Here is a 56802-nt window from a genome sequence, read left to right as displayed (position 1 = left end):
AAAACTGCTAGTCGTTGGAAAACATGAGGAGAATGCCCTTTGAAAGGTTTCGCGCTCGACCCTCGGCTGGAAAACGACAGCGTCAGCATCATGGTCACCGGTCTCTGCGATCTGAGATTGTCGAGGGATGCCCGCTGGCCCTGGTTGATTCTGGTGCCGCGCCGGGCCGATATCACCGAAATCTTCGAGCTGACGCCGCTCGACCAGGTGCTGCTTGCCTTCGAGACGGAGCTGGTCGCCAAGGCCCTGAAGGAAATCACCGGCGCGACAAAAATCAATGTCGGGGCTCTTGGCAATATCGTCCGCCAGCTTCATGTTCATGTCATTGCCCGCTTCGAAGGCGATGCGAACTGGCCGGGTCCCGTCTGGGGCTTCGGGCGCGCGGAGCCCTACGAGGACGGAAAGAGAGACGAATTTACAGCGAAGCTGCGGGAAGCCCTTTCATCATGAGTCATTCGCTTTTCGATTCGGATGTGCCGCATCCGGAGCCCAGCAATCTCACGGCCTTTGCCGCCAACGACCTCAATCGCGATTCCGAGCATCGCGACGAACAATCCGTCGAAAAGGCGCTGGCCAAGGAAGGTACCCATATCTTCGCCTTCGCGAGGGATAAGCTGGTGCTGAAGCATGACGGCCAGGTGCTCGATCCGCTCTTTGCCCGCTACGAGCTGCAGGGATTGCAGCCGGATTGGGATGAAACGGTGCTTCTCGGCTACCGAAAAACCGGCGAGCCGCGCCTTGCCGTTCCCGTCGGCATCGACGCCGACGACCTCACCAGCCATTACAAGCCTGCCGACGGCCGCACGCTGTTTCGCGAAATGCTGATCGACGAGGTGTTGCTCGGCGAATTCGCCCAGGCCGCAAGCCTCATCCGCTGGAACGGCGATAACCGCTTCTGCGGCCGCTGCGGCTCGGCGATGGAGATCCACATCGGCGGCTACAAGCGCGTCTGCGCCGCCTGCGAACACGTGATCTTCCCCCGCACCGACCCCGTCGTCATCATGCTGACGGTTGACGAGCAGCGCGACCTCTGCCTGCTCGGCCGCAGTCCGCATTTCGCGCCCGGCATGTATTCCTGTCTGGCCGGCTTCCTCGAGCCCGGCGAAACCATCGAGAACGCCGTGCGCCGCGAAACGCTGGAGGAATCGGGCATCCGCACCGGCCGCATCCGCTATCACGCCTCGCAGCCCTGGCCGATGCCGCATTCCTTGATGATCGGCTGTTACGCCGAGGCGAAATCGACCGAAATCAGCCGCGACGAGACCGAGCTGGAGGATTGCCGCTGGTTCACCCGCGAGGAAACGATCGAGATGCTGGAACGCCCGAGCGCGACAGGCAAGGCCTCGCCGCCGAAAGGGGCGATCGCCCACCGCCTGATGCGCGACTGGGTGGAGTGGAAGCGCTAGCGTCATGCCGGTCGCCCGCTMGGAACGGCTGCTGACGCTGCTCCAGACGCTCCGGCGTTACCGGCGGCCGGTGACTGGAACCGTGCTCGCCCAGGAGACCGGCGTCAGCCTGCGCACGCTCTATCGCGATATTGCCAGCCTGCAGGCCCAGGGCGCGATGATCGAAGGCGAAGCCGGCATCGGCTACGTGCTGAAGCCCGGCTTCATGCTGCCGCCGATGATGTTTTCCGAAGAAGAGCTCGAGGCATTGGTGCTCGGCTCGCGTTGGGTGGCCCGCGCCGCCGAGCCGCGCCTTGCCGGCGCCGGCGCCGACGCACTGGCCAAGATTGCCGCCGTGCTGCCGGCCGATATGCGCGAGATGATCGATTCGGCAGCGCTGTTCGTCGGTCCCAAACGCAGGGACGAGGACAAGGCTGACGTTTCAGCCATCCGCAAGGCGATCCGCCTGGAGCGTATCCTCGAGCTGCATTATGGCGACGAGCAGGGTCGTATCTCGCGCCGCCGCGTCTGGCCTTTCGGGCTCGGCTATTACGAGCATGTGCGAGTCCTCATGGCCTGGTGCGAACTACGCCAGGATTTCCGCCATTTCCGCACCGATCGCATCATCGACATGGCCTTGCACGAGGTGCGTTATCCGCGCCGCCGCACGGTGCTCCTCAAGGAATGGCGCGAGACGCAGGACGTACCGGTCGAGAACTGAACGCTGCTGCCATAAACTGTCAGCAGCCAGGGTTATTATCAGTGCCAATCCACTACAGCGCCGCGTGTCTTCGGACGCGCAAAGGACGCTGTAGCATCTAGGTTCCGCGCATCGTGCCGATGCGCCAGGGAAGGAGTACTGATCGTGGTAACGCCTCCAGCCATTCATTTCACCAACGACCGTTTTGCAGCCGAGTCCTTTGCCGATGTCATTTCGGCCGAGACTTTTGCCGATGTCCGCCAGTCAGCGCGCTCCGGCCTGCTGCACCTGGTCATGAACATTTTCCGATTTCGCAGAGACCGCACCGGCCTCGACCTTGAAGCGACACCGGATTACCTGAAGCGCGACCTCGGCTTCATCGACGGACGCGACCCGCGTTGCGAGGACCGTTTTCCGCTCTAAAGCATATCGCGCAAAAGTATGCAGCGGTTTTGCGACAACGACATGCGCGACTGCGTTAGGAAGCCCATCCTTATCAACATTCCGCCCGACGAGAACGGGGCGTTGCGATCGCTGCGCCCTTAGCACACTGCTGCCATTAACTGTCAGCAGATGATCTCGTTCGCCCCCATTTTACAACAACGGGAGAACCGAAATGACCAGCCCCAATCTCATCATCCTTTACGTCAAGGACCCGGGTGAAAGCGCCAGCTTCTACCGGAACCTGCTCAATCGCGAACCGGCCGTGGAGGCGCCGAATTTCGTCGCTTTTCCGCTTGAAGGCGGCTTCACGCTCGGTCTCTGGCGGCGCAGCAAGGTCGAGCCGCAGCCTTCCGCCATCGGCAACCGTGGCGAAGTGGCCTTCATGGTCGAGGGAGAAAATGCTGTCGCCAGGCACTACGAAGACTGGCGCCAGCGTGGTCTGCCGATCGCCCAGGAACTGACCGAATTGGATTTTGGTCCGACCTTCGTCGTGCTCGATCCGGACGGGCATCGGCTGCGTGTCTGTGAGCCGGATAAATAATTGATAAATAATTTAAGGCGCGCGTGAGGCCTGTCCTAAAGCAGGCCTCGCATCGCATGCCCTTTGTAGACGCCGAGGATGCGCACTTTCTCGGAAAAGAAGCGCAGTTCCTCCAATGCCCGGCGCACGTTCGGATCGTTCGGATGGCCTTCAATATCGGCGTAAAACTGCGTCGCCACGAATTTTCCGCCGAGCTGGTAGCTTTCCAGCTTCGTCATGTTGATGTTGTTGGTGGCAAAACCGCCAAGCGCCTTGTAGAGCGCGGCCGGAATGTTGCGGACGTTGAAGACGAAGGTGGTGACGACCTTTTCTTCCGCCGAATTCCGTTGCGCCCATTCCTCGTCGCGAGACAGGACGACGAAACGGGTCACATTGTTTTCCGTATCCTCGACATTTTCGGCGATGATCTCGAGCCCGTAGAGATCGGCGGCAAGCCGCGGCGCCAAGGCGGCCATCGAGCGGTCGCCGGTTTCCTTCACCAGCTTTGCCGCCCCTGCCGTATCGCCGGCGATCACCGGCTTCCAGCCATTGGCGCGAACGATCTTGCGGCATTGGCCGAGTGCGTGGATATGGCTGTGCACCGTGCGGATCTCGTCCTTGGTGACACCGGGCAGCACCATCAGCTGGAAGCGGATCGGCATGAAATATTCGCCGATGATATGCAGCCGCGACTCCGGCAGCAGATGGTGGATATCGGCGACGCGCCCGGCAATCGTGTTCTCGATCGGGATCATCGCGATATCGGCGTCGCCGTTGTCGACCGCCGTGAACGCATCCTCGAAGGTCTGGCAGGGCAGCGGCTCCATGGTCGGAAACATGTCGCGGCTGGCCATGTCGGAATTGGCGCCGAATTCGCCCTGGAAGGCGATCCTGTTGGTCTTGATGTTCATGATGATTCCGTCAGTTCGACTTTGCGGAGAGGATGCGCCGCGCTTTTTCGAGGTCGGCGGGAGTATCGACACCGAGCGGAACCGTGTCAACGATCTCGGCGTCAATGCGCATGCCGGCCTCCAGCGCCCGCAGCTGCTCCAGCGATTCGCGCTTTTCGAGCGTCGAAGGACCGAGCGAGACGAAACGTTCGAGCGCGGCGCGCCGATAGGCATAAAGGCCGATATGGTGGTAGAGCGGCCCTTGGCCGTAAGGGGCCGTTGCCCGCGTGAAGTAGAGCGCATGCAGCCGGGTGTCGGAAATCGGCGAGCCGACGATCTTGACGATATGCGGCGCGGTCTTGTCCTCCTCATTGTCGATTTCGGTCGTCAGCGTCCCGATATCGACCGCCTCGTTCTCGAGAGGGCGCAACGCCGCGCGCACCGTTTCCGGATCGATCGTCGGCAGATCGCCCTGGACGTTGACGATGATTTTCGCCTTTCCGTCCGGATCGACTTTCGTCAGCGCCTCAAAGATCCGATCGGAACCCGATTGGTGGTCCGTGCGGGTCATGACGACTTCGAAACCGGCGGCGGCCACCGCATCGAATACTCGGGCGTCGTCGACGGCGACGACGACGCGGCCGATGGCTGCCTCCCTGGCGCGCAGCGCCACCTGGACGATCATCGGCAGACCGCAAATATCGGCCAGCGGCTTGCCCGGAAGCCGTGTGGAGGCCATGCGCGCCGGGATCAATACGAGCACGCCGTCTAAATTTGAATCACTCATTGTTCGGGCCTTCTATTCCGGGCTGAAAAGTGTCAAAAAGTCTCACGCACAAGACCATTTAGACAGTTGCAACGATCAACCAAAAGACATAGGTTCCGCGCGATTTCAAGATGGTCCGGTTTATGGTCTGCCGGCTGCAAGGGGAGCATTGCAGATGAATTCATACGTCAATACGGCCGTGGGGGCGCTGCTCGGAACGATTTTCGTTCTGATGTCTGTCTCCATCGCGTCCGAAGGGATCTTCCATTCCGAAGCACCGGAAAAGGAAGGTTTCGCGATCGTTGCCGAAGAGGCGCCCGCCGCTGGTGGCGAGGCAGCGCCTGCCGTTGCCGTTCCGATCGCGCAATTGCTCGCTTCTGCAGATGCCAAGGCCGGTGAAACGGTCTTCAAGAAGTGTCAGGCCTGTCATGACGGCACCAAAGGGGGACCGAACAAGGTCGGTCCCAACCTCTTTGGTGTCGTAGATCGCCCGATCGCCTCGCATGAAGGCTTCGCCTATTCCGCTGCCATGAAGGATTTCTCCAAGGGCAGCAGCGAGAAGTGGACTTTCGAATATCTCAACAAGTTCCTGATGGCGCCGAAGAAGGACGTTCCGGGCACTGCCATGGGCTTCGCCGGTCTGGCGAAGGATCAGGATCGCGCCAACGTCATCCTCTACCTGCACACGCTTGCCGATTCGCCTGTGCCGCTGCCGGATCCGAACACCGCGACGCAGTGACGCGGCAGACAATCGCATGACATCGAAGCCCGGCCTGCAAGCCGGGCTTTTCGTTGTGCGGATATCAGCTCAAGCACCGAGGAAATAGGCCCAGAGCGAGACCGTGATGGCGCCGAGCGCCGTCGTCACCGTGATCGTCGAGGCGGCGAGGCTGTGACCGACGCCGAAGCGATTGGCGATCAGCCAGGCATTGACGCCTGTCGGAACGGAGGAAGTCAGCACGATCGCTGCCGTCCACTCGGGGCTGAGACCGAGGAGATGGCTCGCTGCCCAGACGCAGCCGGGCAGCAGCAGCAGCTTCAAGGTCGAAGTGACGCTGGCAATACCGAGATTGCCGGAGACGCCGTATCTCTCCAGCGCCATGCCGAGCGATATCAGCGCCGCCGGACCGGCAATGCCTGCGATCTGCCCGACGACCGTTGCCACCGTCGTCGGCATGGCGAGACCGGAAAGGTGCATCGCCATGCCGGCCGCAAGCCCGATCACCAGCGGGTTGCGCACGAGATTGACAGCGATCTGGCGAAGCACGAGCACCATGCTGCGATCGCTTTTGCCGGCGATCTTGCGCTCGGCATGCTCCATCAGGACCGTGCCGGCGACCATCATCACGGGCAGATGCACGGCAAGTAGGATCGACAGCGCCACCAGCCCCTCGTCGCCGACGGTCCGCTCGACGAGCGGCAGACCGATGAAGATATTGTTGGCGAAGGCCGAGGAAACGCCGGCCAGCACGCCGATTCGTTCGTCGCGGCCGAAGAGGCGTGTGGCGGCGATATGGCCCGCAGTCCAGGTGATGGCAACGCCGGAAAAATAGACGATCCAGAGGCGAAAAGGCGAGGCGCCATGAAAATCCGCCTCGGCAATGGTGCGGAAAAGCAGAAGCGGCACGGCGATCTTGAAGACGAATTCGCTGAGCGCTTCGCCGACATTCGACGCCATCAACCCGCTGCGGACGATCACCCAGCCGATGAGAATCAGGATGAAGATGGGAAGGACGTCGAGAATGATGGCTGACATAGGGGAGGCTGCTCTGCGCGGGGGAGTATTCGACGTCTACAGCGCCGCGCGTCTTTGCAGACGCGCAAAGGACGCTGTAGCACTTTGAATTGCTGCATAATTTTATCCTTAAATCGATTCCGATTTAAGGAATTATGCAGTAGCAGCAAACGGCTTGGATTGAAAAGGCAATCGCCGTCCAATCAGGCGCATCGGCAAAACAAAAAAAAGCGGGCACAGCCCGCTTTTTCCGCTCCGGTCTTGCCGGAAACCCGGATCACGAAGCTGCCAGTTCATCCGTGGTCAGCATCGCGCCGGTAAGATCGAAGGGATCATCCCTCGTGCGCCCGGCTGCAACTGAAAGCTGCTCATGCCGGTCTTCTTGCGAAGATTTCTAGATTTTGAAAATGACAGGGACATGACGAATAGGCGGCACTTTTGCGAAGAAATAGATGCGCCATCCACCATTTATCCTTCCAAACCGCGGAAATTTCGCTAAGACCAAACCCCGGCTATCACAAACTCCGGGACCCCCCATTTCATGACAAGATTCGATGTTCTGACAGTCGGCAACGCAATCGTGGACATCATTGCCCGTTGCGACGACCAGTTCCTCATTGACAACCAGATCACCAAGGCGGCGATGAACCTCATCGATGCCGAACGCGCCGAACTCTTGTATTCGCGCATGGGACCGGCGCTCGAAGCCTCCGGCGGCAGCGCCGGCAATACGGCGGCGGGCGTGGCTAATCTCGGCGGCAACGCTGCCTATTTCGGCAATGTTGCCCAAGATCAGCTCGGTGATATCTTCGCGCACGACATCCGCGCCCAGGGCGTCCACTACCAGACCCGGCCCAAGGGCACCTTCCCGCCGACGGCACGTTCGATGATCTTCGTCACCGAGGATGGCGAGCGCTCGATGAACACCTATCTCGGCGCTTGCGTCGAGCTCGGCCCGGAAGACGTCGAGACCGACGTCGTGGCTGACGCCAAGGTCACTTATTTCGAAGGTTATCTCTGGGATCCGCCGCGCGCCAAGGAAGCCATCCTCGATTGTGCCCGCATCGCCCATGAAAACGGCCGCGAAGTGTCGATGACGCTGTCCGACAGCTTCTGCGTCGACCGCTATCGCGGCGAATTCCTCGATCTGATGCGCTCCGGCAAGGTCGATATCGTCTTCGCCAATCGCCAGGAAGCGCTGTCGCTCTACGAGACCGACGATTTCGAGGAGGCGTTGAACAGGATCGCCGCCGATTGCAAGATCGCCGCCGTGACGATGAGCGAGAATGGTGCCGTCATCCTGACGGGCCGTGAGCGTTTTTACGTCGATGCGATCCGGATCAAGGAAGTTGTGGATACGACGGGTGCCGGCGATCTCTTCGCCTCCGGCTTCCTCTACGGCTACACGCAGGGGCGGTCTCTCGAGGATTGCGGCAAGCTTGGCTGCCTGGCCGCCGGCATCGTCATCCAGCAGATCGGCCCGCGCCCAATGACCTCGCTTTCCGAGGCCGCCAAACGGGCAGGGCTTATTTGAAGGCTTCGCCGGGATAGGCGCCCCAGATCTCCGACTGCGCCACCCAGCCCGAGGCGCCGTCGGTTTCGGCGCGGCACCAGTCGCCGTTGCATTCGCCAATGGTGATCATCACGCCGGGTTCCAGCTTGGCAACGATCGAGGCGGAGGGCTGCGCCTCGCGGCGCAGATTGACATAGACGCCTTTGCCCTTGGTCTTCATCCACGGGGCGGCAATCGCCGCGCGCTGGCCTGATAGCAGCGACTGGTTGACCCAACCTTCGGTGCCGTCGGCATCGCGGATACGGCGCCAGTTGTCGTATTCCTGGATGATCTCCACCGGCAGGCCGGATTTCAGGTACATCCACGAAACGGCGTAATCCGTTCCCGGACCGATGCGCAGATTGACGCGCTTGGATTTCAGCGTGACGAAACGCGGCAATGGCAGTCCGCTTGGCCCCTTGGCTGCCTGCGCATGGGCGAATTCGACGCTTCCCACGGATGCAGCCAGAGCGATGGCAAGGGCGAGGCAGGACTTCAGGACTTTGCTGCGCATGGAAGTTTCCGTTTGCTCGAATACGCGGCAGGCTTGGCCTGCTCGCGGTCCGGGCTCTGACATTCCCCGGCTGCACCGCGAGTTTTGTTTGTCTTCGCGTGCGGGTCTGGTAGAAAATGCCCGGAATGGGAAAATTATCACCCCTCTTGGTTAAAGACCTCTGAACAAGGCACCACAGGCAGCCATGACAGCGAAGAAAAAACCGAAGGTCTACATCACCCGCAAGCTGCCGGATGCCGTCGAAACCCGCATGCGCGAACTCTTCGACGCAGAGCTGAACATCGACGACGCGCCGCGTTCCGTTCCTGAGCTTATCGCCGCGGTCAAGACCGCCGACGTGCTGGTGCCGACCGTCACCGATCGTATCGACGCGGCGCTGATCGAGCAGGCGGGACCGCAGATGAAGCTGATTGCGAGCTTCTCCAACGGCACCGATCACATCGACGTCGAGGCGGCTGCGCGCAAGGGCATTACCGTCACCAACACGCCGAACGTCCTGACTGAGGACACCGCCGATATGACCATGGCGCTGATTCTCTCAGTTCCGAGAAGGCTCGGCGAAGGTGCGCGCGTGCTGACCGACAAGCCGGGTGAATGGGCAGGCTGGTCTCCCACCTGGATGCTCGGCCGGCGCATTCACGGCAAGCGCATCGGCATCGTCGGCATGGGCCGCATCGGCACGGCGGTCGCCCGCCGCGCCAAGGCTTTCGGCCTGTCGATCCACTATCACAATCGCAAGCGCGTCAATCCGGCCGTTGAGGACGAACTGGAGGCGACCTATTGGGAAAGCCTCGACCAGATGCTCGCCCGCGTTGACATCGTTTCGATCAATTGTCCGTCGACGCCGGCGACCTTCCACCTGATCTCGGCCCGCCGTCTGGCGCTGCTGCAGCCGACAGCCTATCTCGTCAACACCGCACGCGGCGACGTGGTCGACGAAGCTGCGCTGATCAAGTGCCTGAGGGAGGGACGGATTGCCGGTGCCGGCCTCGACGTCTTCGAAAACGAGCCCGCCGTCAACCCGAAGCTGGTCAAGCTCGCCAATGAGGGCAAGGTCGTGCTGCTGCCGCATATGAGCTCGGCGACGATCGAAGGCCGCATCGACATGGGCGACAAGGTCATCATCAACATCCGCACCTTCATCGACGGTCACAGGCCGCCGAATCGCGTGCTGCCGGGCCGTTGAAGAACGCTGTAAATCAGGCGACGCAGATCGGAGGCGCAAGGACCTTGCGCATCTCGACGAATGTCGTCCTGGCAAAGCCGGGATGCGCCTTTTCGGCGGTTCTGGAAAATCCCCAGGCGGCAAAGACGGCGTGATTGTCGGTGAGCTCGATCCGCGTTTCCAGCCGCAAAGCGGGAAGACCGAGCGCTGCGGCCGTTTCCTCGGCAATCGCCAGCAGCCGCTTGCCGAGGCCCTTGCCCTGCGCCTCAGGCAGAACGGCGAGCTTGCCGACATAGAGACAATCGGTCTCCGGCCGCAGGAAGAGGCAGCCGATCAGCTTTTCGCCGTCGATGGCGACATGGCCGATCTCGGCTCTGGACTTTTCGGCCAGCGACTCCGTCGTCAGCTTGAGCGCCGAAGATTGCGGATCGATCCTGCCGTTCATCGAGGCGAAGGAGGCGAGGATCAGAGCCAGCAGTTCGTCCCAGCGCGTGAAAGTCTGATCAAGACGAATAATCGTCATCCGGCCTGTCTTTGTGTCGTGTGGCGTCGTTTGTAGCGGATGGTGTCGAAGCGGGCCGAGAGCGCGTCGTAAAGCAGCAACCGTCCGACCAGCGGTTCGCCGGTGCCGGTGATGAGCTTGATCGCCTCCATCGCCATCATCGTGCCGATGACGCCTGTGAGTGCGCCGATGATGCCGGCCTCGGCGCAGGCGGGAATCAGCCCCGCCGGCGGCGCTTCCGGAAACAGGTCGCGATATCCAGGGTTGGCCGTTCCATCCTCAGCCGTCTCATAGGGCTTGAGAACCGTCAGCGAACCATCGAAACGCCCGACGGCGCCGCTGACGAGCGGGATGCGCGCTTCATCAGCCGCATCGGCGGCGGCATAACGCGTGTCGAAATTGTCCGATCCGTCGATCAGAAGATCGAAACCCGAGAGCTGACGGCGGGCGGCCTCCGGCGAAAAGCGTTCCTCGAAGCGGATCAGTCGGACATGCGGATTGAGCCTGGCGATGGCGAAGGCGGCACTCTCGGTCTTCAGCTCGCCGATCGTGCCGGAATCGTGGATCACCTGGCGCTGCAGGTTCGACAGCGACACCCGGTCGTCGTCGACGATACCGAGCGTGCCGACGCCGGCAGCGGCCAGATATTGCAGGACCGGTGCACCGAGGCCGCCGGCGCCGATCACCAGCACGCGGGCGGCTTTCAGTTTCTGCTGGCCGGCGCCGCCGATCTCGGGAAGCAGGATGTGGCGGTGATAGCGCGCGATTTCTTCCGGGCTGAGCGGTTCCATGGCGCCGATGTTATCATGACGCCCGACGCCGGGAAAAGCCGCCTCCGTCATTCGAACACCCTTCCGTCGGCAACCGTGAAAAACTGCGCCCTGTCGCCGAGTGCTGAAAACATCGCCCGATCCGTTCCTGTCATGAAGGCCTGGCCGCCGAGCCCGTCGATGAGGTCGAATAGCGCGGCGCGGCGGCCCTCGTCGAGATGCGCTGCGATCTCGTCGAGCAGCAGGATCGGCGCATGGCCGGTGAGATTGCCGACGAGCCGCGCATGCGCAAGCACCAGGCCGACAAGCAGCGCTTTCTGCTCGCCGGTGGAGCAACGCTCCGCCTCCATCGCCTTTTCGCGGTGATGCACGATGAGATCGGCCCGGTGCGGCCCCTCGAGCGTGCGCCCGGCGCCGGCATCGCGGTAGCGGCTCTCTGCCAGCATCGCCGCGTAGTCATCTTCGAGGTCGACCGAGGGGCGCGAGAACTGACCGTCCATGAAGCCCGAGAGCTGCAGCGATGCCGAAGGAAAGGGCGAGCTCTCCCGTGTTTCCTYGATCAGCCGAGTCAGCAGGCCGAGCATCTCCTGCCGGGCGAGCGCCATGGCGATGCCGAGGCTTGCCATCTGCTCCTCGATGCCGGCAAGCCAGGAGGGATCGAAGCGGCCTTCGTCCAGCAATTTGTTGCGGCTGCGCATGGCGCGCTCGAAATCGCTGGCGCGGCGGCCATGGGCGGGATCGAGCGACAGCACCAGCCGGTCGAGAAAGCGGCGCCGGTCGGAGGAGGCGCCGGTAAACAGGCCGTCCATCGCCGGTGTCAGCCAGAGAAGGCGCAGATGGTCGGTCAGTTCGTCGGCAGTCTTTGCTGTTGTGCCATTGATGCGCAGCCTGCGGGCGGTGGTCTCCTCGCCGGTTTCGATGCCGGTGCCGATCTCGACGTCGCCCTCCATGCCATCGAGCACGGCGAAGATCGAAAACCCGCTGGCCGCGCCGACGCGGGTAATGTCGCCATAGGCCGCGCGACGCAGACCGCGGCCAGGCGAAAGCAGCGAGACGGCCTCCATGAGATTGGTCTTGCCGGCGCCGTTGTCTCCCGTCAGCACGGCGTGCCGACCGTCAAGGGTAAGGGCCGCTGCCGCATAGTTGCGGAAGTCTGTCAGCTTCAGACGGGAAAGAGAAACCTTGTGCGGCATCGAATGTCCGGAATCGTAAAGCGTGACAGCTAAGCCTAAGCGGCGTTGATGGCAAGGCTGGCAGCTTCTTGGCCGTGGATCGCGAACCTCTGATACCGCCGCAAATCAGGGACGCGGCGGTTGAGCCATAAGGGAGAAGCTCGAAGCGGCGAAATACCGCGCGGGACATATTTTCCGAATGACACCGTGACCGAGGTGCTGGTGTCCGACATTCTGCAAATGTAGGGCGCAGGCATTAAGCGTTCTAAATTCTACTAAAAATACAACCGCCGGGGATGCTCCGACATCGCCAGGCCGATATTGTCGACGGTCACCGTCAGTGCCTCCGAGATCCGGATATTCCGGCTTTGCCGCGATCCTTTAAGGCGACTGACGTAACGTAATGCCCAGAAAAAGTCGGTTGAATTTTGCAACTGCTGGGTTGAGTTATTCCGGGAAGGCGATATGGTAAACGAACCGTTTATGTATGAGAGAGTGATGAAGTGCCAGATCCGGTTGATATTATCGTCGGTCGCAACGTCAGACAGTTTCGCGCCCTTCGCCGTGTTTCCCAACTCGAGCTTGGTGAAGCACTCGGACTGACTTTCCAGCAGATCCAGAAATACGAAAAGGGWWCSAACCGCGTTTCCGCCAGCAAGTTGCATCAGATCGCGGTTTTTCTCGATGTCGAGATCTCTGCCCTTTTCGAGGGAGCCGGCGTGTCACCATTCGGCAGCCGTATCGAACTCAGCCCCGACGCCTATGCGCTTGCGCTGAGCTACGACAAACTGAACTCACCGGCAGGCAAGGAAGCGGTCAAGACCATCCTCACCCTCATGACGGGCGAAGCGGCCGAAACCGCCGCCTGATTCCACTGAGCCATCAGGTTTACCACGAAAAAAGCACGACCTGTTCCGGGTCTGGACGATGTCCAGATGCTTACAGCTGTGCAGCGTTTTGGGGACGGCGTGCATCAACACAAAGACCGGGTCAGGTCACCTGAATGAGGTTCGATGCCGCGCGCTTCAGTGAATCTCGCGGTCGTGCAGCGCCATYAGCAGATCGTCCTGCGTCTGGTGGCCGGCATGGTAAAGGTCGATCGCGATGCTGGCGATTGAAAGGCCCTGCTGGCTGCGAAGCTTGATATTGCGCTCGGCGCACCATGTGTAGATGGCGCCGGCGAGAACGTCGACGTCGTCGGACTGAGAGGAAAAGGCTGGCGCCATTGGTCGTTACCCTTGGTTTGGTTGTCCCCCGCTAGAGTGCCGCACTAAGGACGCTCTATCGCATTGATTTGGTGTATAACCTCGAAATTCGATTCCGATTTTCGGGGTTATGCACTGACGGCAGAGACTGAATTCATTTGGAAAACTTGCAAGCGGCATCATCTGGCTGCGTTAACGCAAGTCATCTTCCCGCCCGCCGCCGTATCGATCCGGGACAGATTGGCCGGCGTGGACGGCGAATGTCGCAAATTGAGACATAGCGCGCAAAAGTAAGCAGCGGTTTTGCGACAACGACATGCGTAAAAACAAAGACTTAAAGCGCAAGGAGCGAATCTGAAAGATCGCGCCGCGCTTCAGAGCAATTCCAGGAAAAGTGCGAGGCAGTTTTCCGTCCGGAATTGCGTAAAAACAAAAGGCTAGCTAGGATTCCTGGGACAAAAAAACCGGAGACGTTTCCGTCCCCGGCTTTCGAAATGGGCGTGTCGATTGCGGCTCAGCCCTCGAAGAATTCCTTCATCCGGGCAAAGAAGCCCGTCGATTCCGGATTGTTCTCCTTGGAGGAAAGCTGCTCGAATTCCTGAAGCAGTTCGCGTTGGCGCTTGGTGAGCTTTTGCGGCGTCTCGATCTGGATCTGGATGTAGAGGTCGCCCGTCTGCACCGAACGCAGCACAGGCATGCCCTTGCCCTTGAGGCGGAACTGTTTGCCGACCTGCGTGCCCTCGGGCACGGTCACGCGCGACTTGGTGCCGTCGAGCGTCGCCACGTCAAAGGTTCCGCCGAGCGCGGCCGTCGTCATCGAGATCGGAACGGCGCAATAGAGATCGGCTCCGTCGCGCTGGTAGAATTCATGCGGTTTGACGGACAGGAAGATATAGAGGTCACCTGCCGGCCCGCCGCGGGCGCCGGCTTCGCCTTCGCCCTGCAGGCGGATGCGCGTGCCGTCCTCGATGCCGGCGGGAATATTGACCGAGAGCGAACGCTCTTCCGTCACCCGGCCCTGGCCGTGGCACTTCGGGCAAGGATCGGGAATGATCTGGCCGCGGCCGTGGCAGGTCGGGCAGGTCCGCTCGATCGAGAAGAAGCCCTGTGCCGCGCGCACGCGCCCCGTTCCCTGGCAGGTGCCGCAGTTCTTCGGCTGCGTGCCGGGCTTGGCGCCCGAACCCGAACAGACGTCGCAGGTGATCGACGTCGGAACGCGGATCTGCGCCGTCTTGCCGGAGAAAGATTCTTCCAGCGTTATTTCCATGTTGTAGCGAAGATCGGCGCCACGCTCGCGGCCGCCCGACGAGCGCTGGCGCGCGCGCCCACCACCCATCATCTCGCCGAAGATATCCTCGAAGATGTCGGAGAAACCGCCGCCGGCAAATCCGCCGCCACCGCCGCCCATGCCGCCATGCTCGAAGGCCGCATGGCCATAACGATCATAGGCTGCCCGCTTCTGCGGGTCCTTGAGCATCTCGTAGGCTTCGTTGATTTCCTTGAACTTCCGTTCGGCGTCCTTGTCATCCGGGTTCTTGTCCGGATGGTATTTCATCGCCAGTTTGCGGAAGGCGCTTTTCAGCTCTTTCTCGTCCGCCGACTTGGCCACACCCAGAGTTTCGTAAAAGTCCGCTTTTGCCATTAAGGATTAAACCCCGGAAATGGATTTTCCGGCTGCCATGGTGAGCAGCCGGATCAGGTGTTGAAGCATAACCACGCCGTCGCGGATTACGCGGACTTCTTGCGGTCGTCGTCCTTGATTTCCTCGTAGTCGGCATCGACGACATTGTCGCCACCTTCCGCAGAGGCATCGCCAGCAGCGCCGCTTTCGGCCTGCTGTGCTTCATAGATCGCCTGGCCGAGCTTCATCGACACTTCCATCAGCGTCTGGGTCTTGGCCTTGATGTCGTCGGCATCGGGCTCGGACGCTTCCGACGCCGTCTTCAGCGCAGCGATCGCATCCGAGATCGCGGTGCGGTCGGCCTCGGAAACCTTGTCACCGTAATCCTTCAGCGACTTTTCCGAGGAATGGATCAGGCTTTCAGCCTGGTTCCGGGCTTCGACGGCCTCGCGGCGCTTCTTGTCTTCGGTGGCATGGGCTTCGGCATCCTTTACCATCTTCTCGATGTCGGCGTCGGAAAGACCGCCGGAAGCCTGGATGCGGATCTGCTGTTCCTTGCCGGTGCCCTTGTCCTTGGCCGAAACCTGGACGATGCCGTTGGCGTCGATGTCGAAGGTGACTTCGATCTGCGGCATGCCGCGCGGCGACGGCGGCAGCCCGACGAGGTCGAACTGGCCGAGCAGCTTGTTGTCGGCAGCCATTTCACGCTCGCCCTGCGAAACGCGGATGGTCACGGCCTGCTGGTTGTCTTCGGCGGTCGAGAAGGTCTGGCTCTTCTTCGTCGGGATCGTCGTGTTGCGTTCGATCAGGCGGGTGAAGACACCACCCAGCGTCTCGATGCCGAGCGACAGCGGCGTTACGTCGAGGAGCAGGACGTCCTTGACGTCGCCCTGCAGAACGCCGGCCTGGATGGCAGCGCCGAGGGCGACCACTTCATCCGGGTTGACGCCCTTGTGCGGCTCCTTGCCGAACAGCTGCTTGACGACTTCCTGTACCTTCGGCATGCGGCTCATGCCGCCGACGAGAACCACTTCGTCGATTTCGGCAGCGGTAACACCGGCATCCTTGAGCGCTGCCTTGCACGGCGCGATCGTGCGCTGGACGAGATCGTCGACCAGGCTCTCGAGCTTGGCGCGGGTCAGCTTCAGCGTCAGATGCTTCGGGCCGGAGGCGTCGGCCGTGATGAACGGCAGGTTGATTTCGGTCTGCTGCGAAGACGAAAGCTCGATCTTTGCCTTTTCCGCAGCTTCCTTGAGGCGCTGCAGGGCAAGCTTGTCGTTCTTCAGGTCGATGCCGTTGTCCCTCTTGAATTCGCCAACGAGATATTCGACGAGACGCATGTCGAAGTCTTCACCGCCGAGGAAGGTATCGCCGTTGGTGGACTTCACTTCGAAGACGCCGTCGCCGATCTCGAGGATCGAAATATCGAAGGTGCCGCCGCCAAGGTCGTAGACGGCAATTGTCTTGCCTTCTTTCTTGTCGAGGCCGTAGGCGAGGGCTGCTGCGGTCGGCTCGTTGATGATGCGCAGAACTTCAAGACCGGCGATGCGGCCGGCATCCTTGGTGGCCTGGCGCTGCGCGTCGTTGAAGTAGGCGGGAACGGTGATGACGGCCTTCTCGACCTTTTCGCCGAGATAGGATTCGGCGGTTTCCTTCATCTTCTGAAGGATCATCGCGGAAATCTGTGCGGGCGAGTAGCCCTTGCCATTGGCTTCGACCCAGGCGTCGCCATTGTCGCCCTTGACGATGGTGAAGGGAACGAGGTGCTTGTCCTTCTCGACGGTCGGATCTTCGTATCGGCGGCCGATCAGGCGCTTGACTGCAAAGAGCGTGTTCGTCGGGTTGGTGACTGCCTGGCGCTTGGCCGGCTGGCCGACGAGGCGTTCGCCATCTTCGGAAAATGCCACCATGGAAGGGGTCGTGCGTGCACCTTCCGCATTCTCGATAACCTTCGCGTCCTTGCCGTCCATGACTGCGACGCAGGAATTCGTCGTTCCAAGGTCGATACCAATTACTTTTGCCATGTCATTCTCTCCTTGAAGCAAGCTGTCGGAACCCCGAGAAGGCATTTCCCTGACAGCCCCTTACGGGATGGGTCTACTTGAGATTACGCAATCGTGATTGCGGTGATGCGGCGTATATAAGGAGCGGTTTTCTGGACTGCAAGGCGAGAAATGCCCCGGAATCCAGCAAAACGAATGTGTTGCGTTCAATTTTTACAGTAGCCGGGAAAGAGGTCGCCCCATGTTCGGAAAGCGGCCGTATTTTACGGCATGTCGCGCAAAACTGTGCGGCGGTTTTGCGACCACGACATGCGTAAAACAAAGACCTGAAGCGCGAGGCGCGAATCTGAAAGATCGCGACGCGCTTAAGGGCATCGGGCTTGTGCGGGGCATACAGCAAAGATCTCACTGGCCCATGATCAGATCGAGCAGCGTCGTGCGCCGCGGCTGGACGGAAGAGGTTGTCTGCGCGCCCCCGACATCGCCGGGTGGAACCATGCCCTCATAGTTCGCACCCCCGCCTTCGGCAATGTCTGCGGGCGGAACCGGGCCGCCATTGCCGGAGCTTGCCCCCTGCTGCCGGGCAGGCGCTTGCGGATAGCGGTTTGCATTGTCGTTGCCGCCGAAGACGCCGGAAATAATGCCGCCGATCGTCGAAGGCGGCGCCTCGGCCGTCATCGGCTGCCCGCTGCCCAATTGCCCATCGCCTGGCGCTGTCTGCGCCATCGGCTGCCCATTGTTCGGATCGGCGATCAACTGGCCGTTGCCGAAGAGCGGTGCCGGCGAAAGACCCTTGTGGGCGGCGATCATGAATTCCTTCCAGGCCTTGGCGGGCAAGCCGCCGCCGGTCACCTTCTTCATCGGCTTGCCGTCGTCATTGCCGAACCAGACGCCGGTGGTGAGGTTGCTGGTGAAACCGACGAAGAGCGCGTCGCGCGAATTCTGCGTCGTGCCGGTCTTTCCCGCCGCCTGCCAACCGGGGATCTTGGCGCTCTTGCCGGTGCCGCTCTCGATGACGCCCATCATCATCGTATCCATCTGGGCGGCAATCTGCTCGGACAGCACGCGCGGCGGGCTGTCATAGGTATTTTCGTAGAGAACCTTGCCTTCGGCGGTCGTCACCCGGCGGATGACATGCGGCGTTGCCTTGTAGCCGCCGTTCATGAAGGCGGCATAGGAGGCGGTGAGTTCCATCAGCGACACTTCCGAGGTGCCGAGCGCGATCGAGGCATTCGGCTGCAGCTCGCTTTCAATGCCGAGCCGGTGGGCGAGCTTGATCACCTGATCCGGCCCGTCATACATCACCAGCTGCGCAGCCACCGTATTCAGCGATTTGGCAAGCGCGGTCGCCAGCGTCACCTCGCCATTGTATTTCTTCTCGTAATTTTCGGGCGTCCAGTCGCCGATCCGGATCGGCGCGTCATTGAACACCGAATAGGGCGTCAGCCCCTTCTCGAGTGCGGCAGCATAGACGAAGGGCTTGAACGACGAACCCGGCTGGCGTTTGGCCTTGACGGCGCGGTTGAACTGGCTTGTCGCATAGTCCCTGCCGCCGACCAGCGCCCGGATCGCGCCGGTGCCGTCGATCGAGACGAGGGCCGCCTGCGAGGCGTCGAGCTTGCCGCCCTCCTTGTCGAGCACGTCGACCAGCGATTGCTCGGCCTTCTTTTCCAGCGACTTGTCGATGGTCGTATCGACGATGACGTCTTCCTTGACGTCGCCGATCAGACCCGGCAGCTCGTCCATCACCATGTCGGCGACATAGTGCCCGGCGCCCGACCAGTAGCTCTTGGCCGAAGCCGGGGTCTGCGACATCGCCGTCTTGACTTCGGAATCGGTGATGAAACCCTGCTCGCGCATCGCCGCGAGCACGAGCTGGGCGCGCGCATTCGCCGCGTCCGCATCGCGGGCCGGCGAGAGCCGCGACGGCGCCTTGAGCAGGCCGGCCAGCACCGCGGCCTCGCCGAGGTTCACGTCACGCGCCGATTTATTGAAGTAGCGACGTGAGGCCGCCTCGACGCCATAGGCGTTCGATCCGAAGAACACCCGGTTGAGATACATGGCAAGGATCTGGTCCTTGGTGTRTTTCTGCTCCAGCCAGAGAGACAGCAGCACCTCTTGCACCTTGCGTTCCAGCGTTCTCTCAGGGGAGAGGAAGAGGTTCTTGGCAAGCTGCTGCGTCAGCGTCGAGCCGCCCTGCACCATGTGACCAGCCGTGAGATTGGTCACGACAGCCCGGCCGAGGCCGAGCGGATCGACGCCGAAATGCGAATAGAATCGCCGATCTTCGATGGCGATGACGGCTTCCGGAATATAGGGCGACATGTTTTCGAGCGACAGCGCCTCGCCGCCGGTGGCGCCGCGATTGGCAATGACGCTGCCGTCGACGGCGGTGATCTTCACGTTCGGCGGCCGCTCCGGGATCGCCCATGTGCTGGCGCTCGGCATGCGCGAGCCATAATAGACCACGAGCCCGGCAACGCCGATGCCCGCCCAGATGAAAAGCACGACGCACCAGTAGATCACGCGGCGCAGGAAGCCGAAAAAGCCACCGCCTTCGCGCTCTTGCGGCTCGCGCTTCCGCCGGGGGGCGGCACGTTGCGGCGGGGGATTCGAGCCGCCGCGGCGCTGGGATCGGCCTCCGGCAATGCGGTCGTCGGCATCGAGCGAGAATTCGTCATCGTCGCGTGCCGGGCGGCCGCTGAAGGACGGTTCTATTCTGTCGCCTGATCTGCCTCTGCCTGCCATCGCGGACCGGTCGCACCCCATGTTCGATCGCGAAGCCAGCTTCGCATAACGGTGCTCTTCTCCAGCGCCGCGCGTCTTTTCAGATGCGCGAAGGACGCTGGAGCACTTTGAGTGCCGCCGTGATCATCCGACTGAACTGTAAATGCGGCGATTTAACGGGGTATTAATAATGGAAAGTAAAGCAGACCGCGCCGGGCGACAGCATTGCCTTCAGAACTGGCGGGCCTCGTAATCGTCGAGCGTTTCCGGGTCCTGCTTATATTCCCACTCGCCCAGATGAAAGCGGCGCCAGATCTGGCCGGAAGGGTTGAGGTTCGCCCCATCGGTGAGGCGTACAGGCAGGAGTGGGTTGTGTTTATGCCAAATGGTAACATCGGTAGCGGCTGCCCGAGGGGCGAAAAGCCCGAAGAAAGCCAGGTAGTCTTGCGTCATCAGGGTCCAGCCTCGAACGGATTAAGATCAATCCGCAACTTCACAAAACTGCAATAAAGAATCCCGCAAAACAAGAGCCTCGCGATGGCTTCACATCAAATTGTCGGTGACCGTGTCCGAGGATCGATGCTTCCCCCGCGTTTCCTGTCTTGCGCTCGCCGGCGAAGCGGCGCGCGTCGTGAAAACAAAGACCCGCAGTCTGTGGCGCGAGTTACGTGCGATACGACATAGATTACCGCGCCGCGCGTCTTTTCGAGAGGCGCAAGAGATGCTGTAACACTTTGAATTTCCGGATAATTTTATCCTTAAATTCGATTCCGATGTAAGGAATTGTGCGGGAGGCGGAACCAATAGGCTTCGCGATTGTTTATGGAGAAGCGGGACAACCCCTCACGTCCCGCGAATGATCGGCCGTCTCCCCTCAACACGCGCCGATCGACATCAGGCCCGGTGCATCCCCCAGGGGAGCGCCGGGCTTTTTCTTGGGTGTTTGCCTTTGGCTTGGCAAACCTCAAAAGAGGACGGCGTGCCGTCCCCCTTCTGTTTCATTCGTCGCAGGAGGGATCGCCAGGGCGGCAATCAAAGTTCCTGCGGTCAGGCCTGCGATCATCGCCTCTCCGGTCGTCCCTCTGCCGTTCACCTCTTTGCCGATCGTCCCTTTGCCGATCGTCCCTTTGATTGTCGTCGCGCCAGTCACGATCGCGATCGCGCCCATCTCGGTCGCCATCCCGCTCGCGCCAGTTACGGTCACGATCCCGGTTATCCCGATCGCGGTCACGATCCCGATTGTCGCGGTCGCGGTAGTAATAATCCGGGCCGCGGCTCCAGCGGTCACGGTCGCGATAGAAATCGCGGTTGCGGTAGTAACGGTCCCAATAATTGTCGACGCTGAAGCGAATCATCGGAATGCCGAGCGGACGGTAATATTGCGGGCCGACATAGACGCGGCGCTGCTGGTAGAGGGCCTGCACGTACTGGCCGGAAACCCAGCCGCGGCCGCCGTAGAATTCCACATCGCACCAGTTGACGTCGGAAAGGCATCCGCGGATCTCAACGGAAGAACCGGCCGGGATGACCGCGACGGCAGGATAACGGGTGCTCGGACCCGCACGCATGTTGACGTTCGCCGTCGAGTAGCCCTCGGCAGCCTGCGCTATGGCAGGCGCCAGCATAAGCAGGCCGACCGCTGCGATTTTAACAAAGAGATTTTTCACGCTTCTCAGTCCTTGTTGGCACGTTTTTCAGGCAGCGCTTGGCCGCGTTTCCTTGGCATATGCCATTGAAACAAAAGATAGAGCGATCGCCCCCAGGTGTTAGGGCGTTGTTATTCGTCTTATCTTTCAATGGCTTATATATCGCCCGCGATGAACGCAGCTTGAACGGCGAAATGTCGGACAGCGCCTTGGAGCCGCGAGTGGTGCTTCCGACAAAGGGTCGGCATTGTTAACGGTTGGTTAACCTTTCGGCGGCAGTCTCATTGCAATACCCGCTTGCTCCTTGACCACGGATGAACTGGCACTGAGATGAGCGGATGACGAAAGGCCGGGTCGAACCGGCCTTTTTGTTTTTTGCGATTCTGCCTGGCACGCCTTTCAGGCGGCCAGCGCCTGAAGAATCCGCACCCAGGAGCGGATGCCCTTGTGGTAGGAGACGAGCTCGTATTTCTCGTTCGGCGAGTGGATGCGGTCATCGCTGAGGCCGAAGCCGACGAGCAGCGATTCCATGCCGAGCATCTTCTGGAAATCCCCGACGATCGGGATCGACCCGCCCATGCCGATGACGATGGCGGGTTTCGGCCACTCATCGGAAAGCGCGTTCTTCGCCTTGGTCAGAACAGGCGAATCATAGGAGAGGTGGATCGCTGGCGAGCCGCCATGCGGATGGAACTCGACCGAGCAATCGGCGGGAATTTTCGAGCTGATATAGCTGCGGAAAGCCTCGCGGATGGCGGCCGGATCCTGCGTGCCGACGAGGCGGAACGAAACCTTGGCCGAAGCCTTGGCGGCGATCACCGTCTTGAAGCCTTCGCCGGTATAGCCGCCCCAGATGCCGTTGATTTCGGCGGTCGGCCGAGCCCAGGTGAGTTCCAGCACCGACCGGCCCTTTTCGCCGGACGGGATGGAAAGGCCGACTTCGCCGAGGAAGCTCTCCGCGGTCTTGCCGAGCGTCTCCCATGACGCCTTGATGTTGCCGGGCGTTTCCTCAACGCCTTCATAGAAGCCGTCAAGCGTGATGCGGCCCGTCTCGTCATGCAAACCGGCAAGAGCCTCGACGAGAATATGGATCGGATTGGCCGCCGCGCCGCCGAAGAGGCCGGAATGCAGGTCGCGGTCGGCGGCTGTCACGATCACTTCCTCGCCGACGAGGCCGCGTAGCGCTGCAGCGATCGCCGGCGTGTCGCGGTCCCACATGCCGGTATCGCAGACCAACGCATAATCGGCCTTGAGCTCGGCGGCATTGGCTTCGAGGAAGGGCTTCAGGGATGGCGAGCCGGATTCCTCCTCGCCCTCGAAGAGAATGGTGATGCGGCAGGGAAGCGCGCCGTTGATCTCCTTATAGGCGCGGCAAGCCTCGACGAAGGTCATCAGCTGGCCCTTGTCGTCGGAGGTGCCGCGGCCGGTCAGGATCTTGCGGCCCTCGCCGACATCCTTGATCGACGGCTCGAAGGGGTCATTTTCCCAGAGCTCGATCGGGTCGACCGGCTGAACGTCGTAATGGCCGTAGAAGAGAACATGCGGCGCATCGGCGGAAGCGCCGGCATGGTGGGCGACCACCATCGGATGGCCGGGCGTGTCGCGGACCGAGGCCGCAAAGCCTAGCCCTTCAAGATAGGCGACGAGCCATTCGGCGGCCTTTCGGCATTCGGCTTTATAGGCGGGATCGGTGGAAATCGACTGGATGCGCAGAAGTTCGAACAGCTTGTCGAGGCTCGATGAAAGGTTCTGATCCGCGCGCGCAAGCACCTGGTTTACATCGGTCATTTTCGACTCCTTTTGAAATTCGGCCGGACGATAGACCAAACCAGAAAGGCAGGCGAGGCGGAAAAACAAAAAATCGTCGGCGCGAAAGACCGGCGGGGCATGGACTAATATCAGGAAGATTTGCCGGATAATATAAAAGGTAATACTAATTCAATTTACAGTTATTTAGTACAACCTAAATAGTTTGACCGAATTCAGCTGTGCGAGGTTCGGATGTTTTCGGTCATCACATGTATTCGGGACAACCACGATTGGCGGCTCGTGCTTGCGGCGGCCGCGGTCTGCCTCGTTGGCGCTATGGCGGCCATGCTGCTGCTTTCCCGCGCCCAGGAATGCGATGCCGGGCGGCGCAAGCTCTGGATCGGCGCCTCGGCTTTCGCTTTCGGTACCGGCGTATGGGCAACGCACTTCATCGCGATGCTGGCCTATGACGGCGGCATGCCGATCGGCTACCAACTGGGCCTGACGACGCTTTCTTTCCTCCTGTCGGTTGTCGGTTCGTGGGCGGCGATCCTCGTTGCTTCGGAAAGCCGCGGCAGGTTTTCTCGCATCCGCGGCGGCGCCCTGATGGCGCTCGGCATCGCCTCCATGCACCTGACCGGCATGCAGGCGATCGAAACGCAGGCTGTCATCCTTCATGATCCCTTGATGACGCTGAGTGCGGTTCTCGCGGGAGCGCTGTTGTCGAGCGCCGCCTTCCACGCCTTTTTCCAATTGAAGGGACTGAGGCGGCTCCTCGCCTCGTCAATCACTTTCGTCCTCGCGATCTGCGCTCTCCATTTCATCTCGATGGCCAGCATCACGCTCGTGCCGGATCCCGGCAAAGAGCTTCCGGCAACGGTGCTCGACGCCAGCCTGCTTGCTGCGATCGTCGTGGTGGCGGCGACGACGCTCATTCTGATTGCGCTCGCGGTGGTCTTTATCGAAAGCCATCTGACGGATCTGAGGGGGCTGGCGAATGCCTCGCAGGAAGGGCTGCTGATCCTGCGGGAAGGCCGGATCATCGACGCCAATGAACGCTTCCAGGAGCTTTCCGGCTGGAAGCTTGCCGGTCTTGCCGGCAAGGCGCCCTCGGCTGTTTTGACCGCTTTTCAGGGGACTGGGCAGAACAGACCCAGCGAGACGCTGCTCAACACCAGGGACGGCGGGGAGATCGCCGTCGAAGTGACCGCGAGCAGGATCGTCTATCGCGGGCACAATTGCGAGGTGCTGGCGGTGCGTGATCTCACCGAGCGCAGGCAGGCCGAGGAGATGATCGAGCATCTCGCCCACCACGACGTGCTCACCGATCTGCCGAACAGGTCGCTGTTCGATACCCGCATCCGGCAGGCGCTGCAGATGGCCGAACGAAAGAACAGCGAGGTTGCCCTCTTCTATCTCGACCTCGATCGCTTCAAGGCCGTCAACGATATCTTCGGCCATGCCGAAGGCGACCGTATTCTCCGCAAGGTCGCCTCGATCCTGCGCCGCGTGGCCGATGAAAGCGATACGATCGCCCGCCTCGGCGGCGATGAATTCGCCATCATTCAGCTCGCCGGGCAGCAGCCGGCGGCGGCCCAAAAGCTTGCGGCTGATATCCTTGGCGAATTCGCCGCCGAGATGGACACGGCGCGCGACCCGACCGCCGTCGGCGTCAGCGTCGGCATCGCACTCTATCCCGCGGATGGCGCTGCTGCTGAAGAACTCTGCAACAATGCCGATACTGCACTCTACCGCGTCAAGCATGACGGTCGCGGCAAGGTCTGTTTCTTCGACGCGGAAATGGATAAGGCGGCACGGAACCGCCGCCAGATCGAAAGCGAACTGCGTCATGCGATCATCCGCAACCAGATCCACGTCAGCTATCAGCCGATCCTCGATGCGCACAGCGGCGAGATCGGCGGCTACGAGGCCCTGATGCGCTGGAACCGGCCAGGTCACGGCTTGACCGAGCCCGATATCTTCATCCCGATCGCCGAGGAAAGCGGCTCGATCGTCCAACTCGGCGAATGGGTGTTGCAGCAGGCCTGCAGGGAGGCTGTGCGCTGGCCGCTGCCGTTGATGATCGCCGTCAATCTCTCGCCGGTGCAATTCATGCTGCCGAACCTCTGCGAGCGGATCGAGGCGATCCTCGCCGAAACCGGGCTTGCGCCCGGCCGGCTGGAGCTCGAGATCACCGAGGCGGCCCTCATTCGCGATCGCGACCGGGTGATGACGACGCTGCTGCGGCTGCACAAGCTCGGCGTGCACATCGTCATGGATGATTTCGGCACCGGTTTTTCCTCGCTTTCCAACCTGCGTTCATTCCCTTTCGACAAGATCAAGGTCGACCGCAGTTTCACCGGCGTGCTGGAACATGATGCGGGGGCGCGCTCGATCGTGCGCGCCATCATCGGCCTTGGTCATAGCCTCGGAATGCCTGTCGTGACGGAGGGCGTGGAAACCGAGATGCAGCGCCGGATCGTCGTCGAGGAAGGCTGCGCGCAAGTGCAGGGCCTTTTACTCGGCAAGCCGGATATCGAGCCGAGCATCAAGCTTGCCGCCCACGAAAACGTCCTGACCGCGCAGATGGAAACCGGCGTGTCGTCATTGCGACGCGCACATGGTGCTGGCGAGTGATCTTACAGCGCCGCGCGTCTTTTCAGACGCGCAAAGGACGCTGTAACACTTTTAGACTGCTGCATAATTTTCCTTAAATCGATTCCGATTTAAGGAACTATGCAGTGGTCAGAGCGCCTTGGCGTTTTCCAGAAGCCGGCGGATATATTCGAGTGTCAGCTCGCGCTCGAAAACTCGAAAACCTTTAAACAGCGCCAGGTCGGCCTCACGCGCGGTCTCGATCGCTTCGGCCTCCATGGCGCGGGCGCGCGGCGTCAGGAAGAGCAGTTGCGCCCGCTTGTCGGACGGATGCGGCCGCCGTTCGATCAACCCGTCGCGCACCATGCGCGAAAGCGTGTTGGCCATGGTCGCCTGCTCAATATCGACCCGCTCGAGAAGCTGTTTCTGGGTCAGCCCGTCCTCGGCCCAGAGTTCCAGCAGAATGGGGAACTGGCCCGGAGAAAAACCGAGCCCGACCGCGCGCTGGTGCAGCGAGCGGGCAAAACCCTTCGCCAGCTGGCTGGCAAGGTAGGCTCCCGAATCCATGCGGTTAAATCCCATGATTGCAAGTTAGGCTCAAAACCATGCCGGAGACAATGTAGCAAATCGCATACGATGCTCCATAACATGCAAGCGGCGATCAGAATTTCGAGTGTCTCGAAAAAACAAAAGTCGCCATGGCCTGGAGGTTGGCCATGGCGACTTTAAAGTGGGGACAAAGGCCCGGAGAGGGGGATAAGGCCTTTGTCCAAGCCTGACGCGGCGGGGGACAAGCCGGTAATCAGACCCGCGGCGCAATCAAGCGCCGGTGACATGGATTTGTGCCTCAGAATGTGGTTTTTCAAGGGAGGGCCATCGTTACAAATCGGTAACAGTTTGGTGAGCCGGAATCCCGGCTGCATGATTCCGGGAATCGGAATCGCTCGAAGGATAAAATTATGCAGCAACGCCAAGTGCTCAGCGTTCTCTGCGCGTCCGAAAGGACGCGCGGCGCTGTGACGCTCCGAACGCCATAATCCTTTTCGCGCGCCGAACTTTATGCCGAACTCTATATGGACCTCGTCCCATGCCCGCGCTATCCATGCACGCATGAAAAAAGGCGATCACCTCTTCCTAGTCGATGGTTCCGGATTCATCTTCCGGGCGTTTCATGCATTACCGCCGCTGACCCGCAAGACCGACGGCCTGCCGATCGGCGCCGTTTCCGGTTTCTGCAACATGTTGTGGAAACTGCTGAGGGATGCACGCAATACCGATGTCGGCGTGACGCCGACACATCTTGCCGTCATCTTCGATTATTCCGCCAAGACGTTTCGCAAGGATCTCTACGACGCCTACAAGGCGAACCGCTCCGCTCCGCCGGAAGAGCTCATCCCGCAATTCGGCCTTATAAGAGAGGCGACCCGCGCCTTCAATCTGCCCTGCATCGAGACCGAAGGCTTCGAGGCCGACGACATCATCGCCACCTATGCCCGCCAGGCCGAAGCGACCGGCGCCGATGTCACCGTCGTCTCCTCCGACAAGGATCTGATGCAGCTCGTCAGCCCCAATGTCCACATGTATGACAGCATGAAGGACAAGCAGATCGGCATTCCCGATGTCATCGAGAAATGGGGCGTGCCGCCGGAAAAGATGGTCGACCTGCAGGCGATGACCGGTGATTCCGTCGACAACGTTCCCGGCATTCCCGGCATCGGCCCGAAAACCGCCGCCCAGCTCCTCGAGGAATACGGCGATCTCGACACCCTGCTCGAACGCGCCACCGAGATCAAACAGGTCAAACGCCGCGAGACGATCCTCGCCAATATCGACATGGCCAGGCTCTCGCGCGACCTCGTGCGGTTGCGCACCGATGTGCCGCTCGATCTCGATCTCGACGCGCTGGTGTTGGAACCGCAGAACGGCCCGAAGCTGATCGGCTTCCTCAAGACGATGGAATTCACCACGCTGACGCGCCGTGTCGCCGAAGCCTGCGATTGCGATGCGAGCGCCATCGAACCGGCGATCGTTCGCATCGAATGGGGTGAGGCTGCCCGCGGCCCGGATCTCGATGCGGCCGAACCTGAGCCCGTTGCTGGCGGCATCCCCGATGTTTCTGGCGAATCCATGCCGGTGCCGCCGCGTGCGAAAGCGAAGACCGCTGTCGAGGGCGCCTTTTCGCCCGCCGATCTTGCCAAGGCGCGGGCCGAAGCCTTTGCGACGCTGCCCTTCGATCATTCGGCCTATGTCACGATCCGCGATCTGACGACGCTCGACCGCTGGATCGCCGATGCGCGCGCTACCGGCCTCGTTGCTTTCGATACCGAGACCACGTCGCTGGATGCGATGCAGGCCGAGCTTGTCGGCTTTTCGCTGGCGATCGCTGACAATACGGCCGATCCCACCGGCACGAAGATCCGCGCCGCCTATGTGCCGCTCGTCCACAAGAACGGCGTCGGCGATCTGCTCGGCGGCGGCCTTGCCGAAAACCAGATTCCCATGGGCGATGCCCTGCCACGGCTGAAGGCATTGCTGGAAGACGAATCGGTTCTCAAGGTCGCCCAGAACCTGAAATACGATTACCTGCTGATGAAGCGCTACGGCATCGAGACCAGAAGTTTCGACGACACGATGCTGATCTCCTACGTGCTCGACGCCGGCACCGGCGCGCATGGCATGGACCCGCTCTCGGAAAAGTTCCTCGGCCATACGCCGATCCCCTACAAGGACGTGGCGGGCAGCGGCAAGGCGAACGTCACCTTCGATCTGGTCGATATCGACCGCGCCACCCATTATGCCGCCGAAGATGCCGACGTGACGCTGCGCCTCTGGCTGGTGCTGAAGCCGCGGCTGGCGGCGGCGGGATTGACCAGCGTCTATGAACGGCTGGAGCGGCCGCTATTGCCGGTGCTGGCGCGCATGGAAGCGCGCGGCATCACCGTCGACCGGCAGATCCTGTCGCGCCTGTCCGGCGAGCTGGCCCAGAGTGCAGCAAGGCTGGAGGACGAGATTTACGTGCTGGCTGGCGAGCGTTTCAATATCGGTTCGCCGAAGCAGCTGGGCGATATCTTGTTCGGCAAGATGGGCCTTTCCGGCGGCAGCAAGACGAAGACAGGCCAATGGTCCACCTCCGCCCAGGTGCTCGAGGATCTGGCCGCCGCCGGTTTCGAATTGCCGCGCAAGATCGTCGACTGGCGCCAAGTTACCAAGCTGAAATCCACCTATACCGACGCGCTTCCGGGTTACGTTCACCCCGAGACAAAGCGGGTCCACACCTCCTACTCGCTGGCATCGACGACCACGGGGCGCCTGTCCTCGTCGGAGCCGAACCTGCAGAACATTCCGGTGCGCACCGCAGAAGGCCGCAAGATCCGCACCGCCTTCATCTCGACGCCTGGCCACAAGCTGATCTCCGCCGACTACAGCCAGATCGAACTGCGCGTGCTTGCCCATGTGGCCGAGATCCCGCAATTGACCAAGGCCTTCGAAGATGGCGTCGACATCCACGCCATGACGGCGTCGGAAATGTTCGGCGTTCCGGTGGAAGGCATGCCGGGCGAGGTGCGCCGCCGCGCCAAGGCGATCAATTTCGGCATCATCTACGGCATCTCGGCCTTCGGCCTTGCCAATCAGCTTTCGATCGAGCGTTCGGAAGCCGGCGACTACATCAAGAAGTATTTCGAGCGTTTCCCCGGCATCCGCGACTATATGGAAAGCCGGAAGGCCATGGCGCGCGACAAGGGTTACGTCGAAACGATCTTCGGTCGCCGCATCAACTATCCCGAAATCCGCTCGTCCAATCCATCCGTACRCGCATTCAACGAACGTGCGGCGATCAATGCGCCCATCCAGGGCTCGGCTGCCGACGTCATCCGCCGGGCGATGATCAAGATAGAGCCGGCGCTTGTTGAAGTCGGCCTTGCCGATCGCGTCCGCATGCTGCTGCAGGTGCACGATGAACTCATCTTCGAGGTCGAGGACGGGGATGTCGAAAAGGCGATGCCGGTCATCGTCTCGGTCATGGAAAACGCCACCATGCCGGCGCTGGAAATGCGCGTGCCGCTGAGGGTCGATGCCCGCGCCGCCACCAATTGGGACGAGGCGCACTAAAGCATGTCGCGCAAAACTGTGCAGCGGTTTTGCGACAACGACATGCGTGGAAATAAAACCTAAAGCGCGACGAGCGAATCTGAAAGATTGCGACGCGCTTTAGAGCGCCTCGCCAAAATTGGCAAAGATTTTTCTCACTGCCAGAACTCATTGAAAGTGCAGCGATTTATCTCCAGGAGTCGTATCGGAACGATACGGCAGGAAGGAACTTATTAACCTTCCTTTTCTATCCCGGTAGGGTCGTAATTTGCAAAGCATGAGTGAGTAGCGGACGCATGCGTTTTCCCAGAACCAATTTGACGGATGCCGGAGATTTTTCCAGCGAGATTGAAACGGACCTTCCGGCGGAAAACCCAGGGGAGAAGCCGGCGGCACCCATCTGGCAGAGCAACTTTTCCCTCGCGCCGAATGTCCGTTTCACCCGCACGCCGGAAACGCTGATCAGCAAGCGGCGCGCGCCGAATGAGCCCGTTCGCGATGATTCGCAGATTGGACAGCAGGCGATACGGATAGAGCCGGTTGCCGTCGACGTGCCGTTCGATATCTATCTGCCCGAGCCGGACGAAATTTCCGCAGCACCGCACAGGGTTGAACTGCAGCAGTCACCTTTGCCTGACGTGCCGGGCGCGCCCGCCTTCCGCGCCAGCGCCGAGCTTTCCTCCATTTCGGATTTCGCCTTCTGGGAAGTCATGGCCTTCGAAGAGACGCCGGTTCGCGCGCCTTCCTTGATCTCGTTCCCGAAGACCGAGGCCTCGCCCGAATCGATCACGTCGCTGTTCCGGATCATGGAATGGCGCCCCGGCCGGCCGGCCCCTGCTCCCGTCACCTCCCGCGCGGTCCCGCAGCCCGCCGCGATCTCCGCAAAGGTTGCTGTGCGCCCTCCGGCCGCCCCGTCCCTGGAAAGGCCCAGGCGCATCGCTGTCGAGGCACCGGTCATGCCGGCACCTCAAGCGGCGCCAACCCCCCAGGTCGCGACAGCCCCTCAAATTGCATCAGCACCTCAGGCAGCACCAGCGCCGCAGCGCACCCCGCCTGTCGCCGCGGTTCTGCCGTCGCCGCGCCTGGCCGCGAGGCCCGAAAGGATCGACGCATCCGGCTATGAATTCCCGCCGCGCGCCCTGCTGCAGGAACCGCCGGAACGCCTCGGCGAGATCATGTCGCAAGAGACGCTGGAACAGAATGCCGGGCTTCTGGAAAGCGTGCTGGAGGATTTCGGCATCAAGGGCGAGATCATCCATGTCCGCCCCGGCCCTGTCGTCACCCTCTATGAATTCGAGCCGGCGCCGGGCGTGAAATCGTCGCGCGTCATCGGCCTTGCCGACGATATCGCCCGCTCGATGTCGGCGCTTTCGGCCCGTGTTGCCGTCGTCCCCGGCCGCAACGTCATCGGCATCGAATTGCCGAATGTGACACGTGAAACTGTCTATTTCCGCGAGATGATCGAAAGCCAGGATTTCGAGAAGAGCGGCTATAAGCTGGCGCTCGGCCTCGGCAAGACCATCGGCGGCGAGCCTGTCATTGCCGAACTCGCCAAGATGCCGCATCTGCTCGTCGCCGGCACCACCGGTTCCGGCAAGTCGGTCGCCATCAACACGATGATCCTGTCGCTGCTCTACCGCATGACGCCGGAACAGTGCCGCCTGATCATGGTCGACCCGAAGATGCTCGAACTGTCAGTCTATGACGGCATCCCGCATCTGCTGACGCCCGTCGTCACCGATCCGAAGAAGGCGGTCATGGCGCTGAAATGGGCCGTGCGCGAAATGGAGGAGCGCTATCGCAAGATGTCGCGCCTCGGTGTCCGCAACATCGACGGTTACAACGACCGCGTCGCCCAGGCCCGCGAAAAGGGCGAGACCATCCATGTCATGGTCCAGGTCGGCTTCGACAAGGGCACCGGCACTCCGATCGAGGAAAGCCAGGCGCTGGACCTGACGCCGATGCCCTATATCGTCGTCATCGTCGATGAGATGGCCGACCTGATGATGGTCGCCGGCAAGGACATCGAAGGCGCGATCCAGCGCCTCGCCCAGATGGCGCGAGCCGCCGGCATCCATCTGATCATGGCGACACAGCGTCCGTCCGTTGACGTCATCACCGGCACGATCAAGGCAAACTTCCCGACCCGCATCTCCTTCCAGGTGACCTCGAAGATCGACAGCCGCACCATTCTCGGCGAACAGGGTGCTGAACAACTGCTCGGTCAGGGAGATATGCTGCATATGCAGGGCGGCGGGCGGATTTCCCGTGTCCACGGTCCCTTCGTCTCCGATGTCGAGGTCGAAAAGGTCGTTGCCCATCTGAAAACCCAAGGCCGTCCCGAATATCTCGACACTGTCACCGCCGACGAGGAGGAAGAGACGGAAGAGGAAGAAGCCGGCGCCGTTTTCGACAAGAGCGCCATGGCCTCGGAGGATGGCAACGAGCTTTACGAACAGGCGGTCAAGGTCGTCATGCGCGACAAGAAATGCTCGACGTCCTACATCCAGCGCCGCCTCGGCATCGGCTATAACCGCGCCGCCTCGCTGGTGGAACGCATGGAGAAGGAAGGTCTGGTCGGTCCGGCCAATCACGTCGGCAAGCGCGAGATCGTATCGGGACGGGGCGATGGCGATTAATCGATAATGGCATGGAGTGCACTGCGCGCACTCCATTTCATGTCCTCAAGGCAGCCAGCCGAACCGTCTCGCTGACAAACGCGGTCTTTCCGCCGGTATAAAAATCCCAATCGCGGCTTGCCTCCGCAGCCAGCCTGCGTTTCAGATCGGCATAGGCCCTGGCCCTCTCGGGATGATCCCGGAGATAATCGCGAAACAGAATGCGCTCCCGATGCGCGCGATTATTGGGTCCGCAAAGATAGAGCTTGAAGCCATAAGCTTGATGATCGCGGGTGAAAGCCCATCGTTGCTCTCCAGTATCGCCGTGGAAGACGAAATCGGCCGCGCGCACCACCTCGATCGCCGCCGGCAGGAACGCGTCGGATATCATCACGGCATCGAGGTCGATCTTCGGCTTGGCCGCCAGGCCAGGCACCGAGGTGCTGCCGATATGATCGATCGAAAGCAGGCGGTCGCCGAGCAAGGCGGAGACCTCGGCGCTGATTTCGGCAAAGAGCCGCGGCCAGCAAGGATCGTAGTCGACCACCTTGATAGCACGCATGCCCTTCCTCTCGATCCGTTCAGTGCGTCTTGGTCAGCAACCCGTTTAGGATCTCGATCATCTTCTGCTCGGCCTCTTCGAGCGAGCCGCTATTGTCGAGCTCCACCACGTCGTATTCGCCGCGCACCGTCAGCGGTCCGCGGGCAAGCCGGGCCATGATATCTTCATGCGTCTCGCGGCCGCGCGCCTCCAGCCGACCGGCGAGCACTTCGGGGCGGGCGGTGACGTTGATGACTTTCAGACGCGGGAAGGCGGCCTGGAAGCGATGAAGCGCCGAGCGCGAGCCGTTGGCGACGACGACGTGGCCTTTCGACAGCGCTACCGAAACTTCGGCCGGAATGCCGTATTTCAGGCCGTGCGCTTCCCACCAGACGGCGAAGGAGCCTGATTGCTCCATGGCGGCAAAACCTTGGAGGGAGACGGAAAGATGATCTTCGCCGCCGGCGTCACGGTGACGGGTGATAACGCGGCGGACGAAATGCACATCGTCGCGGCCCTTGAAACGCCGGGCCGCGAGGTTCATCAGCGTGTCCTTGCCAGCGCCGCTCGGTCCGACGACGACGACCATGATGCCGCGCTCGGCTCCGGCTCCTGCGTGGGGTTCGTGCGACATCGTCATGCGACACGGCGTCCTTGGCGCCAGACCGAGCGTGTCACCGGCACGCCGTGCGAACGATGGACGCGAACGAGATCGGCGCGCAGTCCCGTTGCGATCCGGCCGCGATCATCGAGGCTGACGGTGCGGGCGGGTGTCGACGTCACCATGGCGATCGCCTTCGGCAGGCTGATGCTCTCGACCTCATCGGCGAGGATGAACGGCGCATGCAGTAGGCTGAGCGGCACGTAATCAGAGGAAAGCACATCGAGCACCCCCATTTCGGCAAGGTCGCGGGCGGCGATGTTGCCGGAATGGGATTTGCCGCGCACGATGTTCGGCGCGCCCATCAGCACGCTCATGCCATGTCCGTGCGATGCCCGAGCGGCGTCGAAGCTGGTCGGGAACTCGGCCAGGCGCACACCGTTGTCGATCGCCTCGTCGACATGCGAGAGCGTCGCATCGTCATGGCTTGCCACGGTGATGCCGCGCTCGGCGCAGACCTTGGCGATGGCGTTGCGGTGCGGCGTCGAATTGCGCGCCGATTCTGCCTGGCGCTTGGCGACGAAACGCGCAAAAGCCTCGTCGCTCAGGCCCCGCTTCTTCTGGTAGTAGAAGACATATTGATCCATCGTCTGGAACTGACGCTGGCCGGGTGCATGATCCATCAGCGAGACGAGCCGCACATGCCGGTCGTTTTCGAAGTCGGCGAAATGTTCGAGCACATTGTCGGCCGAGACCTCGCAGCGCAAATGAAGCAGGTGCTCGGCACGCAGCCTGCCTTCCTTCTCCGCCGACTGGATGGCATCGGCCATCTCGCGCATCTCGCCATGTTCGAAGCCGCCGTCCTCGTCCGCACCCATGCGCAGGCAGTCGAACACAGTGGTAATGCCTGAGGTGACGATCTGGGCGTCATGCGCCTGGATGGCGGCGGTCTTGTTCCAGCGAATGCCGGGGCGCGGCTGATAATGGCCTTCGAGATGATCGGTGTGCAGTTCGACAAGGCCTGGGATGACGTAGTCGCCTTCGAAATCTTCGCCGGCTACCGAGTTACCCCCGGAGATGTCGGCGATCTTCCCGTCGCGGATGAGGATCGAGCCTAAGAGGATGTCATCCTCGAGAACGATGCGGGCGTTGGAAAACACGGTCTCTTTGCTCATGTCGTCAAGTCTTTCAGCTTTTGGCGCCGGCAAGCGGCAGCCAGGAATGAATTTTGAACGGGGCACCGCGCGTCTCCTCGATGAAGACGGCAAGGCCGGAAATCGAAAGCGGTCGGCCGGTGAAATCGGCAAAACGCTCGGTCAGGATCGCTTTCATTACCTGAGCACGTGTCTCGGGCACCTGGCCGCTCAGCGTCATGTGAAAGCCGAAATCCTCCATGACGTAAGGATAACCCCAGCGCTGCAGATGGGTGCGCTGGCTGTCGCTGAGCTTCTCCGGGTTGCGCCGCGCCATATCGGCCTCGGAAAGCGCTGCCCGGAACGGTTCGAACGACCTTACCACCTTCGCGGCGAAATCCTGAAGAGGTTGATGAAGAGAACCGGGAACGAGAGCAAAAAAACGGCCGAGCTGGCCGAGCACGAGTTCAGGAATCTCGAAGGCTTGCGTGCGCTGGGCAAAATCCTCGGCAACGGCCATGAGATCTTTCTCGGTGACCGAGGAGGCGAGCGAAAAGGGCGCCTTGATCGTGGCGTGAAAGCCGTAGCGGCGGGGGTCAGCGGTCAGCTCGAATTGCTCTGCCGCACCCAGTTGCGCATATTCCGGTGCCGGATAGGTCTCGCCGGTGAAAGCATTGCGACCGAGCCAGAGCGAGGCCGCGCYGGTCAGGGGATCATCCTTCGGCGGCGAGAAATAGAGAGCGTAGCGCAAGGCTTTTGTCCTGGAGATCGTCCAAACGGGGAGGGCACTGTGCAGTGATTTGGCGGCGAACCGCAAGCAGGCTCCCGGCTAAAAGATTTCCGTGACAGAATGATGATGGCGTCGCGCCGCCACCGTCTTTGATCAATGGATCAGTGGATTTTCGTGCCCATCAGCCGGTGGCGCAACGCATTCGAGGCGGTGTCGAATATGAAGACAACGATCAGGATCAGAATGACCATGTAGGCGACGTTTTCCCAATTGGCGTTGGTGCGCATGGCCTCCCACAGTTTCAGGCCGATGCCGCCGGCGCCGACAGCGCCGATAATGGTCGCGCCGCGCACGTTCGATTCCCATTGGTAGAGCGTCTGGCTGACGAAGACGGGAACGATCTGCGGCATAATGCCGTAACGATGAACGAGCACGGTCTGAGCGCCTGTTGATTTGATGCCTTCCCGCGGCTTGTTGTCGATATTCTCGAGGCCTTCGGAATAGAGTTTGCCGAGCGTGCCGGTCTCGGTGAGGAAGATCGCACCGCTGCCGGCAAGCGGGCCAGGGCCGAAGGCGCGTGTCAGGAACAGCGCCCAGATCAGCATATCGACCGAGCGCAGAAAATCGAAGAAGCGCTTCAGGACCTGGTTCAGCAGGCGGTTCGGCGTGATGTTGCGGGCTGCCAGGAAGGCGAGCGGAAAGGCGGTAAGCGAGCCGAGCAGCGTTCCGAGGAACGCCATGACGATCGTCTGGAAAAGCTTGGTCCAGACGTCGCCGTGCTGCCATTCGCTGTTGTTCCAGATATCGTCGAAGGCGAGCGACAGGTTGGATTGGTCGGGCTTGATGCGCGGACCGGAGACGATGAGGCTGACGACCTCGCCGACCGGCTTGTCGAAGAAGGATGATTGCGTGTCGAAGATGAAATTCGCCCAGCCGATGAAACGTTTGCGCATCTTCACCCGGTCGACGGATATGCTGACATTGCCGGCAAAGCCGAGATCCGCCAGCACGTTGTCATCATAGACCGTCATCCAGCCGGGTACCGGTCCGACGACTTTCGGCGCACCGCCGAAAACGTCCACCGGGACGCTGACGCCATACGCGGTGACGATCGTCTCGCTCTTCGAGACGGTGACGGTGCGGCTGGTGCCGCTGATCGAAACGGTGATGCTGCCGTCGGGGTTGTTGACCAGCCAGTCCGGATTCGGATTGTCGCCGAGCGGCGAGAAACGCGGATAACGGATGTCGATCGAGCCGTCATCCTCGATGCGGAATTCCGGCTGAACGTCGTAGCTCACCCATTGGCTGAGATAGATGCCGACGCGCTCCCAATGGGCTTCGACGAAGAGCTTGGGCAGATCGAAGAACCAGACGGCATAGAGGCTGTAGAGCAGCGTCGCGATGAGGATCATCAGCCCGCCGAAACGCTGGCGGAACGACTGGTGGAAATATTCCGGATAGCGCGTTTCTATCTCGTGCATACGGTTTGCGTCGATCACCGTCATGGCGGCCTCAATGTTGCAGAAGGAAGGCGTGCTCGCCGACCAGGCGGCGGCGCAGCCATGCGGAGAACTGGTCGACGGCGACGATCGTCACGAACAGCAGAAGAACGAGCGCCACCGTCTTGGCGCCGAAGCCGCGCGAGATCGAAAGTTTCAGCTCCTCGCCGATGCCGCCGCCGCCGACGGCGCCGATAATGGTCGAGGCGCGCACGTTGATCTCAAGGCGCAGCAGCGCATAGGAGGTGAAATTCGGCAGCACTTGCGGCAGGGCGGCAAAGCGGACGCGCTCCCACCAGTTGGCGCCGACGGCTTTCATGCCCTCATGCGGCTTCATGTCGATATTCTCGGCCACTTCGTAGAAGAGTTTGCCGAGCGCACCGATCGTGTGCAGGGTGATGGCGATGATGGCGGCGACCGGCCCGATCGACAGGATCGCCGAAAACAGCCCGGCAATGACGATTTCCGGGAAGGCGCGCAGGAATTCCATCAGCCGCTTGGTGAAGATGCGCAACGGCCATGAATTCGTCAGGTTGCGCGCGGCAAAGAAGCTCAAGGGGACGGCAAAGACGAAGGCGATGATCGTCGAGATCAGCGCCACGTTGATCGTGACGATCATCAGCTCGAAATATTCGGGAATGTAGAAGGCGCCCCAGACATAGACGCGTCCCCTGTCGAAATTGAATTCCTCGCCGCCCTTGTCGTTGACGCTCGCTATGTCGAACAGCGCGCGCCAGACGTCGTGCCAATCCTTGGGGATGAGCCAGCTCAGGAAGTCGAAGAGATGCGGCAGGCGGTCGAAGAAATGGCCGGCATTGCTCTCATCGGCGAAGCGGACGGAGCTGACAAAAGCCGCAATCAGGATAACCAGGCCGAGAACGGTATAGAAGCGGCGCTTGGCCACCATCCGGTCCCAGGCGGTGCCGATCTCCTTGGCGCTCTGCATGTGCGGCTGTGTATCGGCAATAGTCATCAACGCCTCGCCTACTGCATAATTCAAAGTGCTTCAGCGTCCTTTGCGGCTCTCGAAAAGACGCGTGGTGCTGTCGTCACAAGATAAAGGGCGGCCGTTTCCGGCCGCCCTGCATTCAAAAGCCCGATCAGCCGCCGATGGCAGCTTTGCGGACGTCGACGACGGCGTTGTAGAAGTCGTGCTTGACGGGCGCGTAGCCCTTGTAGTCGCCGCCTTCGACAGCGGCGAAGCACTTGTGGTCCTTCTCCGGCAGAGCCGTGAAGAAGGCTGCAAGCTTCGTCTGCCACTCTTCGCCGAGAGCGTTGCGAACGACGAGCGGGCCGTTCGGGATCAGCGGCGAACGCCACACTTCGACCAGCTTGTTCGGATCGACGGCGCCCTTGTCGACTTCCTTGCGGAAGGTGCCGGAGGTGTAGCCGTCCTTGAAGTCGCCGATGCCCGAGCTGTCGTCGACGGCAATATCGACCTTGCCGTCATACGCAGCGAGAAGGTTGTTCTCGTGGCCGCCGTTGAACTGGGTCGAGGCGAAGAACTTGTCGTTCGGCATGCCCGTGTCCTTCGGGATCTGCGTCAGCGGAACGAGGTAGCCGGAGGTGGAATCCGGATCGGCATAGCCGAGCTTCTTGCCCTTGGCGTCCTTGATGGACTTGATGCCGGAGGACTTCAGAGCGAGGCCGATCGAGTAATAACCCGTCGAGCCGTCCTTCTGCTGCGTCGTCAGGATCGGCGTCACAGCCTTCGAATCCTTGATGTAGACGGCGGCATAGCCGGAGGCGCCGAGTTCGGCGAAGTCGAGCGTGCCACCGAGCAGGCCCTGGATCACGCCGTCATAGTCGGCGGCCGGGAAGAGCGAAACCTTCTCGAAGCCGAATTCCTGCTTCAGGTGGTCGGCAAGGCAGGCATAGTTGCGCAGGCGGTCGGTTTCGTTTTCGCCGCCGAGGATGCCGATGCGGAATTCCTTGAGGTCTGCAGCATGGGCAGCGCCGACGAGCGCGAAGAGCGCCGTTGCCGCAAAGAGTGCTTTCTTCAACATGTTCTCTCCTATTGACCGGTGTCCCCGGTCTTCCCGTTACAAAGAAGTGTGCCCTTGACGCGGGCGCTCGATCGCGGCTGCCTCTCAGAGGCCGGCCAGCGCCAGCGGTTGGGTGCCGGCGGATTGATTGTCTGCCCGCTCGGGGGCGATATTGATCGATGTCGAGGTCACCGTTTCGTCGATGCCGGCGCCGTCCTTGTCCGTCCCGTAGATTTCCTTCACCGCTTCGGCGGTCAGCTCCGAGGGCTTGCCGTCGAAGACGACGCGGCCGCCGGCCATGCCGACGATGCGCTCACAATAGTTGCGGGCGGTGTCGAGCGTGTGAAGGTTGGTGATGACGGTGATGCCCTCGCGCTCGTTGATGTCGCGCAGCGCATCCATGACGATCTTGGCGTTCAGCGGATCGAGAGAGGCGATCGGCTCGTCGGCAAGAACCATCTTCGGGTTCTGCATCAGCGCGCGGGCGATCGCCACGCGCTGCTGCTGGCCGCCGGAAAGCGTGCCGGCCGCCTGCAGCGCCGTCTGCTCGATGCCGAGGCGTTCGAGTGCCGCGATGGCATGCACGCGTTCCTCGCGGGTGAAGATGTTGAGGAGGCTCATAAGCGTCGAGCGATGATTGAGGCGGCCGAGCATGACATTGGTGAGAACGTCGAGGCGCGGTACCAGGTTGAACTGCTGGAAGATCATCGCGCAGTCGCGCTGCCAGTTGCGCAACGCCTGGCCGCGAAGCCCGGAGACCTCGACGCCGGCGAAATGAACGGAGCCGGAGCTCGGCTCCTGAAGGCGGTTGATCATGCGCAGCAGCGTCGACTTGCCGGCGCCGGAGCGGCCGATGACGCCGACCATCTGGCCCTGGGGAATGGCGAGCGTGACGGAATCGACGGCGAGCTTTTTTCCGAAACGACGTGTGACATTCTTCAGCTCGAACATCATGCTCTTCCCTTGCGATCCAGGCCTTGATCAGCATCGCATTAGTCCCGCTTGATGAACCTCGCATGTCAAATTTGTGTAAGTCCTGTCACAATTCTCCGCCCCCATATCGGGGGTTTAACCGCCGTAGCGGGACAGGAAATCTTCCGCGCTAAGGTTGCGGAAATCCTGGAGCGCCTGGCGCAGCCGATCGTGCTCCCAGTCCCACCAGCAAAGCCTGTCCATCCGTTCGCCGACCTCTCTTGGAAAGCGCTCGCGGATGAGCTTGGCCGGCACGCCGCCGACGATCGCATAGGGCGCGACGTCCTTCGAGACGACGGCCCCGGCTCCGATCACCGCGCCGTTGCCGACGCTAACGCCGGGCAGGATGGTCGCTCCGTGGCCGATCCAGACATCGTTGCCGATCGTCACCCGGTTTGCGCGCCGCCAGGCGAAGAAGTCCGTCTCCATGTCGCCGTCCGGCCAGTAGTCGGCGGCGCGATAGGTGAAATGATGCAGTGTCGCGCGCCAGGTCGGATGGTTGGTGGCGTTGATGCGCACGGCGGCGGCGATATTGACGAACTTGCCGATCGTCGCACACCAGACGGAGCCATCCTGCATGATGTAGGAATAGTCGCCGAACGCGGCCTCGCTGATGCGGCAGCGTTCCGAGACCTCCGTATAGCGCCCGAAGGTGGAATCGCTAACGGATGCCGTCTCATGAAAATAGGGCTCGATACCCAGCTTGCGGCTCATGCAGCGATCTTTCTGGGTGAGAACTGCTGGACGTCGAGGATGCGGTCGGCGACGGCTTCGCGCACTTCCTCGTCGTGGAAGATGCCGAGAAGGGCGACACCCGCCTTCTTCTTTTCCGCGATCATGCCGACGACGACGGCACGGTTCCTGGCATCGAGCGAGGCTGTGGGTTCGTCGAGAAGCAGGATCGTATGCTCGGTGATGAAGCCGCGCGCGATGTTGACGCGTTGCTGCTCGCCGCCGGAGAAGGTGGCGGGCGGGAGCTGCCAGAGCGTTTCCGGCAGATTGAGCCTGGCCAGCAGGGCGCCCGCCTTTTCCTGTGCCGTGGCGGCGTCCTCGCCGCGTGCCACCAGTGGTTCGGCAACCACATCGATCGCCGCGACGCGCGGCACGGTGCGCAGGAACTGGCTGACATAGCCAAGCGTATTGCGGCGGACGTTGAGCACGGTGCGCGGATCGGTGGAGGCGAGATCGACGATGCGTCCGTCGTGGCGGATGAGGATCTGGCCGGTGTCGACGGCATAATTGCCGTAGATCATCTTGAGCAGCGAGCTCTTGCCGATGCCCGACGGGCCACCGAGAACGACGCATTCGCCCGATGCGACCGAGAAGGCGACATCGGAGACGACGGGCAACTTGATGCCGTCGCGCAGATGCATGGTGAAGCTCTTCGAGACTTCGGAAACGACGAGAGGCGTTGCCATGATTTCTTCTTCCTTGGTTTTGGGCCTCAGACTTGCAGGATCGAGGAGACGAGCAGCTGCGTATAGGGTTCGCGCGGGTCGTCGAGCACGCGGTCGGTGAGCCCGTGTTCGATGACGTAGCCGTCCTTCATCACCATCATCCGGTGCGAGAGCAGGCGGGCGACGGCGAGATCGTGGGTGACGATGATGGCCGAGAGGCCGAGATCGTTGACGAGGCCGCGCACGAGGTCGAGCAGGCGCGCCTGCACCGAGACGTCGAGGCCGCCGGTCGGCTCGTCCATGAAGACGAGCCGCGGGCCGGTGACGAGGTTGCGGGCGATCTGCAGGCGCTGGCGCATGCCGCCGGAAAAGGCGCGCGGCTGGTCGTCGATGCGGTCGGCGTCGATCTCGACGCGTTCGAGCCAGTCGATCGCCGAAGCGCGGATCTTTCCATAGTGCCGGTCGCCGATCGCCATCAGCCGTTCGCCGACATTGGCGCCGGTCGACACCGTCATGCGCAGGCCGTCGGCCGGGTTCTGGTGCACGAAGCCCCAGTCGGTGCGCATCAGGAAGCGCCGCTCGGCCTCGTTCATACGATAGAGGTCGCGGTAGCTGCCGTCGCGCATGTGATATTCGACGCTGCCCGTGCTCGGCAGCAGCCGGGTGGAAAGGCAGTTGAGCAACGTCGTCTTGCCGGAGCCGGATTCACCGACGATGGCGAGCACTTCGCCGGGCCAGAGTTCGAAGGAGACGTCGCGGCAGCCGATGCGGTTGCCGTAGAATTTCGAAACGTCATGGACTTTGAGAAGGGGAGTATCGCTCATTCTGCAGCCTCCCGGGCCAGCATCTCGCCGGCATGCCCGTGCGCGCGGCGGTCTTCGCAATGATCGGTGTCGGAGCAGACGAACATGCGCCCGCCCTTGTCGTCGAGAACCACTTCGTCGAGGTAGACTTCCTCGGCGCCGCAAAGGGCGCAGGGTTTGTCGAAACGCTGGATATCGAAGGGATAGTCTTCGAAATCCAGGCTGACGACGTCGGTATAGGGCGGAACCGCATAGATGCGCTTCTCGCGTCCGGCGCCGAAGAGCTGCAGCGCGTCCGACATATGCATCTTCGGATTGTCGAATTTCGGCGTCGGCGACGGGTCCATGACATAGCGGCCGTGGACCCTCACCGGATAGGCGTAAGTCCGCGAAATGCGGCCGTTATGGGCGATATCCTCATAGAGCTTCACGTGCATGAGGCCGTATTCTTCGAGAGCGTGCATCTTGCGCGTCTCGGTCTCGCGCGGCTCGAGGAAGCGCAGCGGCTCGGGGATCGGCACCTGGTAGACGAGCACCTGCCCGACCCCGAGCTTTTCTTCGGGAATGCGGTGGCGCGTCTGGATGATCGTCGCATCCTTGGTATGCGTCGTCACCGCGACATTGGCGACCTTCTGGAAGAAGGCGCGGATGGAAACGGCGTTGGTCGTGTCGTCGGCGCCCTGGTCGATGACCTTCAGCACGTCGTCCGGTCCGATGATCGAGGCCGTCACCTGCACGCCGCCGGTGCCCCAGCCATAGGGCATCGGCATTTCGCGCGAGGCGAAGGGCACCTGGTAACCGGGGATGGCAATTGCCTTCAGGATGGCGCGGCGGATCATCCGCTTGGTCTGTTCGTCGAGATAGGCGAAGTTGTAGCTGGCCAGATCGGTCATTCGGCGGCTTCCTTCATGTCTTCGCCACCGTTGCGGGCGGCTTCGAATTCGCGGCGCATACGGCGGACGAGATCGAGTTCGGCCTGGAAGTCCACATAATGCGGAAGCTTCAGATGCTCGACGAAGCCCGTCGCCTGGACATTGTCGGAGTGCGAGATGACGAATTCCTCATCCTGTGCCGGCGCGGTGATATCCTCGCCGAGCTCTTCGGCGCGAAGCGCCCGGTCGACCAGCGACATCGCCATCGCCTTGCGCTCGCTCTGGCCGAAGACCAGGCCGTAGCCGCGGGTGAATTGCGGCGGCGCCTTGGCCGAACCCTTGAACTGGTTGACCATCTGGCATTCAGTGATCTGGATCGTGCCGAGCGAGACGGCGAAACCGAGTTCCGGCACGTCGAACTCCACCTCGACGTCGCCGATGCGGATTTCACCGGTGAAGGGGTGGTTGCGGCCGTAGCCGCGCTGGGTGGAATAACCCAGCGCCAGCAGGAAGCCCTCGTCGCCGCGGGCAAGCGCCTGCAGGCGCAGATCCCGGGTCATCGGAAATTCCATCGGCTCGCGGGTCAGGTCGCCGATCTCGTGATCTTCCGGCATGTCGCCGTCGGCCTCGATCAGACCTTCCTCGCCGAGGATCTCCGAGACGCGCATGACGCGGCCGGTCTCGGCGGCGCGCTGAGCGGGCGTCTCCACCGCTTCGTCCGAAAGCAGCGAGGGATCGAGCAGGCGGTGGGTATAGTCGAAGGTGGGCCCAAGAAGCTGGCCGCCCGGCAGATCCTTGTAGGTCGCCGAGATGCGGCGTTCGATCGTCATATCAGCTGTGTCGAGCGGCTTCGAATAGCCGAAACGCGGCAGCGTTGTGCGGTAGGCACGCAGCAGGAAGATCGCCTCGATCATGTCACCGCGCGATTGGCGGATGGCGAGTGCCGCGAGCGTGCGGTCGAAAAGCGAAGCCTCGGCCATGACGCGGTCGACGGCGAGCGCCAGCTGCGCCACGATCTGTTCGATGCCGATCGCCGGTAGCGAACGGTCGCCGCGGCGGCGATCGGCGAGCAGGCGGTGGGCATTGGCGATGGCAGCCTCGCCACCCTTGACGGCAACATACATGAGCTCAGATCTCCGTTGTTGTGATCTTGGTGGTGCGCGGCAGGCAGAGGAAACGCCTGCCCGATGTCAGCACGATGTCGACGCCGCGCGGAAAGAGCGCACGGTTCTCGGTCCAGAGCCGCAGGAAGGTCTCCGGCAGGCCGATAGGCGCGATCTCCGTCACGCTCTGGATGCCGGGACCCATCAGCGCCAGCCTGCGGCCACTCTCTAGATTGGCGAGCTCGATGATCAGGGTCGTCGAGCGATCGGGATATTCCTGCGTGCCTGATGCAAAGAGGCCGAACGAGGAAAGCGCGGTGCCGGCCTCGGTGAAGGCAAAGCGCGCCTCGGCCTTTTCGGTCGTCAGCGGCGCGCCAGTATGGAAGCCGAGCCACTCCGGCACGGCGGATCTCGCCAGTCCCTGGGAAAGCCAGACGGGCGTGTCGTGGTCGCAAAGCGTCAGCGCGATCGTGCCGGCGGCGGTGCCGAGCGGTGCCGGCGGAGCGACATCGGGCTGAACGGTCTGGATCGTGCCGGGGCGGGCCATGCCGTCCATCAGCATCTTGAAGACGCTTTGGGCATGGAAGACCGGGACGGCAAAGCCGCCGGTCAAAGCTTCTGTCTTCAGGCCCATCAGTTGTCTCCCCGCACCATGGTGAAGAAATCGACGCGGGTTGCCGCCGTCTCGTCCGCCTTGCGGCGTTCGGCATCGGCGATCCGTTCGGCGATCGGTAAAAGCAGTGCCTGTTCGACGAAATCCTTCGTCGCATCCTCCTGCCAGAGCGCGTCGAAGATCGCCGCAAGCCTGGCCTTCTCGCGGTCGGTGCCGAGCGCCTGTGCATGGCCGACCGAGCCGGTGTCGAGCCGGACCGTCGCCCGCGTCACGGTCACTTCGCCCAGATTGAAGGGAGCGCCGCCGCCGCCGATGCGTCCGCGCACCATGACCAGCCCGGTCTCCGGTCCGCGCACCTGATGGGCCACAGGCTTTTCCGGCAGCGCATCGAAGACCGCTGAGAGTTCGCTACGCTCCGCGCGCGCCAGCAGATCGGCGGCGCGTTTGCGCCCGGATGCCGTCTGTGACGCAGCGTCTGTCCTGTCTGCTGATATCATCGCCGCTTCCCTCTAAATGTCTATTGATATAGACAACTATACAAGATATACTTAGCTCTAAATCGATGTCGTGACAAGCGTGTGACATCGGCGGCGTGAAATGGTGGGCAGGGGCGGAATGGCGGGATTGAAGCAGGTGCAAAGGCAAACCGGCGTGGCGCTCTGGCGCCAGATCGCCGATCGGATTCGCGAGGCGATCAGCAGCGGCGCCTATGACGAAACGGGAATGGTGCCGCCGGAAACCATGCTGGCGCTGCAATTCGGCGTCAACCGGCATACGGTGCGCAGTGCGCTGGCGGCACTGGCGCAGGAGGGGATCGTCCGTGCGGTACAAGGTCGCGGCACGCTGATCGAGCGCAAGGAGCGGCTGAATTTTCCGATCACGCGGCGCACGCGCTTCACTGCCGGCATCGGCGATCAGGCGCGTGAAATGCGCGGCCTTCTGCTCGATGAGGCGAAGGAAGAAGCGAGTGCCGAGATCGCCCGCTGGCTGGGCCTGAAACCGGGAGAAGAGGTGATCCGCCTGGAAACATTGCGCCAGGCAGACAAGCGGCCGGTTTCAAGGGCGACGAGCTGGTTTCCCGCCAAGCGCTTTGCCGGTATCGGTCAGGCCTACCGGACGGAAGAATCGATCACCAAGGCTTTCGCCGAACTCGGCCTGCCAGATTACGTCCGCGCCACGACCGAAGTGACGGCCGCCCATGCGAGTGCAGCCGATATGGCCGACCTCGAACTCACCCCCGGCGCGATCCTGCTGATCGCCAAGGCGATGAATACCGACCTTGAGGGTGTGCCGGTGCAATATTCGATCAGCCGCTTCGCGGCCGACCGGGTACAGTTCACCATCGAGAACTGAGCGCCTTTCCCCGCCGAAGCGGGGAAAGATCAGCCAAGATTAATGCGCGCCCGACATGTCGCCGAGCACTTCCTTGGATGCGACGGTGGAATCCGCCTTCAGCTTGTAGACCATCGGCACGCCGGTCGCGAGGTTGAGGGCGAGCACGCCTTCTTTGCTCAGCTTGTCGAGCACCATCACCAGCGAGCGCAGCGAATTGCCGTGAGCGGCAACCAGCACCTTCTCGCCCCTGAGCACGCGCGGCAGGATCTCGGTGAGGTAGTAGGGCCAGACGCGGGCGCCGGTGTCGCGCAGGCTTTCACCGCCGGGAGGCGGCACGTCATAGGAGCGGCGCCAGATATGCACCTGTTCCTCGCCCCATTTGGCGCGTGCATCGTCCTTGTTGAGGCCGGAGAGGTCGCCGTAGTCGCGCTCGTTCAGTGCCTGGTCGCGGATCGTCAGGAGATCGGGCTGGCCGACCTTGTCGAGGATGAGCTTCAGCGTGTGCTGCGCGCGCACCAGCACCGAGGTATAGGCGACGTCGAATTTGATCCCGTATTCGGCGAGCGCCGCCCCGCCTGCATTGGCTTCCTGGACGCCGAGCTCGGTCAGATCGGGATCCTTCCAGCCGGTGAAGAGATTCTTCAGGTTCCAGTCACTCTGGCCGTGGCGAACGAGGACGAGGGTACCGCTCATGAATATGCCTCCGTAGTATCGTTATGAGGAAGTGAGCCCGAGCACGTCGAGCATGGAATAGAGACCCGGCTTCTTGTCGCGCGCCCAAAGCGCCGCCTTGATGGCGCCGCGCGCAAATATCGAGCGATCGGCCGCACTGTGCGACAGGGTGACGATTTCACCCTCGCCGGCAAAAAGCACGGAATGTTCGCCGATGACGGAGCCGCCGCGCAGCGTCGCAAAGCCGATCGTGCCCGCTTCTCGGGCGCCGGTATGGCCGTCGCGCACCCGGACCGACTTCGAGGCAAGATCGATGCCGCGCCCCTTTGCMGCGGCCTCGCCGAAAAGAAGGGCGGTGCCGGACGGCGCATCCACCTTGTGCTTATGATGCATTTCCAGGATCTCGATATCCCAGTCATCAGGATCAAGCGCACGCGCTGCTTGCTCGGCGAGCACACTGAGCAGATTGACCCCGAGGCTCATATTGCCCGACTTGACGATGCGGGCATGGCGGGCCGCTGCGGCGATCCTGGCATTGTCGTCGTCCGAACAGCCCGTCGTGCCGATGACATGGACGATGCGGGCCTGCGCGGCGAGGCCTGAGAATTCCACTGTTGCAGCAGGCGAGGTGAAGTCGAGCACGCCTTCGGCATCGAGAAAAGCGTTGAGCGGATCGTCGCCGATAACGACACCGGTCGGGCCGAGACCGGCGATCTCGCCGGCATCCTTGCCGACGAAGGGCGAGCCGGTGCGCTCGATCGCGGCATGCAGCGTGACGCCTTCGATGGAATGGATGAGCCGGATCAGCGTCTGCCCCATGCGTCCGGCTGCGCCAACCACCACCAGTTTCATCGCAGCATCGCCCATGTCAGTCTCACCAGGTCAGTTTGAATCGGAGGCCGAAGGCCTCTGCAGGTTGTTGAGGCGAGCGTAAAGACCGTCGCTGACCTTCGCAAGCGTCTCGTGATTACCTTCCTCGACGACACGACCCTGCTGCATGACGACGATCTTGTCGGCGCGCACCACGGTCGAAAGCCGGTGGGCGATGACGACGACGGTGCGTCCGCTCATCGCTTCATCGAGCGCCTTCTGCACGGCTGCCTCGGATTCGGTGTCGAGGGCGGAGGTCGCCTCGTCGAGAAGCAGGATCGGCGCATTGCGTACCAGGGCGCGCGCGATCGATAACCGCTGGCGCTGGCCGCCCGAAAGCGTCACGCCGTTTTCGCCGACCGGCGTCTCGTAACCTTGCGGCTGTGCTGAGATGAAGTCATGCGCATAGGCAAGCCGCGCCGCCTCTTCCACCTCGGCATCGGTCGCTTCCGGCCGGCCATAGCGGATATTGTCGCGGATCGTACCCTCGAACAGATAGGGCTGCTGCGAGACATAGGCGAGCTGCTGGCGCAGCGACTTCTTGGTGATGTGGGCGATATCCTGTCCGTCGATTAGGATTTCGCCCTCGCGCGGATCGTAAAAACGCGGAATGAGGCTGATGACGGTGGATTTACCGGCGCCGGAGGGCCCGACCAGCGCCGTGGTCGCGCCGCCCTCGGCGGTGAAACTGACGCCGCTGAGTACGCTCTCATTGCCGTAGGCGAAGGAAACATTGCGGAATTCGATCCTTGCCTGCGTCACCGTCAGCGGCCGGGCATCCGGCAGGTCGCGCTGGCGCGGTTCCATGTCGAGCAGTTCATAGATCATCCGCGCATTGACGACGGCGCGCTCCATCTGCACCTGCAGGCGGGCAAGCCGGCGGGCCGGGTCATAGGCAAGCAGCAGCGCCGTGACGAAGGAGAAGAAGGCGCCGGGTGGCACATTGAAGTATATCGAGCGGTAGGCGGCATAGGCAAGCACGCTGGCGACGGCAAAACCCGCGAAACTTTCCGTCAGAGGAGAGGTGCGCTCGGAAAGTCGGGCAATCCGGTTGGCCCGGCTTTCGGCGCCTTTGATGAGCTTGTTGACCTTGCGCTCCAGCTCTTCTTCCATCGTGAAGGCTTTCACGATAGCGATGCCCTGGATCGTCTCCTGCATGGCGCCGAGAACGTGGCTGTTCAGATGCACGGCCTCGCGAGTCGCCGAGCGCAGCCGCTTCGAAACATAGCGCAGCGCATAAAGCAGCGGCGGCGCCATGATGAACACGGCAAGGCTGAGCAACGGATCCTGAAGGATCATCACGGCGAGCAGCGAAACGAAAGTCAGCAGGTCGCGCACTGTCGAGGTGATCGTCAGGTTGAGCACGTCGCGAATGCCGCTGACATTCTGGCTCACCTGCGCGGCGATATGGGCAGAGCGCGCCTCGCTGAAGAAGCCGACCGAAAGCGTCATCAGATGCGCATAGAGCCGGCGCTGGTAGCGGGCGACGATATCGTTGCCGACCTTGGAAAGCGCCACCGCCTGGCCATAGCTCGCAAAACCGCGCAGCACGAAGGCGATAAAGATCGAAAGACAGATGATCCAGACGACGTCGGCGCGCCGATTGGCGAAGGCCTCGTCGATGATCGCCCGCATGATCCAGGCGGTGAACGCCGTCGAAAGCGCCACCACGATGAGGCAGGCGATCGCAAAGACATAGCCCCACAGATGATCGCGGCCGTTTTCAGCGATGATTCGCTTCAGGATGCCGGTTACGGTATCGCTGCTGACGCCCTGCGTTCTGCTTTCCGCCGCTTCCAAATAGGATTTCCTGTCTCGGACCAAGCGCCCCGCGATGACGACGCGCACTTTTGCCGGGGTCTATAAAGAGTTGGGACTGGTTTGGCTAGAGCGCCGCGCGTCCGCCAGGACGCGCCAAGAACGCTGTATTTCTTTGCGCGCCAGGCTTAACGCCGCCAGCGGCGGCCTTCCGTCGAGACGCCGAAATTCGCCGGCATGCGCGCATAGGAGGAAAGCCCGGCAAGCGCTGCCAACGGATGTGTCACCACATAGGTCGGGATGGTCCGAAGCAGCGCCGTATGCGGCGCCTTGTCCTCGAAGGCGATGCGGAATTCCGGCTTCTTCAGCGCCGGGATGATCTTCTGCGAGATGCCGCCTGAGAGATAGACGCCGCCGCGCGCCATGAACACCATCGCCATGTCGCCCGCCACGCGGCCGAGATAGGTGGCAAACAGCGAGACGGTCTCTATGGCTGCCTTGTCGCTGCCGGCAAGCGCGTGCGAAGTGATGTCGGCGGGATCCTTCATCGTCGGCTGGATGCCGTCGACAATGCAGATGGCATGGTAGAGATTGACGAGGCCGCGCCCGCAGAGGATCTGCTCGGCCGAAACGCGGCCTTCGATCGTCTCGATATGCGGGAAGATTTGATAGTCGCGCTTGCTGCGCGGCCCGAGATCGACATGGCCGCCTTCGCCGGGAACCGGGATCCAGCTGTGCTGGGCATGCACGAGCCCGCCGACGCCGAGGCCGGTGCCCGGTCCGAGCACGACGCGGGAGGCAATCATGTCGCCGGTGGCGTCGCCGATGCGTTCGCGGTTTTCATCCGAAAGGGCGGCGATTGCCAGCGCCTGCGCCTCGAAATCGTTGACGACGAGCACATCCTCCATGCCGAGGCCCTCGATCATCGTCTTTGGCCGCACCACCCAGTCGCAATTGGTCAGCGGGATCTCGTCGTCATTGATCGGGCCGGCGACGGCGAGGATCGCCGAGCGCGGCTGCACGGCGGTCTTGTCGAGCACGCCATGCTGGATCGCTTCGTCGATCGTGGCGAAATCCGCCGTGCGCACGTTCGGGAACTGTTTCGGCTCGGCATAGGCATCGGTGAGGATGGAGAAACGGGCATTCGTGCCGCCGATATCGCCGATCAGGATCGGGAAAGGCAGCGGAGCGGTGCTGTTGTTCAGTTTTGGCATGGCCGGTTCCGTGCTGATCAGGCTTCGAGTGTGGGAAGAAGTTTTTTAGCGGTCGCGTGGTTGAGCGCCATCGGAATATCATAGACGATCGCCAGCCGCATCAATGCCTTCACGTCGACATCGTGCGGCATCGGCGTCAAGGGGTCGACGAAGAAGATCAGGGCGTCGACCTCGCCGGTCGAAATCAGCGCGCCGATCTGCTGGTCGCCGCCGAGCGGCCCGCTTTTTAACCTCGTGACGTGGAGATCGGGGGCGGCGTCGAGCACGCGCCCGCCAGTGGTGCCGGTGGCGACGATCTTCCATCGGGAGAGAAAATCCCGGTTGGCGCGGGCGAAATCCGCCATGTCGTCCTTCTTCTGGTCATGCGCAATCAATGCAAGGCATCTGCCGCCGGCCATCAACCCCTCCGCCCGAGCAATTCAATCGATTTGATGGCTTCTATACCAAGAGTTTGCGATTTGAAAGACAACGCACCCCGGGCCTTGCTCATTGTATCGCCGGTTTGTCGTTCGGAACCGGGCCGACATCGGGTAAAGCGCCATCGGCGTCGGCGGCAGGCGCTGCGGCCGGAGCGGCGGTCAGCGCGCTTGCGGCGGAAGGTCCGCCATAGGTGGCGGCCTGCATCGAGGCGACGGAAGCAGCATCGAGCACGGCGCCGCAGGCCTTCGGCAGGTCGGAGACCATCATCTCGCGCGGCGGCTTCGGCGGCTTGGCGCCGGGCTTCGGCGGTTTCGGCGGTGCCCAGGGCGCCGGCGTGAACCACCAGGCGAGCGACTTGTCACAGCCGTCGCCGGCAGCGACGGCGGCCTGCGGCGTGCATCCCGCAGCACCGGGCGGGCACTTGATGCGGATGTGGAAATGCGAGTCGTGGCCGTATTCCGGCCGGAGCTTGCCGAGATTGGTGCGGTCGCCGGTCCAGGTGTCGCACATCTTCTTCTTGATCGCCGGATTGACGAAGATGCGCTCCACCTCGGGATAGCTTGCCGCCAGCATCAGCAGCCGCGCGCGCGATTGCGTCCAGACCTTGGGGTCGACAGTCAGGAACTTGTCCTTTTGCAGCATGGTGGTGAAGGGCAGATCCTCGCGCTCCTCGGCCGTCATGCGGCGCGCGGGCATCGGCGTAAACCAGACGTCGGCATCGAGGCCGATCTGGTGCGAGGCATGGCCATTGAACATCGGCCCGCCGCGCGGCTGCGCAATGTCGCCGACGAGAATGCCCGGCCAGCCGGCATATTTGACCCCGTCCTCAGAAAGACGCTCGAGCAGCGAGATCATCGCCGGATTGCCCCAGCGGCGATTGCGCGAAAGCCGCATCGCCTCCCAGGTCGGCCCGTCGGTCGGCAGCGCCACCGCACCCGTCATGCAGCCCTTCGCGTAAAAGCCGATCGGTTGCGCCGGTCCCTGCGTCGGCAGGCTGACGGCGCCGAACTGCCCCTTGGCACTGCCCGGGCTCGGCGTCTTCTGCTCCGCACCGACGTCACCGGCGGCAAGGCTTGCGCCGATTGCGCCGGCAAGCGTCAGTTTGCCGAATGTCCTGAAAGCCTGAGCGAAGCCGAAAGCCATACTGTTCCCTTGAACCGCTGCCGAAGTGATTTGCGATCGAACCTATCGTGAAAAGCGATTTTGGTGAATCGATGTTTTGGCTGGCGGTGGGAGAAGAAGGCGGTGACGGATCGCCGCAGCGGCTCAGATACTGGCGACGATCTCCGCGGTTTTCCGGATGCGCGCCAGCCGCGGCAGGATGTACCGGCAGGAAAAATCATGCATCTCAGGCGAAAAGCTGGTCATCGCATCCTCGGCGGCGATGACGGCATAGTTATGCGCGAAGGCATCGCGTATGGTCGATTCGACGCCGAAATTGGTGGCGACGCCGGCAAGGATCACCGTCCTGATACCGCGGCGGCGCAGCTGCAGATCCATCTCGGTGCCGTAAAAGGCGCTCCAGTGATGCTTGACGATATGGACATCGGCGGCAAGGGCCGCAATCTCCGGCGGCACGGCAAGAGCTGCGGCCGGCAGGCCGCCTTCCGGAAAGTGCAGCGTCTCATCGGCCGGTTGGTTGACAGCATCGGCATAGTCCGGGGAGAATCCGACGGTGACGAGGATGATCGTTCCGCCGGCCGCCTTCAGGCTGGTGGCCATGGCGGCGGTGTTTTCGACCACCTGCTGGCCGGAATGGGGCGCCAGCGCCCGGCCAAGGACGAGGCCTTGCAGATCGATGGAAATGAACGCGGTGGTTTTGGGATCGTAAAGCGGCATGAAAGGGCTCCATAAAATATGAGGATATCCTCACAATGAGAAATATGAGGGATGCCTCACAAAAATCAAGCCCCGAGCCGCAGACCCGTCTCCCGAAACGCCAGCGCGGCCATGAGCGGGTCGCCGTCCTGCTCGAAGCCGCGGCAAAGGTCTTCCTCGAAAAGGGCTACGATGCCGCAACGATGACCGAGATCGCCGCCGCCGCCAACTCTTCGATCGGCTCGCTCTATCAGTTCTTTCCAACGAAGCTGCTTCTCGCCGAGGCGCTGCATATCGACCGGCTGCAGCATTTCAACGCGGCACTGGCCGCACTCGAGGACGAATCCGCGGGAAAAACTGCCGCCGAGATCGGCGATGCCGTCTTCACGAGGCTCGGACGCTTCATCGAGGAGTTCCCGGAATTTCCAGTTCTGGCGGCCAGACGCGACATTCCCAAGGAACGCAAGGCACGCTCGCGCACCGAAATGCGGGCCAGCATCGTCGCCTTGCTGAGGAAGGCCAACCCTTCGGTGGAGCCCGATGTCGATCTGCTTGCGGCCCTCATATTGGAGCTTCTGCGCATCGTCGTTGCCGCCGCCTATGATCCCGACAGCGCCGGCGACCCGCGCCTTGTAACAGAGTTGCGCCGCATGTTGCGAAGGCGGCTCGAAGAGGCGACGCCTTGACACGGACCTGAGGGTCAAAATTTGGCGCGCCCGGCAAAAACCAAACTCTCTCCTGTTTTTCGCCTGTATTTTTCGTATTGTCGAACCCATCAATAATCAGGGGAAAGCGTGAATGGCGGCTCTGTGGTCGAAGATCGGTTTGTTTCTATCGCTTGCGGGCGCTCTGGCGCCAATACCGGCAACGGGTCAGGACCAGCCCTTTCAGATCGGGAGCTCGGTCATCAGCGAGATGAAGTACAAGCCGGGCTTTGCGCATTTCGACTACGTCAATCCCGATGCACCGAAAGGCGGAGACCTGCGCCTCTCCGCAAGCGGCGCCTTCGACAGCTTCAACCCGCTGCTTGCCAAAGGTCAGACGGCAGTGGGCTTGACGCTCGTTTACGACACGCTGATGAAGCCCGCCGACGACGAGCTCCTCGTCTCCTACGGTCTGCTTGCCGAGGGACTGTCTTTTCCCGCCGACGTCTCGAGCGCGACCTTCCGCTTGCGCAAGGAAGCGAAATGGGCGGATGGTCAGCCGGTAACGCCCGAGGACGTCATCTTCAGTCTGGATAAGACGAAGGAATTAAACCCCCTCACGGGTAACTATTACCGCCACGTGGTGAAAGCCGAAAAGACCGGCGATCGCGACGTCACCTTCACCTTCGATGAGAAGAACAATCGGGAGCTCCCGAATATTCTTGGCCAGTTGGTGGTCGTGCCGAAACATTGGTGGGAGGGGCAGGGACCGGACGGCAAGCCACGCGATATCTCAAAGACGACCCTCGAGCCCGTGATGGGTTCGGGACCTTACAAGATTGCTTCCTTCTCGCCCGGCGCGACAATCCGCTATGAATTGCGTGACGACTATTGGGGCAAGGACCTCAATGTGAATGTCGGCCAGAACAATTTCCGCAACGTCAACTACACCTATTTCGGTGATCGGGATGTCGAGTTCGAAGCGTTTCGCGCCGGCAACAGCGACTACTGGCAGGAAACCACGGCTGCCCGTTGGGCGACGGGATATGATTTTCCCGCAGTGAAGGAAGGACGTGTCAAAAAAGAGGAGGTTGCAAACCCGCTGCGCGCCACCGGCATCATGCAGGCTCTCGTGCCCAACATGCGACGTGACCTCTTCAAGGACATCAGGGTCCGCGAGGCGCTGAACTACGGTCTGGATTTTGAGGAGCTGAACCGTACCGTTGCCTTTAATAGTTACAAACGCATCGACAGCTATTTCTGGAACACCGAACTCGCCTCCTCCGGCCTTCCGCAGGGCAGAGAGCTGGAAATTCTGCAGGGCATGAAGGATAAGGTTCCGCCCGAAGTCTTCACCACGCCCTATACCAATCCCGTCGGCGGCGATCAGCAGAAGAGCCGCGATAACCTCCGCAAGGCGATCGCGCTTTTCAAAGAAGCCGGCTGGGAGCTCAAGGGCAATCGCATGGTCAATACCAAGACCGGCCAGCCGATGAGTTTCGAGATCCTGTTGTCGAGCCCCATGTTGGAGCGCTGGGCGGTGCCTTATGCCAACAATCTTAGGAAAATCGGCATCGATGCGCGGATCCGGACAGTCGATGCGTCGCAATCTGTCAATCGTGAACGCAGCTTCGACTACGATATGATCTGGAATGTCTGGGCGGAGACCATGAATCCGGGCAACGAACAAGCCGACTATTGGGGATCTGGTTCGGTCAATCAGCAGGGTTCCCGCAATTATGCCGGCATAGCCAACCAAGCCGTTGATGAGCTCATTCGCATGATTATCTTCGCGCCGAACCGCGACGAGCAGATCGCAGCAATCAAGGCCATGGATCGGGTCTTGCTTGCAAATCACTATGTCATCCCGCTGTTCTACCGCGATACTTATAACATCACCTATTGGAACACGGTCACGCATCCGGCCGAGTTTCCGGCCTACAGCCTTGGCTTCCCCGATGCTTGGTGGTCGACCTCGGCAAAATGAGCGGGCTTGCAATGCAGGAGCCCTCGGCTCCAAATGGCACGAGCGAATCACGACAAGCCGGCAGGGCCGGCAAGGGAAGGCTGGCGGATTGAGCGGCATGAGACTGGACGGCAGGCAGACAGGAAAAACATTCCCGGAGGCTGAAGGCTGATGGGCGCCTATATTCTTCGCCGCCTGCTTCTAATGATCCCGACCATTGTCGGCATCATGGCGATTTCCTTCATCGTCATCCAGTTCGCGCCCGGCGGTCCCGTCGAGCAGGTGATCGCCCAATTGACCGGTCAGGCCGATAGTGCCGACCAGCGCCTGTCCGGCGGCGGCGATCTTCTCGGCGGCACTGGCAGCGATGAAGGCTCGAAATATCGCGGTGCCCAGGGGCTTGACCCGGAACTGATTGCCAAGCTCGAAAAACAGTTCGGCTTCGACAAGCCGCCGCTGACCCGTTTTGGCGAGATGATGTGGAATTACAGCCGCTTCGATTTCGGCGAGAGCTTCTTCCGCAACACCTCCGTGCTCGAACTCATCAAGGAGAAGCTGCCGGTGTCGATCTCGCTCGGCATCTGGATCTTGATCTTCTCCTATGCCATCTCCATCCCGCTCGGCATCCGCAAGGCAGTCAAGGATGGATCGACCTTCGACGTCTGGACGTCGGGCGTCATCGTCGTCGGCTATGCCGTACCGAGCTTCCTCTTCGGCATTCTCCTGATCGTGCTTTTCGCCGGTGGTTCCTTTTACGACTGGTTTCCGCTGCGCGGCCTGGTCTCCGACAATTTCGATCAGCTGGCCTGGTGGCAGAAGCCGCTCGACTATTTCTGGCACCTCACCTTGCCGCTGATCTCGCTTTCCCTGTCCGCCTTCGCGACGACAACGCTTTTGACCAAGAACTCCTTCATCGAGGAGATCAAGAAGCAATATGTCGTCACCGCCCGCGCCAAGGGCCTGAACCAGCGGCAAGTGCTCTACGGCCATGTCTTCCGCAACGCCATGCTGATCATCATTGCCGGTTTTCCCGGCGCCTTCATTTCCGCTTTCTTCACCGGCTCGCTGCTGATCGAAAACATCTTCTCGCTCGATGGCCTCGGTCGTCTCGGCTATCTCTCGGTCATCAACCGGGATTACCCGATCGTCTTCGCCACGCTCTACATCTTCTCGCTGCTGGGCCTCGTCGTCAGCCTGGTTTCCGACCTGATCTACACCTGGATCGATCCGCGCATCGATTTCGAGCGGAGGGATGTCTGATGGACGCCGCCGCAAATCCTGCCGTCGCAACACCCGTCAAACCGCCGCGCAAGGGCCTGCTCTCGCCGACCAACATTCGCCGCTGGCAGAATTTCCGCGCGAACGGCCGCGGCTACTGGTCGCTGTGGCTGTTCATGCTGCTGTTTATCCTCAGCCTGTTTGCCGAGTTCATCGCCAACGACCGGCCCATCATCGCCTCCTACAAGGGCGAGGTCCTGTTTCCGGTCC

Annotated in this window: 54 protein-coding genes (1 of these 54 only partly in view); 17 read left to right on the top strand and 37 right to left on the bottom strand. The window is 61.7% G+C overall.

Translation table 11 applies throughout. The features are described from left to right. Positions 1 to 39 precede the first annotated feature (39 nt). From AC1ECN_RS08515 to AC1ECN_RS08495, 5 genes are all read left to right on the top strand, one after another. Positions 40 to 450, top strand: a complete 411-nt coding sequence (locus AC1ECN_RS08515; protein ID WP_024323174.1) for an HIT domain-containing protein — start codon at positions 40 to 42, stop codon at positions 448 to 450. Further along, positions 447 to 1406 (top strand): NAD(+) diphosphatase, encoded by a 960-nt coding sequence (gene nudC, locus AC1ECN_RS08510; protein WP_024323175.1) that lies wholly within the window; start codon positions 447 to 449, stop codon positions 1404 to 1406. Before AC1ECN_RS08515 ends, nudC begins: the two co-directional genes overlap by 4 nt. A 4-nt stretch (positions 1407 to 1410) precedes the next feature. Continuing rightward, positions 1411 to 2106 carry a helix-turn-helix transcriptional regulator gene (locus AC1ECN_RS08505; RefSeq protein ID WP_477952717.1) on the top strand — a complete coding sequence of 232 codons (696 nt, stop codon included), beginning with the start codon at positions 1411 to 1413 and terminating at the stop codon, positions 2104 to 2106. A 144-nt stretch (positions 2107 to 2250) separates the two neighbouring features. Further along, a complete protein-coding gene (locus tag AC1ECN_RS08500) occupies positions 2251 to 2508 on the top strand; it encodes a hypothetical protein (RefSeq protein ID WP_018495780.1) in 258 nt (85 codons plus the stop codon). Positions 2509 to 2701: 193 nt separating this feature from the next. Beyond that, positions 2702 to 3070 (top strand): VOC family protein, encoded by a 369-nt coding sequence (locus tag AC1ECN_RS08495; RefSeq protein WP_003555800.1) that lies wholly within the window; start codon positions 2702 to 2704, stop codon positions 3068 to 3070. A 35-nt stretch (positions 3071 to 3105) separates the two neighbouring features. Here AC1ECN_RS08495 and AC1ECN_RS08490 read toward each other — a convergent pair whose 3' ends face one another. After that, positions 3106 to 3960: a prephenate dehydratase gene (locus AC1ECN_RS08490; protein WP_018070385.1), complete on the bottom strand. Its 855-nt coding sequence runs from the start codon at positions 3958 to 3960 to the stop codon at positions 3106 to 3108. A 10-nt stretch (positions 3961 to 3970) separates the two neighbouring features. After that, on the bottom strand, positions 3971 to 4726 hold the full coding sequence (locus AC1ECN_RS08485) for a 3-deoxy-manno-octulosonate cytidylyltransferase (RefSeq protein WP_024323176.1): 756 nt from the start codon (positions 4724 to 4726) through the stop codon (positions 3971 to 3973). A gap of 154 nt (positions 4727 to 4880) precedes the next feature. Between AC1ECN_RS08485 and AC1ECN_RS08480 the strand changes: the two genes are divergently transcribed. Beyond that, on the top strand, positions 4881 to 5444 hold the full coding sequence (locus tag AC1ECN_RS08480) for a c-type cytochrome (protein WP_018070383.1): 564 nt from the start codon (positions 4881 to 4883) through the stop codon (positions 5442 to 5444). Between the two features lie 69 nt (positions 5445 to 5513). Here AC1ECN_RS08480 and AC1ECN_RS08475 read toward each other — a convergent pair whose 3' ends face one another. After that, positions 5514 to 6461: an AEC family transporter gene (locus tag AC1ECN_RS08475; RefSeq protein WP_018070382.1), complete on the bottom strand. Its 948-nt coding sequence runs from the start codon at positions 6459 to 6461 to the stop codon at positions 5514 to 5516. 520 nt (positions 6462 to 6981) lie between these two features. On the opposite strand from AC1ECN_RS08475, the gene AC1ECN_RS08470 reads away from it, so the two are divergent. Further along, positions 6982 to 7974, top strand: a complete 993-nt coding sequence (locus AC1ECN_RS08470) for an adenosine kinase (protein WP_018070381.1) — start codon at positions 6982 to 6984, stop codon at positions 7972 to 7974. On the opposite strand, the gene AC1ECN_RS08465 is transcribed toward AC1ECN_RS08470, so the two are convergent. After that, positions 7967 to 8506 (bottom strand): SH3 domain-containing protein, encoded by a 540-nt coding sequence (locus AC1ECN_RS08465; RefSeq protein WP_024323179.1) that lies wholly within the window; start codon positions 8504 to 8506, stop codon positions 7967 to 7969. The two genes, AC1ECN_RS08470 and AC1ECN_RS08465, sit on opposite strands and share 8 nt — an antisense overlap. Positions 8507 to 8690: 184 nt before the next feature. Here AC1ECN_RS08465 and AC1ECN_RS08460 point away from each other — a divergent pair, with 184 nt between their 5' ends. After that, positions 8691 to 9692, top strand: coding sequence for a 2-hydroxyacid dehydrogenase (locus tag AC1ECN_RS08460; protein WP_018070379.1), 1002 nt, complete (start codon positions 8691 to 8693; stop codon positions 9690 to 9692). Between the two features lie 13 nt (positions 9693 to 9705). Here the strand turns inward: AC1ECN_RS08460 and AC1ECN_RS08455 are convergent, their stop codons facing one another. Genes AC1ECN_RS08455 through recF form a run of 3 tightly spaced genes read right to left on the bottom strand, consistent with a single transcriptional unit; the run spans position 9706 to position 12136 of the window. Then, a complete protein-coding gene (locus AC1ECN_RS08455) occupies positions 9706 to 10194 on the bottom strand; it encodes a GNAT family N-acetyltransferase (RefSeq protein WP_018070378.1) in 489 nt (162 codons plus the stop codon). Further along, positions 10191 to 11015 (bottom strand): molybdopterin-synthase adenylyltransferase MoeB, encoded by an 825-nt coding sequence (locus AC1ECN_RS08450; protein WP_018070377.1) that lies wholly within the window; start codon positions 11013 to 11015, stop codon positions 10191 to 10193. Before AC1ECN_RS08450 ends, AC1ECN_RS08455 begins: the two co-directional genes overlap by 4 nt. Next, positions 11012 to 12136 (bottom strand): DNA replication/repair protein RecF, encoded by a 1125-nt coding sequence (gene recF / locus AC1ECN_RS08445; RefSeq protein ID WP_477952711.1) that lies wholly within the window; start codon positions 12134 to 12136, stop codon positions 11012 to 11014. The genes AC1ECN_RS08450 and recF overlap by 4 nt, the downstream gene beginning before the upstream one ends. Positions 12137 to 12618: 482 nt before the next feature. Between recF and AC1ECN_RS08440 the strand changes: the two genes are divergently transcribed. After that, positions 12619 to 12984, top strand: coding sequence for a helix-turn-helix domain-containing protein (locus AC1ECN_RS08440; protein ID WP_477952710.1), 366 nt, complete (start codon positions 12619 to 12621; stop codon positions 12982 to 12984). Between the two features lie 156 nt (positions 12985 to 13140). Here AC1ECN_RS08440 and AC1ECN_RS08435 read toward each other — a convergent pair whose 3' ends face one another. The 7 genes from AC1ECN_RS08435 to AC1ECN_RS08405 all read right to left on the bottom strand — a co-directional run bounded on the left by AC1ECN_RS08435 (position 13141) and on the right by AC1ECN_RS08405 (position 23105). Beyond that, a complete protein-coding gene (locus AC1ECN_RS08435; protein ID WP_018070374.1) occupies positions 13141 to 13341 on the bottom strand; it encodes a hypothetical protein in 201 nt (66 codons plus the stop codon). A 493-nt stretch (positions 13342 to 13834) separates the two neighbouring features. Further along, positions 13835 to 14962: a molecular chaperone DnaJ gene (dnaJ, locus tag AC1ECN_RS08430; RefSeq protein WP_011649969.1), complete on the bottom strand. Its 1128-nt coding sequence runs from the start codon at positions 14960 to 14962 to the stop codon at positions 13835 to 13837. A gap of 86 nt (positions 14963 to 15048) precedes the next feature. Continuing rightward, positions 15049 to 16965 (bottom strand): molecular chaperone DnaK, encoded by a 1917-nt coding sequence (gene dnaK / locus AC1ECN_RS08425; RefSeq protein WP_018070373.1) that lies wholly within the window; start codon positions 16963 to 16965, stop codon positions 15049 to 15051. 384 nt (positions 16966 to 17349) lie between these two features. Further along, a complete protein-coding gene (locus AC1ECN_RS08420; protein ID WP_477952707.1) occupies positions 17350 to 19692 on the bottom strand; it encodes a transglycosylase domain-containing protein in 2343 nt (780 codons plus the stop codon). Between the two features lie 210 nt (positions 19693 to 19902). Then, positions 19903 to 20124: a hypothetical protein gene (locus AC1ECN_RS08415; RefSeq protein WP_018070371.1), complete on the bottom strand. Its 222-nt coding sequence runs from the start codon at positions 20122 to 20124 to the stop codon at positions 19903 to 19905. Between the two features lie 545 nt (positions 20125 to 20669). Continuing rightward, complete coding sequence (locus AC1ECN_RS08410; protein ID WP_018070370.1) at positions 20670 to 21338, bottom strand: SH3 domain-containing protein; 669 nt, start codon at positions 21336 to 21338, stop codon at positions 20670 to 20672. A gap of 378 nt (positions 21339 to 21716) precedes the next feature. Beyond that, positions 21717 to 23105, bottom strand: coding sequence for a M20/M25/M40 family metallo-hydrolase (locus AC1ECN_RS08405; protein ID WP_026170767.1), 1389 nt, complete (start codon positions 23103 to 23105; stop codon positions 21717 to 21719). 213 nt (positions 23106 to 23318) lie between these two features. Here AC1ECN_RS08405 and AC1ECN_RS08400 point away from each other — a divergent pair, with 213 nt between their 5' ends. Beyond that, a complete protein-coding gene (locus AC1ECN_RS08400) occupies positions 23319 to 25703 on the top strand; it encodes a bifunctional diguanylate cyclase/phosphodiesterase (RefSeq protein ID WP_130673360.1) in 2385 nt (794 codons plus the stop codon). Between the two features lie 108 nt (positions 25704 to 25811). On the opposite strand, the gene AC1ECN_RS08395 is transcribed toward AC1ECN_RS08400, so the two are convergent. Then, positions 25812 to 26228, bottom strand: a complete 417-nt coding sequence (locus AC1ECN_RS08395; protein ID WP_003544385.1) for a MarR family winged helix-turn-helix transcriptional regulator — start codon at positions 26226 to 26228, stop codon at positions 25812 to 25814. 543 nt (positions 26229 to 26771) lie between these two features. Between AC1ECN_RS08395 and polA the strand changes: the two genes are divergently transcribed. Continuing rightward, positions 26772 to 29771: a DNA polymerase I gene (polA, locus tag AC1ECN_RS08390; RefSeq protein ID WP_477952704.1), complete on the top strand. Its 3000-nt coding sequence runs from the start codon at positions 26772 to 26774 to the stop codon at positions 29769 to 29771. A gap of 275 nt (positions 29772 to 30046) precedes the next feature. Next, positions 30047 to 32389: a DNA translocase FtsK gene (locus AC1ECN_RS08385; protein ID WP_130725925.1), complete on the top strand. Its 2343-nt coding sequence runs from the start codon at positions 30047 to 30049 to the stop codon at positions 32387 to 32389. A 37-nt stretch (positions 32390 to 32426) separates the two neighbouring features. Here AC1ECN_RS08385 and AC1ECN_RS08380 read toward each other — a convergent pair whose 3' ends face one another. From AC1ECN_RS08380 to phnG, 15 genes are all read right to left on the bottom strand, one after another. Further along, on the bottom strand, positions 32427 to 32930 hold the full coding sequence (locus AC1ECN_RS08380) for a GrpB family protein (protein WP_018070365.1): 504 nt from the start codon (positions 32928 to 32930) through the stop codon (positions 32427 to 32429). A gap of 19 nt (positions 32931 to 32949) precedes the next feature. Next, a complete protein-coding gene (gene phnN, locus AC1ECN_RS08375) occupies positions 32950 to 33549 on the bottom strand; it encodes a phosphonate metabolism protein/1,5-bisphosphokinase (PRPP-forming) PhnN (protein WP_018070364.1) in 600 nt (199 codons plus the stop codon). Further along, positions 33546 to 34685 carry an alpha-D-ribose 1-methylphosphonate 5-triphosphate diphosphatase gene (locus AC1ECN_RS08370; RefSeq protein ID WP_026238715.1) on the bottom strand — a complete coding sequence of 380 codons (1140 nt, stop codon included), beginning with the start codon at positions 34683 to 34685 and terminating at the stop codon, positions 33546 to 33548. The genes phnN and AC1ECN_RS08370 overlap by 4 nt, the downstream gene beginning before the upstream one ends. Before the next feature lie 13 nt (positions 34686 to 34698). Continuing rightward, positions 34699 to 35394 carry a DUF1045 domain-containing protein gene (locus AC1ECN_RS08365; protein ID WP_477952700.1) on the bottom strand — a complete coding sequence of 232 codons (696 nt, stop codon included), beginning with the start codon at positions 35392 to 35394 and terminating at the stop codon, positions 34699 to 34701. Between the two features lie 140 nt (positions 35395 to 35534). Beyond that, positions 35535 to 36878 carry a phosphonate ABC transporter, permease protein PhnE gene (gene phnE / locus AC1ECN_RS08360; protein ID WP_130662618.1) on the bottom strand — a complete coding sequence of 448 codons (1344 nt, stop codon included), beginning with the start codon at positions 36876 to 36878 and terminating at the stop codon, positions 35535 to 35537. 7 nt (positions 36879 to 36885) lie between these two features. Then, positions 36886 to 37845: a phosphonate ABC transporter, permease protein PhnE gene (phnE, locus tag AC1ECN_RS08355; protein ID WP_130662619.1), complete on the bottom strand. Its 960-nt coding sequence runs from the start codon at positions 37843 to 37845 to the stop codon at positions 36886 to 36888. A gap of 127 nt (positions 37846 to 37972) precedes the next feature. After that, entirely contained in the window at positions 37973 to 38878 is a 906-nt protein-coding gene (gene phnD / locus AC1ECN_RS08350) for a phosphonate ABC transporter substrate-binding protein (protein ID WP_130662620.1), read from the bottom strand. An 84-nt stretch (positions 38879 to 38962) separates the two neighbouring features. Beyond that, positions 38963 to 39808, bottom strand: coding sequence for a phosphonate ABC transporter ATP-binding protein (gene phnC / locus AC1ECN_RS08345; RefSeq protein ID WP_032989633.1), 846 nt, complete (start codon positions 39806 to 39808; stop codon positions 38963 to 38965). A 117-nt stretch (positions 39809 to 39925) separates the two neighbouring features. Further along, entirely contained in the window at positions 39926 to 40543 is a 618-nt protein-coding gene (locus AC1ECN_RS08340) for a DapH/DapD/GlmU-related protein (protein ID WP_024323189.1), read from the bottom strand. Further along, complete coding sequence (gene phnL / locus AC1ECN_RS08335) at positions 40540 to 41247, bottom strand: phosphonate C-P lyase system protein PhnL (RefSeq protein WP_130673362.1); 708 nt, start codon at positions 41245 to 41247, stop codon at positions 40540 to 40542. The genes AC1ECN_RS08340 and phnL overlap by 4 nt, the downstream gene beginning before the upstream one ends. Positions 41248 to 41273: 26 nt before the next feature. After that, positions 41274 to 42050, bottom strand: coding sequence for a phosphonate C-P lyase system protein PhnK (gene phnK, locus AC1ECN_RS08330; RefSeq protein ID WP_130673363.1), 777 nt, complete (start codon positions 42048 to 42050; stop codon positions 41274 to 41276). After that, entirely contained in the window at positions 42047 to 42922 is an 876-nt protein-coding gene (locus AC1ECN_RS08325; protein WP_130662621.1) for an alpha-D-ribose 1-methylphosphonate 5-phosphate C-P-lyase PhnJ, read from the bottom strand. The genes phnK and AC1ECN_RS08325 overlap by 4 nt, the downstream gene beginning before the upstream one ends. Continuing rightward, entirely contained in the window at positions 42919 to 44025 is a 1107-nt protein-coding gene (locus AC1ECN_RS08320) for a carbon-phosphorus lyase complex subunit (protein ID WP_012759692.1), read from the bottom strand. The genes AC1ECN_RS08325 and AC1ECN_RS08320 overlap by 4 nt, the downstream gene beginning before the upstream one ends. Before the next feature lie 4 nt (positions 44026 to 44029). Then, on the bottom strand, positions 44030 to 44638 hold the full coding sequence (gene phnH / locus AC1ECN_RS08315; RefSeq protein ID WP_018070355.1) for a phosphonate C-P lyase system protein PhnH: 609 nt from the start codon (positions 44636 to 44638) through the stop codon (positions 44030 to 44032). Beyond that, positions 44638 to 45114, bottom strand: a complete 477-nt coding sequence (gene phnG / locus AC1ECN_RS08310; protein WP_018070354.1) for a phosphonate C-P lyase system protein PhnG — start codon at positions 45112 to 45114, stop codon at positions 44638 to 44640. The genes phnH and phnG overlap by 1 nt, the downstream gene beginning before the upstream one ends. Before the next feature lie 118 nt (positions 45115 to 45232). On the opposite strand from phnG, the gene phnF reads away from it, so the two are divergent. Then, positions 45233 to 45970, top strand: a complete 738-nt coding sequence (gene phnF / locus AC1ECN_RS08305; RefSeq protein WP_024323193.1) for a phosphonate metabolism transcriptional regulator PhnF — start codon at positions 45233 to 45235, stop codon at positions 45968 to 45970. A gap of 39 nt (positions 45971 to 46009) precedes the next feature. Here the strand turns inward: phnF and AC1ECN_RS08300 are convergent, their stop codons facing one another. The 7 genes from AC1ECN_RS08300 to AC1ECN_RS08270 form a co-directional block, all read right to left on the bottom strand. Continuing rightward, the gene (locus tag AC1ECN_RS08300) at positions 46010 to 46645 is read right to left on the bottom strand and encodes a 2,3-bisphosphoglycerate-dependent phosphoglycerate mutase (protein ID WP_024323194.1); all 636 of its coding nucleotides are present in this window, start codon (positions 46643 to 46645) and stop codon (positions 46010 to 46012) included. A 21-nt stretch (positions 46646 to 46666) separates the two neighbouring features. Beyond that, the gene (dapB, locus tag AC1ECN_RS08295) at positions 46667 to 47491 is read right to left on the bottom strand and encodes a 4-hydroxy-tetrahydrodipicolinate reductase (protein WP_075225228.1); all 825 of its coding nucleotides are present in this window, start codon (positions 47489 to 47491) and stop codon (positions 46667 to 46669) included. A 15-nt stretch (positions 47492 to 47506) separates the two neighbouring features. Further along, positions 47507 to 49294 (bottom strand): ABC transporter ATP-binding protein, encoded by a 1788-nt coding sequence (locus AC1ECN_RS08290; protein ID WP_018482161.1) that lies wholly within the window; start codon positions 49292 to 49294, stop codon positions 47507 to 47509. Between the two features lie 146 nt (positions 49295 to 49440). After that, positions 49441 to 50466: a glucokinase gene (locus AC1ECN_RS08285; protein WP_018482160.1), complete on the bottom strand. Its 1026-nt coding sequence runs from the start codon at positions 50464 to 50466 to the stop codon at positions 49441 to 49443. 17 nt (positions 50467 to 50483) lie between these two features. Continuing rightward, positions 50484 to 50864, bottom strand: a complete 381-nt coding sequence (locus AC1ECN_RS08280) for a methylglyoxal synthase (RefSeq protein WP_130673364.1) — start codon at positions 50862 to 50864, stop codon at positions 50484 to 50486. Between the two features lie 88 nt (positions 50865 to 50952). Then, entirely contained in the window at positions 50953 to 52029 is a 1077-nt protein-coding gene (mepA, locus tag AC1ECN_RS08275; RefSeq protein WP_130673365.1) for a penicillin-insensitive murein endopeptidase, read from the bottom strand. Positions 52030 to 52152: 123 nt separating this feature from the next. Further along, positions 52153 to 52725 carry a hydrolase gene (locus tag AC1ECN_RS08270; RefSeq protein WP_130673366.1) on the bottom strand — a complete coding sequence of 191 codons (573 nt, stop codon included), beginning with the start codon at positions 52723 to 52725 and terminating at the stop codon, positions 52153 to 52155. A 35-nt stretch (positions 52726 to 52760) separates the two neighbouring features. On the opposite strand from AC1ECN_RS08270, the gene AC1ECN_RS08265 reads away from it, so the two are divergent. From AC1ECN_RS08265 to AC1ECN_RS08250, 4 genes are all read left to right on the top strand, one after another. Continuing rightward, entirely contained in the window at positions 52761 to 53390 is a 630-nt protein-coding gene (locus AC1ECN_RS08265) for a TetR/AcrR family transcriptional regulator (RefSeq protein ID WP_130673367.1), read from the top strand. A 112-nt stretch (positions 53391 to 53502) separates the two neighbouring features. Then, the gene (locus tag AC1ECN_RS08260; protein WP_130673368.1) at positions 53503 to 55335 is read left to right on the top strand and encodes an extracellular solute-binding protein; all 1833 of its coding nucleotides are present in this window, start codon (positions 53503 to 53505) and stop codon (positions 55333 to 55335) included. A 150-nt stretch (positions 55336 to 55485) separates the two neighbouring features. Then, positions 55486 to 56574 carry a microcin C ABC transporter permease YejB gene (locus tag AC1ECN_RS08255; RefSeq protein WP_018070343.1) on the top strand — a complete coding sequence of 363 codons (1089 nt, stop codon included), beginning with the start codon at positions 55486 to 55488 and terminating at the stop codon, positions 56572 to 56574. Further along, positions 56574 to 56802, top strand: partial view of an ABC transporter permease gene (locus tag AC1ECN_RS08250; protein WP_130673369.1) — the 5' portion only. The gene runs 920 nt beyond the window's last position; the window shows 229 of its 1149 coding nt (coding positions 1–229); the start codon lies at positions 56574 to 56576; its stop codon lies off the right edge, out of view. Before AC1ECN_RS08255 ends, AC1ECN_RS08250 begins: the two co-directional genes overlap by 1 nt.

It is taken from the genome of Rhizobium sp. 01N447_2 (assembly GCF_056399245.1).
Note: the sequence above shows the minus strand (reverse complement) of the source record. Positions and strands in the feature narration are given on the sequence as shown.

Bases quoted from the DNA above. Each gene is read 5' to 3' on its own strand.
- phnE (WP_130662618.1), bottom strand. From the start codon at position 36,878: ATGACGGTGATCGACGCAAACCGTATGCACGAGATAGAAACGCGCTAT.
- AC1ECN_RS08490 (WP_018070385.1), bottom strand. From the start codon at position 3,960: ATGAACATCAAGACCAACAGGATCGCCTTCCAGGGCGAATTCGGCGCC.
- AC1ECN_RS08455 (WP_018070378.1), bottom strand. From the start codon at position 10,194: ATGACGATTATTCGTCTTGATCAGACTTTCACGCGCTGGGACGAACTG.
- AC1ECN_RS08260 (WP_130673368.1), top strand. From the start codon at position 53,503: ATGGCGGCTCTGTGGTCGAAGATCGGTTTGTTTCTATCGCTTGCGGGC.
- phnE (WP_130662619.1), bottom strand. From the start codon at position 37,845: ATGACTATTGCCGATACACAGCCGCACATGCAGAGCGCCAAGGAGATC.
- AC1ECN_RS08340 (WP_024323189.1), bottom strand. From the start codon at position 40,543: ATGAGCCGCAAGCTGGGTATCGAGCCCTATTTTCATGAGACGGCATCC.
- nudC (WP_024323175.1), top strand. From the start codon at position 447: ATGAGTCATTCGCTTTTCGATTCGGATGTGCCGCATCCGGAGCCCAGC.
- AC1ECN_RS08480 (WP_018070383.1), top strand. From the start codon at position 4,881: ATGAATTCATACGTCAATACGGCCGTGGGGGCGCTGCTCGGAACGATT.
- phnG (WP_018070354.1), bottom strand. From the start codon at position 45,114: ATGATATCAGCAGACAGGACAGACGCTGCGTCACAGACGGCATCCGGG.
- AC1ECN_RS08400 (WP_130673360.1), top strand. From the start codon at position 23,319: ATGTTTTCGGTCATCACATGTATTCGGGACAACCACGATTGGCGGCTC.
- dnaJ (WP_011649969.1), bottom strand. From the start codon at position 14,962: ATGGCAAAAGCGGACTTTTACGAAACTCTGGGTGTGGCCAAGTCGGCG.
- AC1ECN_RS08285 (WP_018482160.1), bottom strand. From the start codon at position 50,466: ATGCCAAAACTGAACAACAGCACCGCTCCGCTGCCTTTCCCGATCCTG.
- AC1ECN_RS08320 (WP_012759692.1), bottom strand. From the start codon at position 44,025: ATGTATGTTGCCGTCAAGGGTGGCGAGGCTGCCATCGCCAATGCCCAC.
- phnL (WP_130673362.1), bottom strand. From the start codon at position 41,247: ATGGCAACGCCTCTCGTCGTTTCCGAAGTCTCGAAGAGCTTCACCATG.
- AC1ECN_RS08465 (WP_024323179.1), bottom strand. From the start codon at position 8,506: ATGCGCAGCAAAGTCCTGAAGTCCTGCCTCGCCCTTGCCATCGCTCTG.
- phnN (WP_018070364.1), bottom strand. From the start codon at position 33,549: ATGACGATGTCGCACGAACCCCACGCAGGAGCCGGAGCCGAGCGCGGC.
- AC1ECN_RS08485 (WP_024323176.1), bottom strand. From the start codon at position 4,726: ATGAGTGATTCAAATTTAGACGGCGTGCTCGTATTGATCCCGGCGCGC.
- AC1ECN_RS08415 (WP_018070371.1), bottom strand. From the start codon at position 20,124: ATGACGCAAGACTACCTGGCTTTCTTCGGGCTTTTCGCCCCTCGGGCA.
- AC1ECN_RS08385 (WP_130725925.1), top strand. From the start codon at position 30,047: ATGCGTTTTCCCAGAACCAATTTGACGGATGCCGGAGATTTTTCCAGC.
- AC1ECN_RS08280 (WP_130673364.1), bottom strand. From the start codon at position 50,864: ATGGCCGGCGGCAGATGCCTTGCATTGATTGCGCATGACCAGAAGAAG.
- AC1ECN_RS08325 (WP_130662621.1), bottom strand. From the start codon at position 42,922: ATGACCGATCTGGCCAGCTACAACTTCGCCTATCTCGACGAACAGACC.
- AC1ECN_RS08270 (WP_130673366.1), bottom strand. From the start codon at position 52,725: ATGCCGCTTTACGATCCCAAAACCACCGCGTTCATTTCCATCGATCTG.
- phnD (WP_130662620.1), bottom strand. From the start codon at position 38,878: ATGTTGAAGAAAGCACTCTTTGCGGCAACGGCGCTCTTCGCGCTCGTC.
- AC1ECN_RS08470 (WP_018070381.1), top strand. From the start codon at position 6,982: ATGACAAGATTCGATGTTCTGACAGTCGGCAACGCAATCGTGGACATC.
- AC1ECN_RS08475 (WP_018070382.1), bottom strand. From the start codon at position 6,461: ATGTCAGCCATCATTCTCGACGTCCTTCCCATCTTCATCCTGATTCTC.
- phnK (WP_130673363.1), bottom strand. From the start codon at position 42,050: ATGAGCGATACTCCCCTTCTCAAAGTCCATGACGTTTCGAAATTCTAC.
- AC1ECN_RS08495 (WP_003555800.1), top strand. From the start codon at position 2,702: ATGACCAGCCCCAATCTCATCATCCTTTACGTCAAGGACCCGGGTGAA.
- dnaK (WP_018070373.1), bottom strand. From the start codon at position 16,965: ATGGCAAAAGTAATTGGTATCGACCTTGGAACGACGAATTCCTGCGTC.
- AC1ECN_RS08405 (WP_026170767.1), bottom strand. From the start codon at position 23,105: ATGACCGATGTAAACCAGGTGCTTGCGCGCGCGGATCAGAACCTTTCA.
- AC1ECN_RS08380 (WP_018070365.1), bottom strand. From the start codon at position 32,930: ATGCGTGCTATCAAGGTGGTCGACTACGATCCTTGCTGGCCGCGGCTC.
- AC1ECN_RS08460 (WP_018070379.1), top strand. From the start codon at position 8,691: ATGACAGCGAAGAAAAAACCGAAGGTCTACATCACCCGCAAGCTGCCG.
- AC1ECN_RS08265 (WP_130673367.1), top strand. From the start codon at position 52,761: ATGAGAAATATGAGGGATGCCTCACAAAAATCAAGCCCCGAGCCGCAG.
- phnF (WP_024323193.1), top strand. From the start codon at position 45,233: ATGGCGGGATTGAAGCAGGTGCAAAGGCAAACCGGCGTGGCGCTCTGG.
- AC1ECN_RS08300 (WP_024323194.1), bottom strand. From the start codon at position 46,645: ATGAGCGGTACCCTCGTCCTCGTTCGCCACGGCCAGAGTGACTGGAAC.
- AC1ECN_RS08450 (WP_018070377.1), bottom strand. From the start codon at position 11,015: ATGACGGAGGCGGCTTTTCCCGGCGTCGGGCGTCATGATAACATCGGC.
- AC1ECN_RS08370 (WP_026238715.1), bottom strand. From the start codon at position 34,685: ATGAGCAAAGAGACCGTGTTTTCCAACGCCCGCATCGTTCTCGAGGAT.
- AC1ECN_RS08395 (WP_003544385.1), bottom strand. From the start codon at position 26,228: ATGGATTCGGGAGCCTACCTTGCCAGCCAGCTGGCGAAGGGTTTTGCC.
- phnH (WP_018070355.1), bottom strand. From the start codon at position 44,638: ATGGGCCTGAAGACAGAAGCTTTGACCGGCGGCTTTGCCGTCCCGGTC.
- AC1ECN_RS08255 (WP_018070343.1), top strand. From the start codon at position 55,486: ATGGGCGCCTATATTCTTCGCCGCCTGCTTCTAATGATCCCGACCATT.
- mepA (WP_130673365.1), bottom strand. From the start codon at position 52,029: ATGGCTTTCGGCTTCGCTCAGGCTTTCAGGACATTCGGCAAACTGACG.
- phnC (WP_032989633.1), bottom strand. From the start codon at position 39,808: ATGTTCGAGCTGAAGAATGTCACACGTCGTTTCGGAAAAAAGCTCGCC.